The organism is Treponema porcinum (genome assembly GCF_900167145.1).
Classification (GTDB): Bacteria; Spirochaetota; Spirochaetia; order Treponematales; family Treponemataceae; genus Treponema_D; species Treponema_D porcinum.
Window position 1 is genome coordinate 6,684 of sequence record NZ_FUWG01000003.1, and the last position, 57,671, is coordinate 64,354.

Consider the following 57,671-nt stretch of genomic DNA (forward strand, 5'->3'; position numbering starts at 1 on the left):
ACTTTTAAATTCAGCCTGAATTTACTTTTAAATTCAGCCTGAAAAAAAGGCTGCCCGTAAAACGGGCAGCCTTTTTTTCACTACAATAATTTAATCAAGTGATGATGTTTTTCAGCCGATGCGGAATGTCCGTTCCGTAATACATTCCTTTATTTCTTTTGACAGTACTTTTCCAGATAAACTCTGAGTCCGTATCATAAGCCTGTATGTTCCCTCCTCCAGTTCAGAAGGAACTACACAACACAAAGAACCTGATGTGTTACGTCCAAGTTTTTCTGCACCAAGCTTTACATTTTTGGATTCATCTTCTGTATTTACAAAATACAGTCCGACTTCTTCGTTTTGTCCCTGAACAGCAATGTTAGTACCCTTTATTTCAAGAAAACCGTTACGGGTAAGTACTTCGCTTCCCTTTGTTTCAAGGTCAAATACTTCTGTAATAACAGGAACAATCGAGTTTCCCCTGCGGATTACGGGAGTTACTTTTTGAAGAATATCCTTAACTTTTGAACTTACGGTTGAGGTCAAAGAAAGTGAATGACGCTCTGTACTGTAAGAATCATTTTGGGTATTAAATGTTCCTGAAAGACTCAACCAGCACCTTGTAATTCCGTCATCAACTGTACAACCAGTAAGAATTCTGGCAATTTTTGCACTTCTGAAAAGTGCGGCTGCTTCAAGAAGCTTTTCTTTTGAAAAATCACCTGCAATGCCTGAACTTATTATGTCACAGGCAAGGTCGTCAACGGTACATGTTCCCTGACTTATTACACGTGCAAAATACGAAGGTGTATTTCCCAGATTATTTTTATAGAGTGCAAACGGCACTTCATTAGATTTGTGTTCAATCTGAACAGCATTCAATGTATTGATATTCATATGGTCATCTCCTATATATGAATAATAAGTAGATGTATGCTTTTTATACTTCCATTTTATAATTTAGCCACACATCTTTATATAAAAGGCCTGATTCTGTTACTGACCTTATCCACCATTCAAAAAAAGAAACAGATTTTCAGAAAACTTCTGTCCATTTCTTTTTGTCCCTCTGCCGTTCTTTTTAAGGCCGGCAGTGCCTTTTTTAATCTATCATTTTGAACCTCCTTAGTTAATTCGTAAAAATCGAATTAACTTACAACACAAATATACACTTCCTGCAGGAAATTGTCAAACAATAATTCGTAAAAATCGAATTATTGTTTATTTTTTTCTAAAGAAATACTTGAAACATACCGAAAATAATATATACTATTCGAACATTACGAAAAAAAACTTTTTTACTATTGAGAGTATAATTATTGGAGGAAAAATGCTTATATCCTTTTCCTGCGGAAATTTTCTTTCGTATGATTCCGTTCAGACTCTTAATTTAAAGAGCGGAAAAAAACTCCGTACAAAAAAAGACCATCTTTTCTATTCTGAAAATGCCGGAACAATCCTTAAATTTGCTGCCATTTACGGTGCAAACAGTGCCGGAAAATCAAATCTTTTTAAAGCAATGAATGTTGTACGCAGTTTTATCCTTACAGGACAGCTGGCTCAGAATTCAGCAGAACTGTACTGCCGTATAAAAAAGCAGAATATTGGAAAACCGTCTTTTTTTGAGATCACCTTTCTTGTAGATGACATTCCGTACACCTACGGACTTAAAATCGACATGCAGCGCAGGATTGTTGTATCAGAATGGCTGTTTTTTACAAAAGGAGAAAACAAGCATTACCTTTTTAACAAAGACGAGGCAGGGGCAAAAATTAAGTTCGGCTCAGTTCTTTCTGACTGCGAGGAAATAACCGTCCTTTCAAATGTTTTTTCAGGCGGAGAAAGCCCTTTTCTTTACTGTATGAACCACAATACAAAATCGTTCTATGAAAAGAATCCTAAGGCTGTAATTCTTAAAAAGATATTTGAATGGTTCGCCGTACATTTTGAGGTAATCTACCCGGAACAACCTATAAGCGACACTGCCCTTTTATACGAATCTATGACTCTTAAGAAATATGCCGATTACCTTAATTTTTTCAAGACTGGTATTGTTGATATAGAGAAAAAGGAAGTAAGCGAAGATTTTGTAAAATCAAATCTTTCTGTAATTGACCGGGCAAATATAGACCTTCAGATAAACCTTGTACGGACAAACAACCTTTTTACAAAAGAAAAAAAAGAATGGTCTGCGGTCATACGCAACAGGGCAAATATATTTACAATAAAAATGGATAAGAGCGGAACCGTAAAATTTTACGTGCTTAAATTCATACACCAATACGGAAACGAACGCGTAGCATACGAAATGCGCCGTGAAAGTGACGGTACTTACCGCCTGTTCCAGCTGCTTGATGTTCTTCTTACTGTCAAGAACAAAGTTTTTGTAATTGACGAAATAAGCCGCTGCATGCATCCGCTTTTGACGATTAAATTTGTAGAAATGTTTTTAAAGCTTGCAAAAGACAGAAACGTGCAGCTTATCGTTACTACTCACGAAACCCGCCTTATGAAACATGAATTCCTGCGCCGTGATGAAGTATGGATATGCGACAATAATGATGACGGTTCAAGCAAACTGTCCAGCTTTAATGAACAGCAGGTACGCATAGATAAGGTTATGGATGAGAATTATATGGAAGGAACCTTCGGCGGAATTCCAAAATGGGAATAACTATGGACACTGCTTTTGAAAATCCTGAATTTCTTACTTCTCAGATTATTACGTATATCGGAAACAAGCGGACGCTCATATACGATATAGAAAGCCAGATTAAGGAAATAAAAAGCGTCCTTAGAAAGGAAAAGCTTGTATGCGCAGACTTATTTTCCGGCTCTGGAATCGTATCCAGAATGTTAAAATCTCATTCATCCCGGCTTATCGTAAACGACCTTGAAAACTATTCGTTCATCATAAACTCCTGCTACCTTACAAATAAAGAAGATTTCAGCCGGGAAAAATACGCTGACTTCCGTAAAAAAATTCTTTCTGAGGCAGAAAAAACTCCTCAAGAGGGAATTATCTCGCAAAACTATGCGCCCAAGGACGACCGGAACATCCAGAAAGACGAACGGGCATTCTACACCAGGCAGAATGCGCTGCTCATAGACACATACCGCGCGCTCATCGAAGACATTGCTGATGAAAAATACCGCAGGTTCTTCCTTGCGCCGCTGATTACGGAAGCTTCGGTACACGTAAACACAAGCGGCGTATTCAAGGGGTTCTACAAAGACAGTACAACTGGAATCGGATGCTTTGGCGGAAAGGGAAAAAATGCACTTTCCCGCATAGAAGGCATAATTCAGCTTAAAGAACCGGTTTTCAGTAATTTTTCCTGCCAGTGCGAAATCCATCAGGAAGACACAATTTTACTTGCAGAAAAACTATCCGGCATAGACATGACGTATCTTGATCCGCCGTACAACCAGCATCCTTACGGTTCTAACTATTTTATGCTCAATCTTATAGCAAAGAACAAAATCGATGCAGAAACAAGCAGAGTTTCCGGCATTCCGAACAACTGGAACCGTTCTTTGTTCAATAAAAAAGCTGCGGCTCTTTCTTCTCTTGAAAAAATCATACAGACAATCGATTCTAAATTCATCATTATTTCGTACAATTCAGAAGGATTCATATCGTTTGATGAAATGGAACGGATGCTTGAATCTTACGGGCCGCTTAAAACGGTGGAAATAAAATATAATACGTTCAGGGGAAGCCGCAACTTAAAAAACCGGTCTATTCACGTAAGCGAATATCTTTTTATTCTTGAAAAACAGCGTTAATGAACCTAAGAATTCCTTAAAAAAAACAGTTACCGAAGCGACACGTAAGTTTTTCCAAAACCGCCGTCTTCCGGCGGTGCAAATGTAAAGTTCAGTACGGACGGACAGTTTGAAAGGTAGTCATGAACTGTCTGCTGAAGTACGCCGGAACCTTTTCCGTGAATGATGCTGAACTGCCTGAAATTATTAAGCGCACACAAATCAAGCTGACGTTCAAGCGCACGCACGGCTTCTTCTGCACGAAGCCCAAGAAGCCTTAGTTCAAAGGCTGGTTTTTCTTCTGCACTGCCAGATTCAGCTAGGTCAACGGAATAACTTACCGAAGGTTTGAGTGCAGTTCTATTTTTCACAAGAACAAGTTCGCTCTGGCGCAGGGTCATTTTTATGCTTCCGAAAAGCACCGTCCACCTGCCTTTTCCGGCGGGCGCGTCAATGATGCCTGTCTGATTTGAAGAAACAGATTTTACTTCCGCGCCCGGTTCAAACACAGGTTCTTTTTGCAATGCGCTGTTTTCCTGCATTACAGAAGAAGAAATGCTTACTGCATTTTTAAGCGCATCGGACGTTTTCATCCTTTTTTTTGAAGGTTTATGAGAAATGCGCTTTTTTTCCTCGTTTTCAAGGCGGAGCGTTTCTTCTGCAATCTTATGTTCTTCTTCAGAAAGTTTTTCATCCCTTTCAGAAACAGCTGCCGTAAAATCAGAAATAAATTTCCTTACGCCAAGCGTTTTTTCACGCGTAACTTCACCCTCTTTAAGAACGCGCACAAGATTTTCAAGGTCTTTTCTGGTCTGCACAAGAAAATCCTCTGCTTCACGCTGAATTCCTTTTTTTATTTCGTGTTCTTTCTGCCTGAGCTGCAAGGCTTTAAGGTCATTTTTGCGTATGCTTTCCAAAAGTGCTTCTTCGCGTTCCTTTATTTCGGCTAAAAGTCCGTCAAGTTCGGCATGCTTTTGGGTAAGCCCTTTTATAAGGGAAGAAACGTCTGCCTTTTCGCTTACGATATAGTCCCTGGCTTTCTGAACAATGTCTTTTGGAAGACCTGATTTTTCTGCAATTTCAAGTGCGTGACTTTCGCCGGGAATGCCCATCATAAGGCGGTATGTAGGACTAAGGGTATCGCTGTTGAACTCTACGGATGCATTTATACATTCGGGGTGCGTATAGCCGTAGTTTTTTATTATTCCCTGATGAGTCGTTATAAGCACGAAAGATTTTTTTTCGATAAGACGGTCAAGCACTGCCATAGAAACGGCTGCTCCTTCCTGCGGGTCAGTTCCGCTTCCAAGTTCGTCCAAAAGCACTAGTGACGATTCACCGGCACAGCGGACTGCGCGCGCTATATTCTTCATGTGTCCGCTGAACGTAGAAAGAGACTGGTCAAGAGATTGTTCGTCGCCTATGTCCGCATAAATTCCGCTGAATACAGGAAGGCGCGAACCTTCTTTTGCAGGAACAGGAAAACCGCACTGATTTAAAAGCGCAAAAAGTGCAATTGTCTTAAGCGTAACGGTTTTTCCGCCGGTGTTAGGGCCTGTAATTATAAGGATGCGCTTTCCTTCCATAAAGCGAATGTCTACAGGAACAGCCTTTTCACCTAAAAGCGGATGACGCGCGCCAATAAGCAGGAGCGGTTCTTCCTTACACGTATCGGCAAAAACACAGCCGTTTGCCTTTCCCCATGCGGCAGCTGCGCGCGTTCCGTCAAGTTTTTCCATAATTTTTAAAGCCTGCACCAAATCAAAAGAAAAAGGTGCGATTTTTGAAACTACGTCTACGATAATGCGCCGTATTTCCGCCTGAAGTTCAAATTCCGCCTCTACAAGTTCGTTACTGCACCGCACGCTTTCTTCCGGCTCGATGAATACAGTCTGCCCTGTGTGCGAAACTTCGTGAATTATTCCGGGAACGGAAGCGCGCCTGTTTGATTTTACTGCAAGCACCTGCCGTCCGTTTTTAAGCACAGGAACAGCAGATTCCAGAATGTCTGCGTATTTTGTGCCGGATGTAAACGAGCGCAGGATACTTTTTATTTTTGCATTAAGTTCTGCAATTTTTGCACGGATAGCGCGAAGTTCCGGTAAATCCCTAAGCTGTCCGTCAGAAGTCATAATGCGGTTTATTTCACCGTATACACTAGAAATATCAGGTATTGAGCGCACAAGGGATGCAAGCGATTTTAGGTTCAGTTCTTCTTCCGCATTCAAAACGGCATCTGTAACGTTCTTTACGGCAACGCAGAACTGAAGGACAGAATGCAGCTGCTCAAGGCTTACGGCTGCTCCCTGCACGGAAATCATCTTGAAAACAGGAAAAACCGGCTGCCATGAATTAAGCGCATTGTTCCGCGCCGTATGAATGTAGGTAAACCATTCACGGCTTAAATTCTTCCGCGCCTCAATTTCATCGCTTTTTGAAAGAGGCTCAAGATGTGAAAGCATATAAGCGCCTTCTTCACTTACGCAAAAGCCGGCTATTTCATCACGTATTCTGTAAAAATCTAATTCTGTTAAAGTTTTTTTATCCATTTGTTTGCAGTAATTCTACCGGCTGTACCGGCGCAGGCTACATTAAGGGTTAAAACAAACCTAGTCTTCCCACGTCTTGTTTTTTATCTGTTCCATAATGCGAAGCCAGCTGTCGTAGCGTTCCGCCGTAATTTCGCCGTCTTCAACAGCCTTACGGATACGGCAGCCGTTTTCGTGAGTGTGCGAACAGCTCATTCCAAAAGTGCACTGTCCTAAAAACGGCTTGAATTCCTTAAAATACAAGGCCAGGTCTTCCGCTTCAATTCCGTGGAGCATAAATCGGCGTATTCCTGGAGTATCTATTATAGAAGCAACGCGTCCTTTTATTCCGCCCGTAAGGGAAACGTTCAGGCGAATCCTGTTGAGAGTACCTTTTGTTGTTGTGTGGCTTCCCCGTCCGTATTTTTTAGAAAGGCTTCCTGTCTTAAGGACGCACGTATCGTCAAGCACGTTTACAAGACTAGACTTTCCTACTCCTGACTGCCCTACAAGCGCGCTCAGGTGGTCTTCAAGAAGTTCTGCAAATTCTGCAACACCCTCGCCTGTTTTTGCAGAAATGCGCATAACCTTGTAGCCAAGCTGTTCCCATATAGAAAGATATTTATCAACGTCTATTGTGTCATCAGTTCCGATTAAATCGTATTTATTGCACACAATCACCGGGGTAAGCCCAAGCATTTCTGCCTGAGCAAGTTCCCGGTCAATAAACCTGGGACGGAACGGCGGTTCTGCCGGTGTAGTAACAAGAATCATATAGTCAACGTTTGCCGCAAGAAGCTGCGGACATCTTCCCTTTACATTCCACCGCACAAATTCATTTTTACGCGGAACAAGACTTACGACCTGCCCCTTTTCTTCATCAATAGAGTCTGCTTCAATTTCTACGATATCGCCTGGTGCAAGCGGATTATAATATTCGGTGTCAGACTTAAGCACCTTTCCCTTTATGGAACACGACCGCGTAATTCCATCATCACACTCAACTTCAAAAAAATTATTAGATCCGGCTAGAACAGTTCCTTGCATATATCTGAATTATCAATTTTCAGCGCAGGATTGTCAAGACAACAGAAAAGACGGCTAAAAGAAGCACCGGAAGTACAAATATTCTTTCTCATTTTCACGCGCGGTGATTTGTGATAGTATAATTATATGGAAAAAACAGTATATATTTTCGGTCATAAAAATCCGGACACAGATTCTGTTGTGTCTGCAACTGCGTATGCGCGGCTGAAGCAGCTTCAGGGATTTGAAAACTATAAGGCAGCGCGGGCGGGACATTTTAATCCGCAGACGGATTATATTTTTAAGAAATTCAACGTGCAGTCTCCTAAATATATTTCAAACCTAACGCCAAAAGTTGAATATTATATGGAAGATGAATGTCAGGTTGTAGACGAAAACAAGTCTGTATGGGCGGCAATAGGCGAAATGGACAGTGCTCACCTTCGCGCCCTTCCTGTAGTAGACAAAGACGGAAAGTACAAGTCGCTTTTACACTACTCTGCATTTGCGCAAAAACTTCTTGACATTCTGAACCCTGAAAATAAAGTAAGCATTTCAACAAGCATCGGGCTGATTATCCGCACAATGAATGCGCAGCCGCTTATCGTTCATAATCAGGAAGAAATCTTCAAATCTACGATTCTTGTAGGCGCGGCAAGCGATGATACTTTTTCAAGAATGCTTGACGAACATAAAAGCGAAAACATCATTGTAATCACTAGCGACCGCGAAAAAATCTATGAAGCATGTATAGAACGCCGCGTAAAGCTTCTCATAATTACTTCCGGCTATATGCTGAACAAGGAACTTAAGGAAAAAGCGCAGCAAAACGGCGTAAGCGTCATTATGAGTCCGTACACCACAAGCGATACGGTGATGATGATTGCATATTCAACGCCTGTAAGCCTTATGGCAGACCCGGAAATTCAGCCGGTTCACCCGGAAGATACAATCTCCAAAATCAGGCAGGTTCTACTTGATTCTCCTATCCGCCGTCTTCCTGTTGTTGATGCAGAAAACAAGGTAATCGGCATTATTTCCGAACACGACCTTACTAACGAGCCGAACATCCAGCTTATCCTTGTTGACCACAACGAACTTTCACAGGCTGTAGAAGGAATAGAACATTACAAAATTCAGGAAGTCATTGACCATCACAGAATCGGACCTTTGAGTACAACATATCCGATAACGTTCATAAACAAGCCTATTGGCTCAACGTCAACAATAATCACTACGCTGTATCAGGAAGCAAAAATTCCTATTCCAAAGGAAATTGCAAGCATTCTTCTGTGCGGAATTTTAAGCGATACGCTGATTCTTCAGTCAACTACAACAACAGACATAGACAGGCAGACTGCGGAGTATCTTTCAAACATCACAGACCTTGACATTCAGACACTTGGAAAGGAAATTCTTACTGCTGGAAGCCGCATAAAGGGAAGAACGGCAACAGAGGTCATTCATCAGGATATGAAAGAATACCGCGAAAATAAATCAGTATACACGGTAAGTCAGATTGAAGTAGGAAACCTTAAGGAAATTCTTGACAGGAAAAAGGAATTTCTTTCTGAACTGGAAATCGAGCGGCGGAGCAACAAGGCTGTATTTGCAGCTCTTTTAGTAACGGACATAACGCAGCTTTCAAGCATACTGATGATGTCTACCGACCCGAAATTCCAGCCGTTCATTACATTTCCTAAATTGGAAAACGACATCTACTTTTTAAAGGATGTAGTAAGCCGCAAAAAGCAGCTTATTCCTCTAATCACCGAACAGGTAGAAAACTACGAGCGGTAATTTTTTGTACGTTTTTGAAAATTGCAATTTTCAGGCGTTCACTATATAATGAAAAACGCAGATGGGGAGCTGGTGCAAAGCCGGCTGAGAGTAGGCTGTATGCCTTGACCCTTAAACCTGATTTGGATAATGCCAACGTAGGGAATGCGCTCCGACCGTGCAGGACAGGAAAGTCTTTATACCTGTCCTGTACGCGTACTGTCTTTTCCTTCGCCCATTTCAGAAAAAAATTATAAGGAAAAGCTGATGACAAAAAATGAACTTACTGCACAGATGTGCGAAGCAGTAAAAAAAGTACGGGAGCATAATCCTATGGCTCCTTCAATTACAAATTCAGTAACAATTAATTTTGTGGCTAATGCGCAGCTTGCAGCAGGCGGTTCTGCGGCTATGGTGTACCTTCCTGATGAGGGAGAATTTCTTGCGGAAGTCAGCAAGGCGTTCTACGTAAATGCAGGAACGCTTCTTCCGGTGTACGAACAGTCGCTTCCGCGCACATGCAAGGCTCTTTTTGAAAAAGGATGCCCTTGGGTGCTTGACCCGGTAGGAATAGGAATAGGAAGCCTTCGCACTCAGCTTCTGCGTACTATGAAGGAATATAAGCCGGCCGTCATTCGCGGAAACGCCTCGGAAATTATTGCCGTAGCAAAACTGTGGAATCTTCTTTCTGACAAGGACGATTCTGCAAAATCAAAAGGTGCGCGGGGCGTTGACTCCACGGACGAAGTGCTTGCGGCAAAAGAAGCGGCACAGGTCATTGCGCGCTATACAGGCGGCGCTGTTTCCGTAAGCGGAGAAACTGACCTTGTTACAGACGGAACTGTTTCTGTTTTGTGCCGCGGCGGTTCTCGCTTTCTTCCGATGATTACGGGTGCCGGCTGTTCTCTTGGTGGAGTAACGGCAGTTTACTGTACGGAAGCATCTCCGTTCATTGCATCCCTTACAGCTACAAGCGTATACAACATTGCTGCAAAGGATGCGGAAAAAAACTGTTCAGGTCCCGGCACGTTCCAGGCCTCATTTTTAGACAGCATCTACCTTCTTACTACAAGAGCAGAAAGAATGAAAGATGCAGACATTGAAATTTTATCGTAAACACAGGCGAAGTGCTGAGTAACCGCTTCAAGTGTTAATCAGTACTTCCCTAAGGAAAGGTATAAAATGAATACACTTATAGCATTTTCAGTTGCACCGTTCGGAGCAGGAGAAGAACTTTCTGATGCTGTTGCCGAAGTTGTACAGATTATACGTAATTCCGGCTTGAAAAACAGGACTTATTCAATGTTCACGGAAATTGAAGGCGAATGGGACGACGTTATGCGCGTAGTAAAAGATGCTACGTTCGTTCTTGCTCAGAAAGGACTGCGCACGGAACTTGTACTTAAGGCAGACATACGCCCTGGCTACACAAATACTATGGACGGAAAACTTGAACGCCTTGAATCGTCCATTAAGAAAAACAAAAAAAGCGGACGGTGCGCACAAAAAGATTTAACGCTGTACGCAATTACTGACCGTCACTGGCTTAACGGCCAAACGCTTAAAAGTCAGGTGGAAAAGGCACTTAAAGGCGGAGCTACGATGATTCAAATCCGCGAAAAAGACCTGAACGAAAAGGATTTTCTTTTAGAAGCGGAAGAACTGCTTGCACTGTGCCGTTCGTACAATGTTCCGTTTATCGTAAACGACAACGTGGAACTTGCAGTAAAAATCGAGGCAGACGGCGTACATGTAGGACAGAGCGATATGAATGCGCGGGATGTGCGCGCCCTAATCGGAAACGATAAAATTCTGGGAGTTTCAACGCAGACGGTAGAACAGGCACTTTTTGCACAGGAATGCGGCGCAGATTATCTTGGAGTCGGCGCAGTATTCCCTACAGGCTCAAAGGATGATGCAGAAGTTCTGGACAGAAAAACGCTTATGGACATTTGCAAGGCAGTTTCCATTCCTGTTGTTGCAATCGGCGGAATTACAAAAGACAACGTACGGGAACTTAAAGGAACCGGCATTGCAGGAATTTCTGTTATAAGCGCAATTTTTGCACAGAAAGACATTCAGAATGCAACGGCGGAACTTTTAAAACGGACGGAAGAAATTTTATGAGCATAATCCGCGGCGCAGTTTTTGATTTGGACGGTACCCTTCTTGATTCCATGAATTTCTGGAAAGACTGCGGAAAAGATTTTGTACGCGCGCACGGTATTGAGCCGGAAGAAGGTCTTTCTGAAAAACTGTACAGAATGAGTATGGCGCAGGGCGCTCTCTACCTTAAACAGACGTATTTTCCAAGCGCAAGCGAAGAAGAAATAGGCAAAGGAATTGAGCAGGTTCTGCAAGATGATTATGCAAAGCATATTCAGCTTAAGGACGGCGCACAGGAAACGCTTGATTTTCTTTCTTCGCGCGGAATTCCGTGCGCGCTTGCTACTGCAACGCCGGAACAGCTTTTCCGCCCTGCCCTTACGCGCCTTAATATCGAGTCGTATTTTTGCGCGGTGCTTACATGCCCTGCACTCAATACGTCAAAGGAAACGCCGCTTATCTACCAAAAAGCTGCTGAATTACTAAAAACCGCGCCGGAAGAAACGGTCGTGTTTGAAGATGCGCTTATTCCCATACGGACAGCGTATGAAGCAGGCTTTTTTACCGCAGGAGTATACGACAGTTCGTGCGGAAACGACATTTCCAAAATAAGGGAGTACAGCTGCGTGTTCCTTGAAAGCCTTGCGGACTTTACGGAAACAGTAAAAAACGGCGCGCTTGTAATTGCGCAATGATGTAACCAGAACAATACGGGAAGGTAAAAAGAAACAGATGTACACAGCATTAACTATTGCAGGGAGCGATTCAAGCGGCGGTGCCGGAATTCAGGCGGACATAAAAACGATGACGGCGCATGGTGTATACGCAATGAGCGCAATAACCGCACTTACGGCGCAGAACACTACGGGCGTTTTTGCAGTTTCGGAAGTAACGCCGGATTTTTTACATGAGCAGATACGCGCTTGCGTAACGGACATTGTTCCAGGCGCAGTAAAAACAGGAATGATTCCGTCTGCAAAAAGCGTAGAGGTAATTGCCTCGTGCATACGAGAGTTTGACCTTATGCACGTTGTAGTAGACCCGGTAATGGTTGCTACAAGCGGCAGCCGCCTGATTGACGAAAATGCCTGCGAAGAAATGAAAAAATTACTTTTTCCGTGCGCAGAACTTATAACGCCAAATATTCCGGAAGCAGAACTTTTATGCGGCATAACGATACGTACGGCAGAAGACATGGAAATGGCGGCGCGTTCCCTTATGGAAAAATACGGCTGCGCCGTTCTGTGCAAGGGCGGACACAACGTTCAGACGGCAGACGATTTTCTTGCTTCTTCGGACGGCTGTATCTGGCTAAAAGGAAAGCGCATTGATAATCCGAATACGCACGGTACCGGCTGCACGCTTTCAAGCGCAATTGCTTCAAACCTTGCAAAAGGAATGTCACTTGCAGAATCTACATCACATGCAAAGGAATATATTTCCGGCGCACTTGAATCAATGCTTGATTTAGGACACGGAAGCGGCCCTTTAAATCATACATGGTGCTTTGAGGGGTTTTAGGGAGTTTCTTCTGAAACGCCCCCTAGGAGAGGGAGGTGGCAGGCTTCCTCCTTCCTGTTATGACAGAAAATGAAAGATAAAATCTTTTTCTGCAATTTTTACTATAGGAGGGTGTAATAAAAACTTTGCCTGAAATAGCGTCAAAGTTTTTATTTAAGGTTTAATACAAACCTTAAAAACGGAGAAGTCAAGGCTTTAAGCGACAGCGTGCCTTGACTCGACGTATTCACAAGTTCGCGTTGCGAACTTCCTTATCAACTGCCGCTTCTCATTTCATTGCGAAGCGGCATAAAAAGTCAATCGATTGTCGAAACAATCTTCTTGACTTTTTATAGGAGAAAAAAATGGAATACACTACACAGATGGACGCGGCGCGGAAAGGAATTGTAACGCCGGAACTTAAAACGGTAGCAAAGAAGGAATATATGGAAGAAAGCGCGCTTATGGCGCTTGTAGCGCAGGGAAAGGCGGTAATTCCGGCAAATAAAAAGCACACATGCCTTAATCCTGAGGGCGTAGGAAGCATGCTGCGCACAAAAATCAACGTAAATCTTGGAGTTTCGCGCGACTGCACTGACTATAATGTTGAAATGCAGAAAGTAATGAGCGCGGTTAATATGGGCGCTGAGGCGATTATGGATCTTTCAAGCCACGGTAACACTCAGCCGTTCCGCCTGAAACTTACGTCGGAATGTCCTGCGATGATAGGAACTGTTCCTGTGTACGACAGCGTAATCCACTACCAGCGCGACCTTGAAACGCTTACAGCTCGCGATTTTATTGATGTAGTACGCCTGCATGCGGAAGACGGAGTTGATTTTGTTACGCTTCACTGCGGAATTACAAAAAAAACTATCGAGCAGATTAAACAGCACAAGCGCAAGATGAACATAGTAAGCCGCGGCGGAAGCCTTGTTTTTGCCTGGATGAGCATGACCGGAAACGAAAATCCGTTCTACGAATATTATGATGAAATTCTTGACATCTGCGAAAAATACGACGTTACAATTTCTCTTGGAGATGCGTGCCGCCCGGGATGTCTTGCGGATGCTACAGACGTTTGCCAGATAGAGGAACTTGTACGGCTTGGTGAACTTACAAAGCGCGCCTGGGCACATAACGTTCAGGTGATGGTAGAAGGACCGGGTCACGTTCCGCTAGACCAGATTGCGGCAAATATGAAAGTACAGCAGACTATATGCATGGGTGCACCTTTTTACGTACTTGGCCCGCTTGTTACGGACATTGCGCCGGGATATGACCACATAACTTCTGCAATCGGAGGAGCTGTTGCGGCGATGAACGGAGCGGCGTTTTTGTGCTACGTAACGCCGGCGGAACATCTTGCGCTTCCGAACGTTGAAGACGTAAAGCAGGGAATAATTGCTTCACGGATTGCAGCACACGCTGCCGATATTGCAAAAGGCATTCCGCATGCGCGCGACATTGATGACAGAATGGCTGATGCCCGGCGCGCACTTGACTGGGAAGCTCAGTTTGCCTGTGCGATTGACCCGGACACTGCGCGCAGCATACGAAACAGCAGAAAGCCGGAGGACGACCACAGCGATACGTGCAGCATGTGCGGAAAATTCTGCTCCGTACGGAGCATGAACAAGGCTCTTGCTGGAGAAAAAATAGACATTCTGTAGATTTTATGGCCGTCTGAAATAGCGGCGGCTATTTTACTCCGCAGCAGTTAGGATTACTGCACATTGCACAGTCTTCGCCCTTTGCAAAAAGTTCTTTCATCGTGCGCCAGCCGAGTACGGCACATTTTACGCGCGCCGGCATATGCGCAATATCCTGAAGGGCGGCCGCTTCGTCAAGTTCTTCAATCTGATTTTCGTCAGCTTCGCCTTTTATCATTCCCATAAAAATTCCGTCAAGACGTTCTGCCTCTTCTTTTGTCTTTCCGATAACAAGGTCAAGCATCATATCGCAGCTTGCCTGACTTACGGCGCATCCAGAACCGGTAAAAGAACCGTCAACGATAATGCCGTCTTCAACTTTTAAATTCAGCGTAATATTGTCGCCGCAGCTGGGATTTATTCCGTTCATTGTAAAATTCGCGCCCGGAAGCTCTTTTTTATGAGACGGATTTAAGTTATGTTCGTTCAATATTTCGCGGTACAGTTCTTTTGTGTCCATAGTTACAAAAAACTCCTGTAAAATTCAAGGTTAATACAGAAAAATCCTCAGGCCGGATTCATTCAGTGTTTCCAAAAATGTCAGTCCTTAAAGCCCATCCACCGGCGGACGTTCCTAAGTTTTTCGGCAAAAATGCGCACTTCTTCTTCCGTGTTGTAAAAATACAGGCTGGCGCGTGCTGTTGCCGGAAGCCCAAGATATGCACCAAGCGGCTGTGCGCAGTGATGACCGGCGCGGATTGCAATTTTTTCAGAATCAAGGACGCTTGCAATGTCGTGCGGATGAACGCCGTCAATAGTAAACGTTACAATTCCGCAGTGCTTTTCAGGATTTTCACTTCCAACCACAGAAACATGCGGAATACGGTTCATTTCTTCCATTAAAACAGACGTAAGCCTGTTGTCGTGCCGGACAATTTCGTCAAAACCAATCTGATGTACGTATTCAAGCGCGCTTGCAAGACCGACTGCCCCGGACGCATTCACCGTTCCGGCTTCGAATTTATGCGGCAGTTCTGCCCATGTTGCACCTTCGCGCGTTACATATTCAATCATTTCTCCGCCGCGCAAAAAAGGCGGCATTTCTTCAAGCAGTTCTTTCTTTCCGTAAAGAACGCCAATCCCCATAGGCCCGCAAATTTTGTGTCCGCTGAACGCATAAAAATCCGCGCCGATGTCCTTTACGTCCACCTTAAAATGCGGAACTGCCTGCGCACCGTCAACAACGCAGACTGCACCAACGGCGTGAGCGCGGGAAGCAATTTCCTTTACAGGATTAGTTATTCCAAGAACGTTGCTTACGTGTCCTACGGCAACAAGCTTTGTCCGGGCGTTTATTTTATCAAGTTCAGTTTCCGGAAGTTCTGCCGTCTTTGGATTACATTCCATAAACACAAGCTTTGCACCTTTTGCCTGCGAAAGCATCTGCCACGGAAGAATGTTTGAATGATGTTCGGAAATGCACACGGCAATTTCATCGCCGGAAGAAACATTCGCCATTCCCCAGGTATAGGCAACAAGATTAAGCGACTCGCTTGCGTTCCTCGTAAAAATAATCTCGCAGTCCTTTGCATTCAGAAAGTCGGCTGTTGTATGACGTGCATTTTCATACGCTTCAGTCGCCCTGCCGCTTAAGTCATAAAGACCGCGCAGGGGATTTGCGTTATTTTTTTTGTAAAAGCCAGAAACCGCATCAATGACGCACTTTGGACGCTGTGTAGTTGCGGCATTGTCAAAATAAATCAGACCGCTGTTTTCCGGCGCGTCAAAAATCGGAAAATCTTTTCTATATAAATTGCTCATACACTAGTCCTCGCCGAAAAGTCCGTTCATAAAATCAGAAACGGCAGACACCGTAACGTCATCAGTAATCTTGCCCAAAAGCGCCTGCACCTTTGCACGCGCTATTATATTTTCCGCAGACTCTTTTGGAATTCCCCTGCTCTGCATATAGAAAAGCACGTCATCACCAAGCCGCCCGATTGTAGCACCGTGTTCGCCTGAAACGTCCTCTTCATCGCATAAAATTACAGGAATAGAATTGTTCACCGCCTGCGGGCTAAGCAAAAGAGTTTCTTCCTGCTCATTACCGGTTGAGCCTGAACAGCCGTTTTTAAAATCTATTGTTCCACGGTAAGTTTTTCTTCCGTTTCCGCGAAGCGTTCCGTTTACAAACATCTGGCAGTCAGACTTTTTGCCGTACTGAAGGACAACATAATTCATATCAAGAACCTGACCGTCTGCGCAAAGATACGCGGCATCTGAACGGAATGCAGACTTATAGCCGGAAAGGTTAGCCCCTGCCCCAAGATAAGTCTGTGCGCCTCCAAGAATAATGTGCGTTACCTCAATGGACGCGTTTTCTTCACAAAAACCAGCCGTTTCGTCAGCCTGCACAAACCCCGCGCCCAAAAGCTGAACTTTAACAATATGAATATGTGCATTGCGCGCCGCATAAAGTTTTGTCCTGAGCGCCTGAAATCCACCGTCGCCTTTATCTGATGATGAAACGATTATAACAGTAACGGACGAATTTTCCCTTGCAAAAACATCCTGCGCTGCGGCGGCTCTTTTTCCGCCGGAAAGTCTGTAGTCAAGCACAACAGGCGCATTTTCCGCCCCCGAACTTACGCCGGAAGCAGAAGCGGCTGTAATAAGGACAGGCTGAACTCCGTCAAAAAGCGCATCAAAAGAAGAACCGCAGCCTCCTGTATACGCTGCATCCGGCATCTCTTTGAAAGACGGTTTTTCGCTGAAAGAAACGCCTTCACAAATTCCGCGTACTTTGGGAAGAACAGGCTCAAGAGCAGACGGTACGTCAACAGCCGCCCTGTTCATCTTAAGCCAGCTCCAGGTCTTGGAAGGAATTTCGTTTACAGTTATATGATTTGTTTTTTCCATAAATATTTCCTTACATTGAACCTTTCATTTCCAGACGGATAAGGTTGTTCATTTCTACTGCATACTCAAGCGGAAGTTCCTTGCTTACAGGATTTGCAAAACCTGAAACAATCATGCTCCGCGCCTCTTCTTCGCTTATTCCCCGGCTCATAAGGTAGAACACAGCATCATTGCTTATCCTTCCGATTTTTGCCTCGTGACCAACGTCGCTTGTATCGTTAAGAACCACGTTTGCAGGAATTGTATCGCTGCGGCTTTCTGAATCAAGCATAAGCGACTGGCAGGAAACGCTTGCTTTTGAATGTTCTGCGTTTTTTGCAATATAGACGGCGCTTCTGTACGTAGATTTTCCGCCGCCTTTTGAAATTGATTTTGTAGTAATTACGCTTGAAGTGTCAGGCGCAAGGTGAACCATTTTTGCGCCGGTATCAAGATCCTGACCCGAACCGGCAAACGTAACGCCGGTAAATTCAGCGCGCGCACCTTTTCCAACAAGGTCGCTTTCAGGGTAGAGACAGCCAACGTGGCTTCCAAAACTGCCTGAAATCCATTCGATTGTACCGCCTTCCTCAACGCGTGCGCGCTTGGTGTTAAGGTTGTACATATTCTTAGACCAGTTTTCGATTGTAGAATAGCGAAGGTGCGCGCCTTTTTTTACGAAAAGCTCAACAGCACCGGCGTGAAGATTTGCCACGTTGTATTTCGGAGCAGAACATCCTTCTATAAAGTGAAGGTCTGCGCCCTCGTCAACGATAATCAGCGTATGCTCAAACTGCCCTGCGCCTTTTGCGTTCAGCCTGAAATAAGACTGAAGCGGAAACGAAAGGTGAACGCCTTTAGGAACGTATACAAACGAACCGCCTGACCAAACGGCACCGTGAAGGGCAGCAAATTTATGGTCTTTAGGTGTAATGAGCGTCATAAAATATTCCTTTACCATCGCGCCCCATTCACTGCTTTTGAGCGCGCTTTCAAAATCAAGGTAGACAACACCCTGCTTTGCAACTTCTTCCTGAATGTTGTGATAGACAAGCTCGCTGTCATACTGCGCGCCTACACCGGCCAAAGACTTTCTTTCCGCCTCTGGAATTCCAAGTTTTTCAAAAGTGTCCTTTATATCCTGCGGAACGTCATTCCAGTCGCCGCTCATTTTTGTTTTAGGGCGGACGTAAGTTGCAATGTTTTCCATGTTAAGACCGGTAATGTCCGGCATCCAGGAAGCAGAAACACCCGTTTTATTGTAGATTTCAAGCGATTTAAGACGGAATTCCGCCATCCATTCAGGGTCGCCTTTTTCCTGACTGAGTTTTTTTACGATTTCAGGGGAAAGACCTGCCTCTATGCGGTAAAAATCTTTCTCCGACTCCTCGTAGCGGAAATCGTAGAATTCGCGGTTTATGTCCTGTATCTGTGTTTTTTCTTCTGCCATAATATTATTTTATATATTCGTCAAAGCCATTCTCATTGATTTTCTGAACCAACGAACCGTCGCCGGTCTTAACGACCGTTCCCTTTACCAGAATGTGCGTATAGTCAACATTCAGACTTTCAAGAATCCGCGTTGAGTGCGTAATAATCAAAAGCGCGCCACCATGCCTTTTCTGATATTCTTCAATTCCTTTAGAAACCGTGCGGACAGCATCAACGTCAAGACCGGAATCTGTTTCATCAAGAATGGCAAGTTTTGGCTTAAGCATAAGAAGCTGGAGGATTTCGGACTTTTTGCGCTCTCCGCCGGAAAATCCTACGTTCAAATCGCGTCCGGCATAAGATGCATCCATATTAAGAAGTTCCATATTCGCCTTAAGTTCTTTCTGAAACTGAAACAGTTTTACGCGCTCGCCGGTTCGCTGCTGGATTGCGCTTCTGATGAACGTCTCAAGACTTATTCCCGGAACTTCAAGCGGATTCTGGAATGAAAGGAAAAGTCCTGCCTTTGCGCGCTTATCTGTCTTTTCTTCCGTTATATCCTGACCGTCAAAAATAATTTTTCCGCCGGTAAGCGTATAGACAGGATTTCCCATAATGGCATTTCCAAGAGTAGATTTTCCTGCACCGTTCGGCCCTAAAAGTACGTGCGTTTCTCCGCTCTGTATCTGAAGGTTTACGTTACTGAGTACCTGTTTTTCCTCAACACGCACCGAAATATTCTGAACATCTAGCAATGCCATAAAATTCTCCACAAGTCAATAAAATTTCTGTTTCCAGCCGTTATAAATCTACTGATTTACTAGGTAATAGTCAAATCAATTCATATCTATAATACTGAAAAAAAGCGGTTAATACAACAAAAGGGAAAAAGAAAGACAGCACAAATGCATTATAATATTTTCCTACAAAAACATAATTCCAAAAAGTGCACCAAAAAGGATAAGAACAATCGGATGTAGTTTTGTTTTAAGGGCGACGGCAGTTGCGACGGCGTAAAACGCAATGTTCTTCCATTTAAAAAGTCCGCTCCACCCTTCCAGAGTTTTAAGGGCTGATGCAGACTCAGGAATCGAAAGGAGCGCAAGTACAAAAATATTTACCGCGGCAACAAGCACAAGACCTGTAGCCGCCGGACGCAGAGTTGTAAACACAGTTTTTACCGCCGGTCTATTCTGAAACGACGTAAGAAAGCGCGCAATTATAAGAATACATATAATAGAAGGAAGTACCTCTCCTACCGTTACGATTATGCCGCCTGGAATACCGTGCAATTCATAGCCGATGTACGTTGCCATATTCACGCCTATAGGTCCCGGCGTACTTTCGGAAATGGCAACCATATTGTAGAACTGCTCAGGGCTTATAAGTCCGCGCTCTACAATCATCTGCTGCATAAGGGTGATGGCAACAAGTCCGCCGCCTATTGTAAAAAGTCCCACATAAAAGAAAATGCAGAAAAGTTCAAAAAGCGAAACAGAAGGCATTTTATTGACCTCCACTGTTTTTTTTATCAAGATAAGCGTTTACAAAATGAATGACCGTACCTAACGCAATTGCCCCTAAAATGATGAAAAAAGACGGCACCTTAAAAAAATAAACCAGAACGAACGAAACAAGAGCCAGCGCAAGCGAAAAAACGTTTTTGACGGTGTTTTTTGCAAAATTCAGCGTTACTTTTGTAAGCAGTGCGGCAACAGCTACATTTACGCCGGAAAGGGCTTTCTGCACCCACGGATAGTCGTTCACCGAACTTATAAGGTTTGCAAGAACCATAATTATTATGAGCGACGGCGTTACTATTCCGGCAGTTCCAATTATTCCGCCTGCAATTCCGGCTTGCTTATACCCAACGAACGTAGAAACGTTTACCGCCACAATGCCAGGCGTAGACTGCCCGATTGCATAATAATCTATTAAATCTTCGTCCGTAATCCAGCCGCGCTTTTCAATCAATTCCTTCTGCAGCATCGGCATCATTGCAAGTCCGCCGCCAAACGTCATCACGCCTACTTTACAGAACGTAAGGTAGAGCGTTACCAAAGTCTTAAATTTATCCATATTATTGCTGATTTTACCGCTATACGCCGTCCGTATCAATGAGGAACAGAGTCGGAACAATTGGAAGACAACGATAATTATCAATTGAGTATAATTTGCATTTCCGCTATTATAGGGATAATTGTTTTTTTTATATCGAGGTTCTTATGGCTGAAAATAAAGAAGTCCGCGTAAGATACGCACCTTCCCCGACCGGTATGCAGCATATCGGCGGTGTACGCACAGCACTTTTTAATTATCTTTATGCACGCTCTAAAGGCGGAAAATTCATTCTTCGTCTGGAAGATACAGACCGCACCCGCTACGATGAAAAATACGTGCAGAATCTTTACGACACGATGGCATGGCTTGGTCTTGAATGGGACGAAGGCGGCGATAAAGGCGGAGAATACGGTCCTTACGTTCAGAGCGAACGTTTTGAACTGTACAAAAAATATGCTTTCGAACTTGTGGAAAAGGGAGAAGCATATTACTGTTTCTGCGATTCCGAACGTCTTGAACGCATAAGAAAAATTCAGACAGAAAATAAAATGGCTCCGGGTTATGACCGTAACTGCCGCCACCTTACGCCGGAAGAAGTAAAGGCAAATCTTGATGCCGGAAAACCGTACGTTATCCGCCTTAAAGTTCCTATGGAAGGAGTAACCAAATTCCACGACCATCTTCTTGGCGACATTGAATGGAAAAACGAAGACATAAGCCCAGACCCTGTCCTTCTTAAAAGCGACGGATTTCCGACGTATCACCTTGCGAATATCGTTGACGACCATTTTATGAAAATAAGCCACGTTATGCGCGCTCAGGAGTGGATTCCTTCAACACCGCTTCACGTTCAGATGTACCGCGCATTCGGATGGGAACACCCGGAATTCTGCCACCTTCCTATGGTAAACGGAAAGGACGGACAGAAACTTTCAAAGCGTCACGGTGCAACTTCCGTAAACGAATTCCGCGCACGCGGCTACCTTCCAAAAGCAATAATAAACTACGTTGCAATGCTCGGCTGTTCATACATTGACGGTCAGGACATGTACACGCTTGAAGAACTTGCAAAAAATTTCAAGCTGGAACACCTGAACAAAAGTCCTGCTGTATTCGACTACAAAAAACTTGAATGGTACAACGGCCAGTATATCCGCATGATGAGCGACGAAGAACTTTACGATGCAGTCCTTCCGTTCATTACAAAAACAGGAGATGCCGCGCTTGACATAAACGTTTCTGAAGAATTCCCTGCACCGCATGTAGGCCCTGAATATTCCGGAATTGCCATGGGAGATGACGGAGAACCAGTCTGCGTTGATAAAAGCATGAACATGACAAGCGCAGACGTAAAGGCGGCCCTTATGCAGCTTATGCCGCTCATAAAAGAACGCCTTAAATACCTTACGGACGCTGCAGAAATGGTACATTTTCTGTTTACAGAACCAAAAGTTCCTGCGGCAGACCAGATTATTCCTAAAAAACTTGATGCGGCAAAAACAAAAGAAATTCTTGAAGCCGCAAAAGATTTTGTTTCCGGCATCTTTGGAAAAACGCATGAAGAAGCAGAAGAAGCTGCGCGTTCAGAAGCAGAAAAACTTGGCGTTAAGCTTGGCGACTTTATGATGCCTATAAGAATGGCCGTAACAGGAAGCCGGGTAAGTCCGCCGCTCATCGGTTCAATCTGGATTTTAGGAAAAGAAAAATCCATTGCCCGCATCGAAAAGACACTTAAGGCATTATAGCGTTACAGAACGCAGAATAAAAAAAATCCCCGAAAGGGGATTTTTTATCACGCAGAAACAGCAGCAGTCCCGCCTCCCACCACTCTTCCCTGACACACAAAAAAAAATGCCGCACAATAACTGTGCGGCACGAACATTCAAAATTTAAAATGCTCTCTTTCTATCTATATTATTAATAGATTACAGTTTTACAGTAACAAGGAACTCAAGTTTCTGTACGAATACATCCTTTACAACTTCCCAAATGTCATTGTTGCTAGAATAGTCAACAGAGTTGTTGTTAAGTTTGTTAAGAATGTTGTATGAAGCATCTACAGTAACTTTCTTTCCAAGGAATGCTGTAAATCCTGCATCCCAAGAAGTAGCAAAGTCGCTTGAATCAAAACCGAATGCTACAGTTGTACTTGTTGAATCTACAGAAGAGCTAGTTGGATCATCTCTTGTCTGTGTTGCAACGATATTCCATCCAAGATCACCTACTGTAATTTTTGTACCGCAGTTGAACTGGAATTTACCAGGAACTACAGCATACGTTGCAGCAAAAGTAAGGGTCGGTTCAAAACCGATGTCTGTCTTGAAGTTGCGTGACGTATAATAAGTCTTGTCTCCGTCAATCGGTTTCACATAATCTTCATCCCATACAAGACCTACCTGCAAAGGAAGTGCAAATTTTGCCTTCAATGTAAGTTTGTCTGTAGCAGCAACAGTTGCTTTGTATGCAGCAGAAAGCTGAATCAAATGATTTGCAGCACCAAGGTGTTCGTCTGAACCGTCTTTGTTCTGATTCTGTACAATCGGAGTAATTCTCCAGCGTGTATCAGCATTGTAAGAAACTTTGTGAGAGAAACCTTCTGTTTCTGACTTAAGGTTCTGTGTAAATCCACCGCGAAGATACAGGTCTGCAAATCCTTTGTCTGCATAGCCGTCATTATTGTCGTAGTATTTTGCTGTCATAGCATCTACTGCAATCTGGAAGAACGGAGAATATTTGTTGTTAAAACCAAGCTGAAGGTCTGTGTAGAATTCATATGTATCTTTCTGAACAATAGATTCATCACCAGAATCCGGCTTGACGTTCTGAAGATATCCTACGCCTCCAACAGGATTGTAGTACAAAGATGCCTTTACGCCGAACTTTTCTGCACCAAGAAGAATAGAACCTGTGTATGCATATTTTGCATCTGCCTCATACGTATAGTTTACCTCATCTGCACCAGATGCATCATCGAATACAGAAGTCATTTTCATACCGTCAAGCTGACCGCCGAAATAAGCACCAACGTACATTTTCTTAAGCTGTCTTGCAAAACCAAAGTTGAATCCAAGCCCGTCTTTCTTATTGTACTTATGTCCATCATTGTAGTTATAGCCAAAGTAGCCGAAGAATTTTTCTGGCTGTACGCCCCAGAAATCTGTTACGCTGATAAAATCATCTACATCTGTACTGAACAAGCCTTTTGTTGTTGTAGCTGTAAAAGAAGTTGCAGTAGGAACATCCTTTATTGCTGCTGCATTTACGCCTGTATAATTTTTAGCTGACGCAAATGAAAGTACTGCTGCACCAAGCGCAGCTGCACAAATAATCTTTTTCATATTATTGAATCTCCAAATAAAAATCTTTCTTTATTGATGATAAAACACCTGTAATAAAGCGGTTTATTCGATGTAACCTTATTCACCAGCACCAGAACCAGCAGCCGACAGCTTATTAAGCTTATTAAAGCCACTTTCTGTCAGTGTGATTACATTTCCGCTGATTGTATAATCCCCTTCTGAAAGAATGGACTTATAATAATCCAAGGCAGCTGCAGGAATTGTAACAACCTCTCCATTTTCATCCACTAATGGTTGTCCATTGTACATTACCGTATACGTTCCTTTGCCGTCACCAGGGACATCTGGTACAGGGCCATCTGTTACAGGGCCATCTGTTACAGGGGGGATAACTTCCTGTCCACCGTCTCCGCCACTACTCTCAAGCAGAGGAAGCACCTTCTGATAGCCACTATATGTCAGTGTGATTTCATTTCCTTTCATTGTATAATCAACACCTTCTTCAAGGTTAACTTCCTCCACACCGTAAAACCACATACTTTCTGGAAGAGATTCTTCAATTATATCTCCATTGTATATTACTACATACGTAGTTCCTGCACCTGGTTCAGTGGGGTCAGTCGGTTTTTCGTTTCCGCCTGAAGGATTTTCGTTTCCGCTTCCGCCGTTGTTGCCGCCAGAAGGATTTTCGTTTCCGTTATCTCCAGAATCCTCGTCTCCTCCAGAAGGTTTTTCGTTTCCACCTGTAGAACCGCCATTTCCGCCGTTCTGATTATTGCCTGTCTGTTCCGTAACCAGATTAGACACATCACAAACCAGATTAGACACATCACCTGTAGCACCGTCATTGAAGCTGCAGGAAACAAAAGGCATTGCAAGACAGAATGCCAAGAGTGCGGTTAATACCGCATTTCGTAATTTAAGCATTTTTCACTCCTATTAAAATACTTATACTTTATTAGCATGCAACTCATGCTAATACATAGCTTACCCCCCCCCCGACACACTTTGTCAAGTACTTTTTTTGTAACTTTTTTTTATTTTGTTGTTTTTTAATAACACTTTTTCTGTTTTCTTCTATATGTAGAAAAAAAAATTATAATATACGGTCTGGCTGCAACATGAACATAATTGAATAAAACCGGCTTTTAATGATATTATTGCAGGCGAGAATTATTTTACCAGGCTATGCCGGTAGTAAGTAGGAGTAACAAATGAAATACACTGCAGAAGTGGAGCATATGTGTCCTTTGGCAAAAGGCGCATATCACGGACCTGCCCCGATTCCTGAAGAAGGCGAATGGGTACAGGCAAAAAAAATTGAAGACATTTCCGGATTTACACACGGAATCGGCTGGTGTGCACCTCAGCAGGGTGCCTGCAAGCTTTCTTTGAATGTTAAAGACGGCATTATTGAAGAAGCTCTTGTAGAAACAATCGGCTGTTCTGGTATGACTCACTCAGCGGCTATGGCTTCAGAAATCCTTATTGGAAAAACTCTTCTTGAAGCTTTAAACACTGACCTTGTATGCGATGCAATCAATACTGCAATGCGCGAACTTTTCATGCAGATTGTTTACGGACGTACTCAGTCAGCTTACTCTAAAGACGGTCTTAAAGTTGGTGCTTCTCTTGAAGACCTTGGAAAGAACCTTCGTTCACAAGTTGGAACTATGTTTGCAACACGCAAGACTGGTCCTCGCTACCTTGAAATGACAGAAGGTTACGTTGAAACAATGGCTGTTGACAAAGATAATCAGGTTATCGGTTACAACTGTATCAACTTTGGTAAATTGATGGATGCTCTTAAAGCCGGAAAACCTGCTGAAGAAGCTATCGCTGGAGCGCGCACACATTATGGCCGCGTTACAGAAGATCAGGGTATGGTAAAACTTATCGACCCACGCAAAAACTAAGTGTAGGAACGGAGGATAACAATATGTCATTATTTGAAGATTACGAAGGCCGTATCCCGCAGGTAAATAAGGCTCTTAAAGAATATGGTTTTGCAGAAGGCGAAAAAGGCTTGCAGGAAGCACGCGACCTTTGCAAAGCACGCGGATTTGATCCATATGAAATCTGCCAGTCAACTCAGCAGATTTGTTTTGAAGATGCAAAATGGGCTTACGTTCTTGGCTCTGCAATTGCAATTAAAGAAGCAGAAAAAACTGGAGACAAAACTGGTTCTACTGCCGCTGCAAACATCGGTAAAGGACTTCAGGCATTCTGTCTTCCAGGTTCTGTAGCTGATGACCGTAAAGTAGGTCTTGGTCACGGAAACCTTGGCGCACGCCTTCTTTCTGAAGAAACACAGTGCTTTGCATTCTTAGCAGGTCACGAATCTTTTGCTGCTGCAGAAGGTGCAATCAAAATCGCTGCAAACGCAAACAAAGTCCGCAAGAATAAGCTCCGCGTTATCTTGAACGGTCTTGGAAAAGACGCTGCTCAGATTATCAGCCGCATCAACGGTTTTACTTATGTTCAGACTAAGTTTGACTACTTCAACGGCGAAGGAACTGACAAGGCTCTTACAGTCGTAAAAGAAATTCCTTACGGAAACAACCCTGACCGCCTTATCGTAAAATGCTACGGTGCTGACGACGTTCGCGAAGGCGTTGCAATCATGTGGCACGAAGATGTTGATGTTTCTATTACAGGTAACTCAACTAACCCTACTCGCTTCCAGCACCCTGTTGCAGGAACTTACAAGAAAGAACGCTTCCTTGCAGGCAAAAACTACTTCTCTGTAGCATCTGGCGGTGGTACAGGTCGTACTCTCCACCCGGACAACATGGCTGCAGGTCCTGCATCATACGGCTTTACTGATACTCTGGGACGCATGCACTCAGACGCACAGTTTGCGGGTAGCTCTTCTGTTCCGGCTCACGTAGAAATGATGGGCTTTATGGGAATGGGAAACAACCCGATGGTAGGATGTACTGTAGCCTGCGCAGTTGCTGTTGCTGGTTCATTCTAAGTTAGATTTTTATAAAAAAAGGCTCTTCCGTAATGGGAGGGCTTTTTTTTTTTGCGCAGGCTACAGCAAGCTGTTGCCGTCGCTCGCAAGTCTCGCTCCGAACCATTTTTTCGATGAACCTAAAAAATTGCGCTAGCGCACAATTTTTTTTAACGGTTCTTCGATTTTAGGTATGCGCAGTAGCTGTTGCAGGTAGCTTCTAAGGAAACCTTTCAGATAAAAAAGCTCTTCCGTAATGGGAGGGCTTTTTTTTTCGCAGGCGATACTGCCCGATTTTATCTATACAGAACACGATGTATATGCTATACTGATTTTGGAAGTGCCTGATTTCGAGGCGGCGCGTCTCCCTAACTCTACCGGCTTCAGTCGGAATATGATGAAGGGATGCTTTGCAGAATGACATTATACGAAAAACTTTCGCTGGCCATTAATTTAGCTGTTCTCATTCTGTCAGCCCTTTCGTACCTAAAAAACAGAAAGAGTTAAAAAGTAAAGCCGCCCTTTCGTACCATTAGGACGGCTTTATCACCATAAAGTAGAAACGACCAACGAAATCGGGCATTTCCTTCTTCTATAGATATACCAGCAATACTAACTTCCGTCAAATACATAAATTCTATGGAGTTATCTAATAAGCACAAAGCATATTGGCTTTCAAAATTTATTTAGGAATCTATGCCTATACATAGCGTAGATGCTGAAATAAATTCAGAATGACAATACTTTTAAACAGCCCCTTTAACGCAGTTTCTATTTCACGTGTGCGCCGTAACATACTAGCGCGTTACGGCTATTATAGTAAAAATAGTTGAAACTGCAGAAAGAAGTGTGGTTACGACCGGCGCATAAATACTAAAATAGTATGTCGGTGCATTTGTAACCGCTGTTATTGTAGATTCCGGCGTTATGAAACCGTTTTTTGAAACCTTTCTGTTATTCATATCACGGATATTAATAACCTCACCGTGATTCTGGGTTTTATCAAAACCACCTGCAAGACCGATATAATATTCCCAAGTGCGGTTAGGAATATACGGATAACGTCCCGGTTTATTTACCGCACCTGCAACCGTTATAAACGACTGTTTGAAAGGAACTATCAGAGTATCATATTTTTCAGGCGATAGCCCTGAAACAAACTCATTATCATAAAGAATCACCTGAAGATTCAAAGGAATCTTACTGTTATCCCGAAGAATATAAGCATTTTCCAAATCAGAACTTTCTGTAAATAAATCTTTATTCCGACGTACAAAAAAAACATAGTCTTCATTTTTTTCAAATACTACCGCGCGTCTGTTACTCGAAATAAGTTCTGCACTGTCCTGCGAAACTATAATCGCACCCTCTATAAAAATAACAGGTCTCAGTTCGTCAAAACTTCGGATATAAACCGAATCCCTGTCCAAAAGCGTAAAATTGGCAGAAACATCTTTTTCTTCAAGATAGATTATGTGATTTGCAGAATCCGTAATATCTTCAGAACGGCTCAATTCCACACAGGACATATCGGCACGGGAACGCAGTCCATTACCATAAATCTTAATCAGTTCATTAATCTGTTCACCAGGTAAAAGTTCGTATGTACCGGGACGTTCAACAGCACCAGAAACAGAAACTTTTCTGTCATACCGGTTTACAATTATTGTATCTTCAGGACGCAGGTAAGGATTCTGGCTAAAATCACCCTCTGCATAACATTTGTACAAATCATAGACATTCTTTTTGCCTTCCTTTGAAACAATAGTAACACTTCGTCGGGAAGAATAGTCAGTCAGATCTTTTTCAAAAACTTCACCAAGACGTGTCATTGCCCACGCGTTTTCCGTCCTGGCAGCATTTACCTCGCCCTTTACAAATACATTGAAAAGTGCCGGTTGTGTAAGTACAAAACGTACGCCGCCCATCGGATAGTTGCGGTTTACAATTGCCTCAACTTCCTTTTTAAGACGAAGGAACGTCTTTCCTTTTCCGTCGATAGTCGCAAGGTTTGCAACCTTAATTTCATACGTATTGTCAACAGGAATCGAATAGTTTACATAACTTGAGCCGGCGGCATATGACAAAAGATACATATCACCAGCTGTAACCATATAGTCGGGATTACTCATCGCAAACTGAACCCTTTCATTAAAAAGGTCATCTGTTTTTTCTTCATCCCGGTCACTTTCCGAAAACAAAAGAAATGAACTCATCAAAGAAATAATAACGATAAAACTAAACTTTCTCATAACAATATCAATAAAGTCATTGAAATCAACACAATATAGCTCATTACCGCCAGAAAAATAAAAAATTTATCAGAATGCATGAAACTTTCCTCATCTTTCAGGCTGTCCTTAAAATATCACACTGCACATCGGTCAACAATTAAAATACTTTAGTATTTTGTTTTAGTCAACTACAAATACTAAAATAGTATTTCAATAATGGATTTTTATGATAAATAAACGAATTCGTGAACTTCGTCTGTCAAGAGGAATGAGTCAGCCGGAACTTGCCGCAAAACTAGGCGTAAGCAAGCAGTGCATCAGTAACTGGGAAAATGACAACATTCAGCCGTCTATAGAAATGCTCATAGCAATATCACGTTTTTTTATGGTAAGTACGGATTATCTACTTGGAATAGATAATAAAAAATATATAGAAGTTTCCATGCTTACAGAAAAGCAAATTGCTCACATTCAGATGATTATAGAAGACATATCCGCAGAAAAAAAATAAACTTAAAGCTGTTTCCGCAGAAGTTTCTTTCAATTTGACAAAGAACTGTCTCAAAAGTACAATAGAAAAATGCCTGTTTTAACTTTTATAGACAAAGCAAAAATAGATATTACAGTTCCGGAAGCGTACCTTAAGGGAAAGCGGCGCCTTACTCCGGCAGAAATTTCTGTTCTTACCGACAATCTGAATTCCAGCGAAGACCCGGAATGGAAAAACGTTTATGTTGATGATGACCGTTTTGGTTTTGACCCTACTCTCATAAAGAATTCTACGTTTTCAGGTTTTGTTGTATTGGGAAGAATCTGGCCGGCAATGCTAAAATATCATGATCTGGAACTGCGGACAGGAATTTATAATTCAAAACTAAGGGATGTCGTAACAGGCAACGACAACGCAATCCACAATACGGCAATTGATAACTATCACATCGGAAGCAGAATCATGCTGTTCAATATTCAGGAACTGAGCTGCACAAATCACTCCAAATTCGGAAACGGCATATTAAAGGAAGGAGAGCCGGAATCAAACCGAATAGACATTGCCGTAAGCAATGAAAACGGAGGACGTGCCGTTCTTCCGTTTGAAAAAATGATTCCGGCGGACGCATACATCTGGTCACGCTACAGGGATGACAATGTTCTTATGGAACGGCTTAAGGTTATTACCGAGGCTGAATATCCTAAAACGCTTAATACGTTTGGTATTATAGAAGATGATGCCGTCATAAAAAACACGACGCTTATAAAAGATGCAAAAATCGGGGCATGCGCGTATATTAAGGGTGCATTTAAAATAAAGAACGTAACAATTCTTTCAAGTTCCGATGAAGTAAGCCAGATAGGTGAAGGCGTAGAACTTGTAAACGGCATTGTAGGTTACGGCTGTCACATTTTCTATCAGGCAGTTGCAGTTCGGTTTGTAATCGGGCGGAACTGCCAGCTAAAATACGGAGCGCGGCTTTTGAATTCCGTTTTGGGCGACAATTCAACAGTGTCCTGCTGTGAACTTTTGAACAACCTTATTTTCCCTTTCCATGAACAGCACCATAATTCATCGTTCCTTATTGCAACGACTGTTTTAGGGCAGTCAAACATTGCAGCTGGTGCAACAATCGGAAGCAACCACAACTCGCGAAGTCCTGACGGAGAAATCATTGCAGGGCGCGGTTTCTGGCCGGGATTAAGTTCAAGTTTCAAGCACAACAGCCGTTTTGCTTCGTTCGTGCTTATTGCAAAAGGCTCTTATCAGTACGAACTTGACATTGAATATCCGTTTGCGCTAGTTGCTCAAGGGGAATCACCAGATTCGCCTGTCCACATAATACCAGCCTGGTGGTTTATGTACGATATGTTTGCAATCGTGCGGAACAAGTATAAATTTTCTGCGCGTGACAAGAGAATTCAGAAAATTCAGCATATTGAAACAGACCCTTTTGCGCCGGACACCATGCAGGAAGTAGAAGATGCAATAGACAGGCTCATTGATTTAACGGCGGAAAATCTTTCAGAACTTGCCCCGGAGCGCGCGGAAAAGGCGGATACCCCGGAAAAACTGCGTCAGGCAGGAAAAGACTTTCTTCATTCAAAAGAAGCACAGTCCTTCACACTGCACGACAATATCTGCCAGAAAAAATACGGTTCAATCATTTACAAGCCGGGCAATGCATATAAAATGTACCGCAAAATCATCAAGTATTTCTGCACAAAAACGATTGTCGACTTTTGCAGCGACAACGGCTTTGAAACAGTCACGGAAGAAGTTATCGAGAAAATAAGAAAAATTCCGCTTTACACAGACTGGGAAAACGCCGGCGGACAGGTTATTCCGCAGAAAAAACTGAATGAACTGTTCAAAAAAATAAAGGAAGGGAAAATCAACAGCTGGCAGGAAGTTCATTCTTTTTATGATGAATGTCAGGCGCATTACACAGAGTATAAGGCAGGGTATTCTCTTTATCTTCTGGAACGGCTGTATTCCGCAAAAATAGAAGATTTTCCTGCCGCAATCTACAAAGACATTATAAAAGACGTAACTGTCATATCAAACGATATGTATGAATCGTCCGTTTCTTCCCGGGAAAAAGATTTTACCGACTATTACAGGTGTATGACGTACCGCAATAAAAATGAGATGAACGCCGTTCTAGGCACAATCAGTGACTGCGGATTCCTGCATACGCTTAAAGAAGACACCGAAACGTTCAATAATCGGCTTAAAACAGTCTTTTCAGGAATGATACAAAAAAAATAAAACATAAAAGGCTAAAAAGGACAACGCACGATGACAAAAATATTATTTGTATGCCACGGAAACATCTGCCGTTCACCGATGGCAGAATTCATTATGAAAAAACTCGTTAAGGATGCAGGAAGGGAAAACGACTTTGTAATTGAGTCCGCTGCCACAAGCACGGAAGAAATCGGAAATGACATTCACCGTGGCGCACGCGAAAAACTTACACAAAAAGGAATTCCGTTTACAAAGCGGCATGCGCGCAGAATAACGGCTGATGACTACGCAGAATTCGACCTTATAATCGGAATGGACGTTGAAAATCTGTATTATATGCAGCGGGAATGGAACAAAGACCCTGACGACAAAATAAAGCTTCTTCTGACTTATACAGGAAAAGACAGGGATATTGCAGATCCGTGGTATACAGGTAATTTTGACGACACATACAATGATTTACTGACCGGCTGTTCCGCCCTGCTAAAAACGCTTTTATGAAACAAGTTTTTTCGCTTCGAAACGCCGCCCTTTTGGACTTATGCGCCGTAATGAAAATTGAACGCGCCTCTTTTGAGCCTGATATTCAGGAAACGGAAGCTGTATTCCGGCGGCGTATTGAGCTGTTCCCGGACGGGTTTGTACTTTTTACGGACAGCACCGGTAAAACAGCCGGTTATTTGTGCAGCGAACTTTGGAGCAGCATTCCGGAAAACCCAGCTGATTTTTCCGTAGGTCATGACATATCGAAAATGCACCGCGCGGACGGAAAAATCCTGTACATTTCGTCATTTGCACTCCTTCCGGAATATCGAGGATGCGGAAACGGCGCCCGACTTTTTTCAACGGGGCTTTCATTTATTAAAAAACGCATACAGTCAGTACAGTCAATGGTACTTTTGGTGAACGAACAATGGACGGGAGCGCGGCGAATTTACGACTCATACGGATTTACCAGGACAGCCGTTCTTCCCGATGCATTTCCGCATTCCGCCGGGATTGTAATGCAGTTTACGTCTGAGTGATTTTTTTTTAGTTCCTTTGTACGGCTTGTAAACGTCCTGTATTTTCGCCGCAAAAAATGGTATAGTTACTGTATGAAACGCACACCGCTTGCATGCACAATACTGATTGCCCTGCACACAGTCCTTTTTGCCTCAGCTTTTCCGCCGGCTTCATATTCGGAATATACGCTTGAAAACGGAACGTCCGTTTTTGTGCTGGAAGATTTTTCCAGCGCGACAATTCATATTGAATATGCGGTAAAAGCCGGAATAAGCTCACAGAATAAAGACACGACAGGCTTTTTCACCCTTTATTCGCGCCTTTTCAAATATGCCGCGCCGGAAAATTCCGCAGGTCTTCCTGCGCTTTCTGCTGAATGTAACGCAGACTCTTCACGGTACAGGATGACAGTTTCTCCGGCGCAGTTTTCTTTGGCGATGACGTATCTTTCCAAAGCGGCGTTCAATCCTGTTTTTACAGACAATTCGCTGAGCAAAGAATTATCTTCCCTTAAAGCAGAAGTTCAGCGGCAGGCGCAGTTTCCGTCAACGTTTATAAACAGTGGCATTGATTCGCGCGTTTTTTCCGCCGCGCCGTGGAAGCACGATTCGGGAGTGTATCCGGCAATTTTTACGCGGATGACGGTAGAACAGGCGCGGAGCATTCTGTGTGGAATTTCACAGAACTGGTATACGCCGCAGAATTCTGCCGTATTCATAACTGGAAGCATAAAAAAACAGGATGCATTAAAAGCGGCAAAAGAAACGTTCGGCGCATATCGAGAAGCATCTTTTTCGGAACATATCATTCCTGTAAAAGCCGGCGGCGAAAAACACAAATTCGTCCTTGTTTCAAAAGATTTTTCCTCCGAAATAACGCAGGCAGTCGTTCAGTTTACATCTCTTTCTATGACACAGTGCGATATTTCTGCCGCCGCATACAACGCAGACGGTTCTTCGGTGAAAAAACTTCTTCTTAAACAGAGAAACCTTGCAATTCGCGACGGTGAGTACATTCACGCTGCGGCGGCTCATAAAAGCGGAAGTTCCCGGCTTATCTTCCAGACGATTATGGAAAAACCCGTAAACAAAAAAGTAACGCTTGCAGACCAGGCGGAACTTCTCATATCAAAAATAAAGGAAGGCGTAAAAAACACTGGTTCGGACGAATATGCCGCCGCTAAAAAAACGATTTCGGAGTCTTTTTCCGCAGTAACTTCAAATCCTGTATCTTATATGGACTATCTTTCGCAGTTCTGGGCAACGGAACAGCTGAACGGAAACGGAACTCAGGAAAGTACGCTTCTTTCAGAACGAATGGAAAACCGACCGCGCGATGTTGCGGCAGAAAACATAAGGAGCGTACAGCAGCCCGTGGATTCGGAACAGCCGTTCGTCTTTATCCTGCTGAATGATGATGTATATAGAAAAAACCGTCAGTCTTTTAAAAAACTCGGATATGAAGAAATCACCGTAAAAAACAGCGCCTGGTACACAAGAGAATTTTCTTCCGCAGAAGAAGAACCGGCGGACGGTCAGGATTATGAAGCAGAGGAAGAACAGCCTGATTTTATCAGCAGAAACAGAAATTCGATTAAAACGTTCACTCTGGAAAATGGAATTCCTGTTACGGTAAAAAACACATCGTCAACGTCGAACGTCCTTATTCTTGTGGCAATTGACGGCGGAACGCTCTATTCTCCGCGCACAAACGGATTTGAAAAAGTAATGACAAATGCGTTTGCCTCGAACGTTCAGAAAGAAATAAACAAATACCGCATAAATCAAGTGCTTGAGTCAGAACCTGAAGTTTTAAGCGAAACTTTTACTTCGTACAGCGCAATTACCGTAGAATGTGCAAAAGAGGACGCGGCAATCTGCCTGAAATGCATTTCTGATGCGCTCATTTTCGGGGAAATTGCACCGGCAGAGGCGGATAGTTACGTTTACACCGTGCAGACGCAGAAACGCCTTTACAATGCGAGCGCGGTAAACCAGCTGTATCACCGTGCAGTCCGCTTTTTGTATGAGGATGAGGCGTACCGCACCGCGTTCGATTCGGAGAATGACATTCTTCAGAACACGCAGTACGCGGACATTCTTGCCGCTTATCCGCAGTTTCTGGACGCGGCGCTCTACTCGCTTGTTATCGTAGGAAATATTGATGAAGACTATCTGAAAGAGCCGCTTAAAAACACGTTCGGACTGCTTTCGAAAAAAAACGAAGGCGGCGTTCCGCATTTACATAAAACGCCGGCATTCCCGGAAAACAGGAGCGTTTCCGTAAAGCTCCGCCACCTTTTTTACACGGACGTAAAGGCTGAAGATGCAGGCCCGATGCCGGCTATTCTTATTCCTACAACGAATTTTTCCGACCCGGTGCAGTACTGGCTAAAAGCACCGCCGCCGGAGTCCTCAAATTCAGTGCTGTTTGACGCACTTGTATGGCGGCTTGCAGAAATCCTTGAAGAAAATGCAGACGGCGTATGCTCCGGAATAAAAATTGCTCCGCAAACCCGTGAAGTTCAGGGAGCGGCAGTTACGTTCCTTACCGCAGACCACACTTCAAAAATATTTGAACTGTTTGAAAAATCAGCCGGCGAACTTTTAGAGCGGCTTTCAGGAAGCGTCGCGGAAGAAGAAGTACAGGCTGTAAGAAGCAGCTGGATTTTAAACGCGCTGCAAAAAACGGCGGAAAACAGGGGAACGGCAATCCTTATACGGAACGGAGGAAAAAATCCGGCGCAGTATCTTGATGATTACCAGATGGTTATGCAGGCATCAGAAGAAGAGTACCGTCTGTGTGCAGAAGACTTCATTCCGAAAACAGCGCCGCTTCGCCTTTATTCTGCGGACGCAAAAAAATAAAAGGAAAAAGAGCCTTACTGATTTTCGGCGTTACTGATTTTTTCAAACTCCGTCGTTTCGAGAAAAATACATTTTTCCGCCGCAAATAACGCAGTCAAGGCGTCGGTCGTGCGGTTCTACGGGAACATCAGGCGCAAGCTGAAAGGAAAAGCCCGTTCCGCAGAGAAGCGCTTTTTTTTCTGCCGGAATGGCGGCAATATACCTGTCGTAAAAGCCTTTTCCGCGCCCAAGACGTTTTCCGTCCGCAGAAAAAAGAAGTCCGGGAACAAGAATAACTGCATTTTCCGGGAAAAACTTCCCTAAAGGAACTTTCTGCAATGAAAGTTTAGGCTCCAGTATCTGAAACACACCTGGTTCTGTCTGTTTTTCAAGCGGAAGAGAACCATCAAGATAGAAAAAATCCATCTGGTTTGTTCCCGGAACAATTCTTGGAATGCAGACTTCTTTTCCATCACGAAAGGCCACCGCAATAACGGAAGAAACGTCAAGTTCAGAAGGCATATTCATATAAGCAAAAACAGCTGAAGCATTGCGGTATGCATCAGACTGTAAAAACACCCGGCATACCGATTCTGATTCGGCGGCGGCTTTTCCGCCCTGCGAAAACAGTTTCAGTTCGAACTTTATTTTTTTTCTTAAAAGCAGTTTCTGTGCCTTAATGTTTTCGCTGTCGGAATAATTCATTTTTTATGCTCCATAGTTTTCATTTCGGAAATGCGCTGAAGTATGCGCTCAAAAACCGCCGCGCTGTGAGGCGTAATGCTCTGCGCATTATCATACGGCGTATGAAAAAGCCGCCAGGTATACGGAAGCGCATTTTTTAAAACTGTTTCCGGTATTCCGGAAGGGCATTTTTTGTTCATAACGTACTGCGAAAGAGCGGCGTTCTGCTGTACGGCGGAGGCGTAGGCGGCGGCTTCTTCTAGCGGAAGCATAGTTACGCAGACGGCAGGAATTCCGCTTGCAATAAAACCGGCGTTGTCACTGTACGAAACAGGAAGCGTCATTGCACAGCCGCCGCACGCTGACTGTAAAAGCGAAAAAGTCCTTTCGTAAAGACCTGTAAACTGCTTTCTGAAAGAAGAAGAAATTTCAGCCGGAAGAATGACTTTTCCAAGAACGGGAACTGTTCCCCTCCCCATACAGTCAAAAACAAATATGTCGTCGCCGTCTATTCCGAGCCGCCGGAATGTCTGCGCAAGCGAATACGCACCTTGATTAAGCCCGGACGAACCGCCGGACATTTCCTCTCCGTCCGTAAAAATCATCCTGACATTATGAGCCGTACGGCACTTTGCAAGACGACACGCCCAGTCCATCATTGCAATGACGGCAAAACTGTTGTCATTAGCACCAGGACTTTCAGGCGCATGGTCATAATGCGCAATCACAGTCTTTATCCTGAGCGACGTATTGTATGCTGAACGCGGAAATACAACGTAAATATGATTTTTTCCGTCAACAGGCATAACTGCCGCCTGAACGTTCCTTTCATTAAGATACGAAACGATAAAGCGCAGCCTGTCACAACCGGGCAAAATAAACTGCTCAAGCGCAGAATAAGAAAATCCCATACAGACAGAATACCAAAACCTGTTCTATGCCGCAAGCACAGCCGGAAAACCTGAAGCCGTAAAAAATTATATGCGCCACTCGCATTTAAGGCAGTTATCCTGTAAAATAACAGTATGAAAAAATTTCCGGCTTTATTCATCTTTTTATTGCTTATGCCGTTATGCGCCTTTGCAAAAAACTACAAACTGCACCTTAGGACTTTCTATACGTCCGACACATCACTAAAAGTAGACGCAATACCGGACGACAGTTTTGAGCCGAATTCCTACGTCAACTCATATAACGGAGAGGCAGTCTGCTGGGTAGAATCGTATATTCCTATGTCACAGATTTTCAGTGACGACGGAACAATTTATAATTTCATACTGTTCAATCAGGAGCCTGTCCAGAGTGCTGAAATTTATTTTTTAGACGGACAGAACAAGTGGCACTTTGCCGGAACAGCAGGCGAAGGGCTTGAATCTTCTAAGCGGATAAGACCGTTCTGCTACAACTCAATCGACATTCACGAGGAAACGCTTAAAAATCTATGGACTGATTTTATAAGAGTCCGCATAAAAATCAGTTCATACAGAAGTACACTTCTGGAACTGTATCTTGTTTCATCGCAGTGCCTTACGCAGAAAAATCTGTTTCAGATTTCCTATTTTACCTTCATTCTTGGAGGATGCATAATCACAATATTTTACATCATATATCTATGCATTATCTTCAAGGAATATGATTCTTTCCTTATTCCTTTAATCAACACAATACTGATGCTGAAAATACTGGTTGGTGCAGGCATTTCAAATCCTCTTCTTATAACGCAGTCGCCTCAGTTCTACAACAGCGTTTATTTTACGCTTTCTGCCGTCATTCTGTGCGCATTCCACACTTTGAAAAATGCAAACCGTCCTGTAATCAACAATTTTCCTGCTGATTTTCAGAAAATCGATACATATTTTCCGCTGTTTATCATTATTATTGCAACAGTCGGCATCCTTTACATTGTAATACCGGTAGAATCGCAGTACATTCACATTGCAGTTCTTTCTGTTCCTGTCCTGCTGAATGTCCTTTTTACTGCAAACTGCCTTACATCCCTAAAATACAATCCTGTCATAAGAAAAGAAATTGTGTTCCTCTGGATTACGGCAACGCATCTTATAATATTTGAGCAGCTGTTCCTTTCAATACGTTTTCTTCCGAACACAACAGTCCTCTGCCGCCTGTTCGACAACGATTTTGAAATTCCTACAATCTTTACATTCGCCCTTATTTCTGCCGCAACGTTCAGAAAAATGCACTTTCAAATACGGACAAACCTTGCTTCAATTCAGATTACGTCGGAAACAATACACCGGCAAATTCAGAACGACGAAAAAAGGAATTTCCTGCTTTCAAAACTTATCTCGGAACTGCTTAATCCTATACAGAATCTGCATTTTACAATAGAAAAAAACTCCGGCGACATTCCAGAAGGTCTGCTCCTCCAGCTAAAAAAATCCCTAAACAGTGCGTCGCAGTCTATAGACGTCATAAACATAATTACACAATATACGCTTGAAAAAACGAACGGTTCTCTTGAAAAAGAGCCTGTTCTTCTTAAAGATTTTATAGACGAAACTCTTGCCCCTGAAATCATAAACCTGAAGCTCCGCAACTGCTACACCGACATAAAATACAACATCAGTTCCGATGCGACCGTTCTTGTTGACAAATCGATTTTTGCAGCATTCCTTAAATTTCTGCTCCAGACGGCGGCGCACAACGCAAAGCCAGAGTCAACGATTATGATTTCAATTTCATACGAGAATATGACGCTTTCCTACAAAATTCATTTTTATTCTGCGCCGCTTTCAATAGAAGATTCTGCAAAACTCATCTCCCTTGATCCGGGAAAAGAACAGATTACGGAAGAAGAGAAACTACAGTTTGAAAGCCTTATAAAAAACTGGGGAATTCAGCTGCACATTGCAAAGCGAATTCTTGACCTCTTCCACGGAACTATAACCATTCTTCCTGATGCAGACGGAAATTCAATTTCTGCAAGTACTGCCCTTGAACAGACTGCTTCAACGGCAACGCCGTATATCGAAAAACTTTTTATGGAAACAACGCCTCCGCAGGAAAACGACGAAATACAGAATGCAGGAAACACAGAATTCCCGGAACTCATTTATATTATGGAAGAGGACGTAGAAGTCCGCGAGGAAATCAGAAAACTGCTCAGTCCGTTCTATAAGACTGTTGCATTTGCAAACGGAAACGATTTTTCATTTCAGCATTCGCCGGGATTTCCTGACCTTATTCTCTGCTCAATTACGCTTCCGGGGAAAAATGCGTTTGACATTCTGGAAGAAAACCAGAACAAGCTGTCGCTGCCGTTTATCGTACTTTCAAAATCGCTTACAAGAAATATGCAGAACAGGCTTTTTTCGCTTGGTGCTTTTGACATTATACAAAAACCGTTTGATGAGAAACGGCTTCTTGAAAAAATCAATTCGATTATGAGCATACGCCGTAATTACACGAACGAACTTCTTGAAAGAATAGAAAATACGGTCAGAACGTCTGTTTTTGATAAAAATCCGTATAAGGAAGCCGTTTCTGAAAAAGAACAGCCTGTGCCAGCCGTAAAAACAGTTCCGGCGGACAGCAGTGCATCATTTACAGCTGTCTGCATTTCTGCAGGACTTACAAAAAAGGAAACGGACATTGCCCATCTTATAGCAAAAGGACTTTCCGACAAAGAAATTGCGGAAAAAGCAGCGATTTCTCCTTCAACGGTAGCCGTGCACAACAAAAAAATATTCAAAAAACTCGGAGTGCACAGCCGCGCAGAACTGATACGCCTTTCGGAACAGTAACACTCCCTGCCAAAACAGGCGGGAGCCCGCATTTTTATTTTTTCCGCACTATTCCTAAAGTTTTATGAGGTACGATTTTCCTGCCGGCACTTCTACCAAAAGTACGCCGTCTTTCATTTCCGAATGAAGTTCCGCACCAAGAACATCTTTTTCCGGTACAGGCTTCTGCGCAAACGACTTTCCGAAAATGTACGCAGGAATTTCAATTTTTCTACTGCTCGTGTCGGCGGAACAGACAGTAACGAACACTTCTTCCGGCGTAAAGCGCGCAAATGCAAAAACGTAGTCATTATCCCACAAAACTTTAAATCCGCCGTCCTTAAACGCCGCTTCAGTCGTCTTGATTTTGCTCAAAGCGGAATACAATTTAAAAGAATCAGTTGCCTCAATGTCCTTATCCCACGGCATCGGGTATCGGCAACCTTCCATAGACTCAACAGTTCCGTCAATTTCAGCTTCATCACCGTAGTAAATGCTTGCACAGCCGGGAAGCGTAAAGAGCATAGTAACCGCGCCGCGAAGACTGTCTTTTGATATGGAACGGTCATTGTGCAGGCGCGGCACATCGTGGCTGTCAAGCAGATTGAACTGAAGCTGGCGCACGGCAAACGGAAGGCGCGAAAGAAAAAGCGTAATCTGTTCGGATAAATCTTTTGCCGTCATCTTGTATGATACACCGCGCAGTTCCTTTTCCCTGCCGGTAAAAATGTCCGTCTGACCATAGAACTGGCGGACAGGACGGCACGAACCGTAATAGTTCATCTGGGAATCCCACTCATCGCCGTTCAGGAATTCGGTGCAATCGCTCCAGTCCTCCGCAAGAATATAGGCATCCCTGTTTTCTTCTTTTATGGATTTTCTGATTTCAGGCCAGATTGTATGATGAAGCTGAATTTCATTGTTGCGCGCCATTGTATCTGCAACGTCAAAACGCCAGCCGTCAGTACAATACGGCGCTTTCAGCCATTTTTTTACAAGCGAATCAGGATTTTTATAGATTACGTCGCGAAGTTTCTGCGAAGTGTAGTTCAATGTAGGAAGCGTAGGAACGTCAAACCAGGCTTTATAGGAATTATCCGCGCCGAAAAAGTAGAATTCTCGCTCCGGGCTTTCAGGATTGTTGAACGCACCTTCCGATTTAGGAAAAAACGTTCCGTCGCGGTTGAACCAGCGGTTTGCAATTCCCGTATGATTTATGGAAACGTCAAGAATAATGCGAATTCCGTTTTTATGAAGTTCCTGCGTCAGTTCCGCAAGCGCCTCATCTCCGCCGAAATGCGGATCAACGTGAAAATAATCAAGGCAGTCGTATTTATGGACTGTTGCCGCATAAAAAATAGGATTAAGATATATTGCCGTTACGCCGAGTTTTTTAAGATACGGAATTTTCTGCCTTATTCCCTCAAGGTCGCCGCCGTAAAAATCAAGGCAGTGCGCCTTCTCGTAAGGTTCGGGAACGGAAGCCCAGTCCGCAATCTTTCTGCATTTAAAGCCGTCAAAAGAATATTCTCCGTCCTTCACGTCATTCTGCGGATTTCCGTTGCAGAACCGTTCAGGAAAAATCTGGTAGAACACGGCATTCTTCACCCATTCCGGCTGCTCAAAATTAACAAGCAGGCGGAAAATGCGTGATTCGTCCGGAATATGCGTCGTTATTCCGCCCTCGTTGTAATAGTAAATGCAGCCAGGCGTTGCAATAAGGAAAAAATAGCGGAATTCTTTTTCAAAAACCTGAACTTCCACCTCATAGCGCACAATTCCGTTTTCAGAAGAAACGCGCTTCATTTTAAGCGGACGCTCAACGCCATTCTGCTTTCCCTGAAGGAACACAGCCGTTACGCAGGGATTTTCACACATCTGAATTGCAATTTTTATTTTATCACCAGTTTCAGGAAGCGGCTCAGACACAAAATATTTTGAGCCGTCACTGTAAATGCTTTTAAGCCATACATCGTTATTCATACTATAAATAGTATCACGCAACTGTTTTTTCCGTCAAATTCAGAATGAACAAAAATTGCAGTTACCGATTAAAAGTTACGCGCTCTCGCAATTTTTACCCGATGTGTGATATAGTAGGCGAATGAAAAAGACTTTATTTTTTTTATTGATTTTTACGGCAGGAACGATGCTCTCTGCAAAAAGCGGAAAACCTATACGGATTTGGGAAGACGTACCGTCTATGGAAAAAACGAAAACGGTAATGTATATGCACGAACCGGACAAAAACGCAGGGAACAGGAATGCCGCAGTCATCATCTGCCCCGGCGGAAGCTATCACCATCTGGGACTGTACAACGAAGGCTACAAAACGGCAGAATGGTTTTCCTCAAAGGGAGTAATGTCATTTACGCTGAGATACCGCACTGCGGAAGGCGGAAATCATTATCCTGCAATGCTTGAAGACTTGCAGAGGGCTATACAGATTGTCCGCGAAAAGGCTTCTGAATACGAAATAGACCCAGGCAAGGTGGGAATAATCGGCTATTCTGCAGGCGGACACCTAGTAACTATGGGAGGAGCTTTTTATCAGTCGCATAATGAACTAAAAAAGCTTGGAATTGAAACTGAAGTTTCGCTCCGCCCGGATTTTGTAATCCCTGTATATCCGGTTGTCTCAATGCAAGACTCCATTGCACATAAATGGTCGCGTAAAAGCCTTCTGGGAAAAAATCAAACGCAGGAACGAAAAGACGAATTTTCTATGGAAATGCAGATTCCGTCCGATATGCCGCCGACATACGTAGTTGTGTGCAGGGATGACAACGTCGTTGACTACAGGAACAGCCTTGAACTGTACAAAGCGCTTGAAAATCAGAACATCAATGCACATCTGGAACTGTACGAATGGGGAAAGCACGGGTTTGGTATGCTGAACAATTCCTTTATGAAATCATTTCACTGGAACGACACCCTGTGGAACTGGCTGATCCAAAACAACCTGCTGTAACATTTCCTCAAGGCGAAGGGAATTACGTAACAGAATGAAAGATGAATTCTACCTTCGCCTTAATGACGTTGAAAAGAACAACACATTCACCGCAGTTTTGCCAAAAGCAAAACTGCAAGGCGAAGGGAAATCCGTAACAGAATGAAAGATTTGCAGAACCTTCGCCGTTTATTCAGCCCTAATCGAAGTATTCTTTACCACAACGTCGTGTGCGCCACCCTCACGGATACTTGCAGGACTTACAAGCGTAATCTTCGCTTTCTGCTGAAGTTCCGGAATTGTAACGGCACCGCAGTTACACATTGTGTGAGAAATCTTGCTTGTCGTCATCTGAACATTATCGTGAAGGCTTCCGGCATATGGAACGTAAGAATCAACGCCTTCTTCAAAAGCCATTTTCTTTGCGCCGCCAAGGTCGTAGCGCTGCCAGTTACGCGCGCGATTAGAACCTTCGCCCCAGTATTCCTTTACATAGTTTCCGTTTACAATCAGCTTGTTCGTAGGAGATTCATCAAAGCGCGCAAAATATCTTCCAAGCATTACAAAATCTGCACCCATAGCCAGAGCCAGGGTGATGTGATAGTCGTGAACGATGCCGCCGTCAGAACAGATAGGAATATAAATTCCAGTTTCCTTATAGTATTCGTCGCGCGCCCTTGCAACTTCAATAGTAGCAGTTGCCTGACCGCGCCCGATACCCTTCTGTTCACGCGTAATGCAGATTGAACCACCGCCGATACCGATTTTTACAAAATCAGCGCCGGCATCTGCAAGGAAGCGGAATCCTTCTGCGTCAACAACGTTTCCTGCACCAACTTTTGCCTGCGGCCATTTAGAATGAATGTCCTTTAATGCGCGCGACTGCCATTCAGTAAAGCCTTCGGAAGAATCAAGCGTCATTATGTCAACGCCTGCGTCCAAAAGTGCCGGAACGCGCTCCATATAGTCACGGGTATTTATTCCTGCGCCAACGATATAGCGTTTTTTATCATCAAGAAGTTCAAGCGGATGTTCTTCGTGAGTAGCATAGTCCTTGCGGAACACAAGATACTGAAGCCTTCCTGCATCATCAACAACAGGAAGCTGGTTTATCTTGTTCTTCCAGATAAGTTCGTTCGCTTCCTCAAGCGTTATTCCGACTTTTGCCATAACAAGATCTTTTAACGGAGTCATATATTCAGAAACTTTTGCGTCCGGACTGCAGTGGCTCAGGCGGAAATCGCGCTCGGTGATGATGCCGACAAGTTTTCCGTTATGCTCGCCGTTTTCCGTAACTGCAACAGTAGAATGTCCTGTCTGCTTGATGCGCTCTACAAGTTCCGTAAGCGTATGGTCAGGGCGGATATTCGTATCGGAAGAAACAAAACCTGCTTTATATGTCTTTACGTGGGCAATCATAGCTGCCTGGTCTGCAATTGTCTGTGAGCCGTAGATAAATGATATTCCGCCTTCTTTTGCAAGCGCAATCGCAAGCTTATCGTTGGAAACTGACTGCATTACGGCAGAAACCATAGGAATATTCATCGTAAGCGGACATTTTTCCCCTGCCTTTTTATTATACCTTACAACAGGCGTCTGCAAAGATACATTTGCAGGAATACAGTCTGCTGATGTATAGCCAGGAATCAATAAATATTCATCAAAAGTGTGTGACGGTTCTTCAAAGAAAAATGCCATGATTTTTACTCCCATAAAAAGTCAAGAAGATTGTTTCAACAATCGATTGACTTTTTATGCCGCTTCGCAATGAAATGAGAAGCGGCAGTTAATTAGGAAGTTCGCAACGCGAACTTGTGAATACGTCGAGTCAAGGCACGCTGTCGCTTAAAGCCTTGACTTCTCCGTTTTTAAGGTTTGTATTAAACCTTAAATAAAAACTTTGACGCTATTTCAGGCAAAGTTTTTATTACACTATCCTATAAAATATTAATCTGCAATTATAAAGAAATATCATAAGATACGCAAGGCGCACCAAAAACAGATATTTCCGGCATTGCCCTGCGCTCCCTTTTACGCGTCGATTTCGGCTGCAAGATGATGAACGATAAAATCACGCCGTTCAGGAGTATTCTTTCCCATATAGAATTCAAGCACGTGCGGAACATTCTGCAGCGTCTGAATTGAAACCTGCGTAAGGTGAATTCCCTTGTCCTCGCCTTCGCCCTCTTTTCTCGGCTTAATAAACTGCCCGAACTCAGACGCGTTGATTTCTCCAAGACCTTTAAAGCGCGTAACTTCTGCACCTGCACCAAGATTTTTTATTTCCTTGTCGCGCGACTCTTCGGAGTAACAGTAAACTGTCTTTGACTTGTTGCGCACGCGGAACAGCGGCGTTTCAAGAATATATACGTGTCCTGAAAGTACAAGTTCCTCAAAATACAAAAGAAGGTACGTCATCACAAGATTTCTGATGTGGTAGCCGTCGTTATCGGCATCGGTTGCAATGACAATCTTGTCGTAGCGCAGGTCTGCAACGTCTTTCTGAACGCCAAGGCTGAACGTAAGGTTTTTAAGTTCCTCGTTTTCAAACAGCGCAGTCTTTCGTTTGCCAAACATATTTTCCGGCTTTCCGCGGAGACTGAAAATTGCCTGATAGGAAACATCGCGTGCGTTCACCATAGTTCCGGTTGCAGAATCTCCTTCCGTAATAAAAATCATCGATTCTGCGCCTTTCGGTCCGTCCTGAAGATGATAGCGGCAGTCCTTGAGTTTTGGAATTTTCAGGGAAACGGACTTTGCAGCCTCGCGAACCTGTTTTTCCGTAACATTATTGATTTCCGCACGCGCCTTCATATTGCAGATAATCTTGTCTTCAAACGAACCGGCAATATCCGGATTATGACGCAGCCAGTCATCAACGGCGGCCTGCGTTTCCTTTATTATAGGCGCGCGGACTTCAACATTTCCAAGTTTGTTTTTCGTCTGACTTGTGAACATCGGATTATCAAGACCGATTTTAAGAGCAACAAGAAGTCCGCTGGTAACGTCGTTCTGTTCGTATTCTTTCTTGAAAAAATCATTTATTCCCTTTGTAACGCCGTCAAGAAAAGCCGTTACGTGAGTTCCGCCGTCTTCAGTAGACTGACCGTTTACAAAAGAATACACGAATTTATCAAGGCTTGCCGTATGCGTCATTACAAATTCAAGATTATCACCCTTATAGGAAAACAGCTTGTAAATGGAATTGTTCTTTCCGCCCATTTCGTGTACAAGAAGATCCTCAAGACCATTTTCGCTCAAATATTCTTTTTCATTGCAGTAGATTTTCAGTCCAGGATTAAGGTATGCGTAGTTCCAGAGGCGCTTTTCCACCATATCCATATTGAATTCGTATTTTCCGAACATTTTTGAGTCAGGCACGAATTCAAGATACGTTCCGTTTTTTACGCCGGGCTTTGCTTTTGTGATTGCAGACGATATTTTCTTTCCGCGTTCATATTCTGCAACAGCCATTTTTCCGTCGCGGATAGATGCGGCGCGGAAATATGACGAAAGGGCATTCGTCGCCTTTATGCCTACGCCGTTCATACCGATTGCCTGCTTGAATACAGAATTGTTGTATTTTGCACCCGTGTTTACGTTTGAAACGCAGTCCTCAAGTTTTCCAAGCGGAATACCACGTCCAAAGTCACGGATTTTTACGCGGCCGTCTTTTATTTCGATGTCAATGCGGTCACCGAATCCCTGTGAAAATTCGTCGATTGCGTTGTCTATTCCCTCTTTCAGAAGAATGTAAATTCCGTCGTTTTCGTTAGTGCCGTCGCCAAGAGAACCGATGTACATTCCCGGACGCAAGCGGATATGCTCAAGTCCTTCCAGATGCTGAATGGAATTTTCGTCATAAACTGCTGATGAAGTATCTTTAACTTTTGAAGAAGTCCGCGTAATTTCTATTTTTTCAAGAGGTTTTCCGGCGGCACTTTCTGCCGGTACGGAAGGCTGTTTCTGCGCCGGCTTAAGTTCAGGTTGCGGCGATGCTTTCTTTGAAGCAGTAACTTTTCCGGCTGATTTTGAAGCCGCCGCAGTTTTCACGGCAGGTTTTGCCGCCGGAGAAGCCGCCTTTTCCGTCACGCCTGCTTTTTGTGAAGAAGCCTTTGCGGCACTCTTCCCTGCACCTGCACTGCTCCCGGAAACCGCCGCCGTTTTTGTAGTTTTTACTGATTTTGCTGATTTTGCCGCAGCCTTTTTCTGTTCCGCCGCAGCCAATTCTATCTGCGAAGCCGCCTCTAAAAGCGACTTCTTTACTTTTTTTTCCACACCCATACGTACAGTATAAAGGCAAAGCGCGGAATTTTCAACCGTATACAGGCGGCACTCGTAAAAACGCTATACGCCTTCTTTCGCAAGCTTTTTGTCGACTTTCTTGCGGTTCAGCGTGTAGTCAAAATAACTGTGACCGATTTTGTTTATCCTGCGGTAGAAGGCTACGCATCTGGTTCCCGGATAAAGTGCATCTGCCTCGGAAAGAAGCGCGGCGCACGCATCATACTGCTTGTCCTCAAAAAGTGCCTGAGAAAGCAGGACTTTTGAATAGAAAATTTCCGGCACGGATTTAGAAACGTTCACCGAATGTTCAAGCGTATCCACAGCCTTTCCGTGTCCGCCGCCGTTAATTACAGGCGCATAAAAATACCACTGAGCAATGTTTATAAGGCAGAAAACAAAATCAGGGTCCTGCTCAAGTCCGTCGTCGTAATATTTTTTTATCGTAAGACCTTCGTGCATAGCCGTAGTCAGGGGAAGAAACTGCATACAGCAGGAAAGGATATCGCCGCTCGTAGTATAAAGCCACTTGCTGTGCTTCTCCTTTTTATGCTCCTTAAAAAAAAGCTTTACTTTTTCATACTGACTTTTTATGAGCGGCTCAAGATCCGGGTGAGAAATATTTTCTTCGTAAAGATAGTTATATTTTTCCCACACAAGAATATTATTAACCGACAGGAGAATTTCATCAGAAAGACGGGAAGAAACGTTCTCGCCGTTTACAGCTGCCTGATATTCATCAATTTTTGCAACAGCTTCGGCACACGTACTGCTACGCCCGAGTGAAAGGCGGAACTCCGAAATATCGTCCATCATCTTAATGTCAAAATCTGAAAGCACAGGTTCTGCAAAAACCGAGAAGGCAGCGGAAAAGCACAAAATCAGAGCGGCAATTTGTTTACTAAAAGTTAAATGCATTTTATAATTCCTTCATTGATACTACCTGAAACGAATATTCAATTCAAGAAAAAAGAGGAAAAAGATGCATTTAAAACTGTATTTGTGGACAATTGCCGTATGCGCCTGCGCAATTCTGGGAATAAACGTTTTTTTCATTCACCCGGAAGCATCGCAGTTTCAGTTGATTTTGTGGGGCATTATGGGGCCTGTAATTCTTTTTGCGCTTGATGCAGTTTTTGCAATAATAATGCATTCCCTTCCGCGAAAATGGATGAATCCGTACCGCAAATGCTTTACCGTAAGCCGCAAGGAAGTTTCTTTATACAGGAAAACAAAAATCGTAGTCTGGAAGGACTACATTCCCGATACAGGAAAACTTACTACAGGTCTTTCAAAGTCAAAGATAGAGGGAACCCAGAAAGATTATCTTTACGCATTTCTGGAAGAAACGTGCTACGCAGAATGGGTACATTACGGAATGGCGCTGTGCAGTTTTATCCTTCCGTTCATATCTCCGCGGGCACTTGTTCCGTCAATGATTATGCCACAGGTAATCGTAAACTTCATTCTGAACATTCCGCCGATTTTAATACAGCGGAACAACCGCCCGAAACTTCTTGCAATGTACGAACATTCCAGAAAGGCAGAAGAAAAGCAGCAGGAAAAGGCAAAGCAGTAACAAAAGGCGGAAAAAGCTTAAAACGCCTTAATCAGTTTTTTCTCCGGCGGAAAGCGCGCCTGTATTTTTCCCGGAGAATGCGGATTTCAAAAGAACCGGCACAATCATAGAAGAAACTATAATCAGAAGGATGACCGGTGCAAAATACTTTGAGTCAACCATTCCTACTGAAAGCCCTTTCTGAGCCACAATCAGCGCAACTTCTCCGCGCACCATCATTCCAAGCCCGATTTGACCGCATTCGCGCCAGTTAAAGCCAAGAAGCCGTGAAATTCCGCCGCATCCGATAATTTTAGAAATGCATCCGACAATCACAAACGTAATCATAAACCAGATGAGCGTTAAGTCAGTTCCGGCAAGGGACGTTTTTAATCCTATGCTTGCAAAAAACACAGGACTGAAAAACATATATGAATTGATGTCGATTTTCTGTTCCATATATTGCGCATCGTTCAGACTACAGAACACAACGCCTGCAATATATGCACCGGTAATATCTGCAATTCCGAAAAATTCTTCGGCGCAGTACGCAAAAATAAGCGCTACGCCAAGACCGTAAATAGGAATTCGGCGTGAATGAGGATGCCGGCGGTCATACCACTTGAACACCTTGAACAGGACAAATCCAGTTATAATTGCCGCTATAAAAAACAGCACTGTTTTTATGACAATATCAAGATATCCGCCGTTTCCCGTACTTACGCCAAGAACAACAGTAAGAACGATTATTCCAAATACATCGTCAATAATAGCTGCACTTACAATCGCCTGCCCGATGTCAGATTTTATTTTTCCAAGTTCCTTGAGCGTAGCAACAGTAATGCTTACGGACGTTGCCGTTAAAATCGTTCCGATGAACATTGCCTGATAAAAACGCAGCGTTCCAAAACCGTCAAAACCCCAGAAGCACAGCGCCATAATCGTTCCCATAACAAGCGGAACAAGAACGCCGAAAGCCGCAATCACAGTTGATTTTATTCCAGAACGGATTAAAGATTTCAGGTTTGTTCCAAGTCCGGCAGAAAACATAATCAGAATTACGCCGATTTCTGCCATATATGAAATAAACTGGTTTGCCTCTGCAAATACAACATTCGGTTCTGCAGCACCGTAATTTGAAAAAAACGGCAGGAATTTTAAAAGAAGGCCTGCAACAATCTGACCGGCAACCTGCGGAAATCCGATTTTTTTTGCAAGAGTTCCAAGATATTTTGCTGCTATAACGATAATACCAACTGAAAGTAAAATTTGAAGAACAATCTCTGTGTTTGGTAGGGATGACATTACATGCCTCTGACTGTTTGAATTTTATTGGCTTCATTATAAAAAAATAACAGAAATGACACAATACAAAATTGACACCTCATCATTTCCGAAGTATATTTGTGAATAAAAATATGGATATACAGTCAATAACAGAAACAGCAGAAAATCCCCGTCAGCTGCTGGAAGCGTGCAGCGATCTGTTCGTTGCGCTTGCAGATACAGTCCGGCGCGGACTTTTTATAAGTATGATAGAATCCGGGAGTACGGGCGTAAGCGTTGCTACGCTCACCGCAACTACAAAATTATCACGCCCGGCAATCTCCCATCACCTGAAAGTGCTTAAAGACTGCGGACTTATAAAAGCACGCAAAGTCGGCACGCACAATTTTTATTACGTCGACATAAACGAACATATAGAACGACTAAAAAAATTCCTTCAAAGTGCAGAGCATTTCAGTAAAATCATACACTGAATGCTCTTTGTTCAAAAACTACAAACGAACGGACTTCTCCGCATAAACCGGTTACGGTTATGGTTCCAGTTCCCTTGTTTCTTCCCTAAGAATAACGTCGTCTGTCTTTTTTGCAGCCGCTTTAGCCACCTTTTTCAACGCACGCGCTTCTGCCTTTGCAGCTTTTTTCTCCGCCTTCCGTTTAAGCCGTTCTGCTTCTCGCACCTTTGATTTTTCTGACTGCCGTATATAAGAATACTGATTGCGCGCCTTTTTACTGTAGCGCACGCCAAGATTAAGATGATACTGCCAGGAATAGTCGAACGGCTGAACCATCCTGTTCGTACCGAAATTCGGATAGTCAAGGTCAAACGTTCCGTCGAGTAAAATAGTCCACTTAGGCGCAAGCGGAAGCTCAAGACCGATAAGAAGTCCGCCGCCAAGATAATGCAGATGATACTCGTCTGTAAGCTGATACATATAATGAAGCCCCGCACTGAATTTCAGGCGGACGTACTTCCACATATCAGTTTCGATTATAGGACCGGCAAACAGGTCAAATGCATATAAGACAGTCTGCTTAGGCACCTGCTTTACGTCGTTGAAGGTGTAATAGAACGGATAAAACGCAGACACCCGGATAATTGAATTGAGCGGACGCATATTCTTTGACTGAACTTCAAAAAATGCACCTATCATAGAATTCTGCCACACATAATTATTCCTGCTGCTCTGCGTTTCAATGCGCGTTACATTTGCAAAAGCAGCACCCTCATTAAATACTACAAAAGGCTTATGCTGTATCTCCGGAAATCCTGTTTTCGGATTTATCTGCTCTGTTTCGGTCTTTTGTTCTGCTAAATCTTTCGTCTGACAGACAAGCGGAAAAGACAGGGCAAAAAGCGCAAGAATGACAATCAGTTTTTTCATAGGAAACCTGCCTGCACTTTATTTAGAAACGTGATACAGCGTAAGCTGCTTCGTCCTGTTTTCAGAAACTGCCCATTCCAAATACAGCATCGAACCGCGTATATCCCATTCCGTATTGATTGAATTTCCGTCCGACACGGAAAAAACAAGAACATTATCTATAACAGAATAGTCCCCCTGATAGACAACTGCACTTTCGTCTGCATCAGACGTAAAGATTTTTGCGACAAACGTTCCGTCTGAAATAAACGTAATCTGGTTTCCGTAGTTATCTGCCCATTTTCCGTACAGCGGAGAAGGTTCATAGCAGGCTGAAAGAAAAACTGCCGCAACAGCAGCAAGAACAGCAATCATTCCCTTTCGCAAAAGCCCCATAAAATCATAGTTACAAATCAAAAATATATTTCTCATATCAAAATCCTCCGGCAGAAAAAAACGCCGTCATTCCTCTCCTACCATCCAGTCTACTTTATCTTCTGCAAGAACAACCGTTCCTGCAGAGCCTGACGTATGGTCAAGTTCATACGTTTCTACTCCGTACCATCCGCCGGCGGCTGCTCCACCCTTAATTTCAAGGTTGTCATAAACGGCTTTTCCCGGATACATACCGCAAAGATACTGCCTGTCGCCTGTTGTCGAAATTGCGGCGCGCTGTCCGTCCGTTAATTTTCCAAACGCCTCTTTCACAGCCGAAGCATCGGTAACGTCAATCAATTTTGCATAGCAATGTACCGCTTCGTGCATATGACCGTTCGCGCTCATATTGGAAGTTGTGTCAGTATTTCCCTGAAGTACGAATTTTATTCCGAGCGCGCTGTCATCAGAAATGAATTTATCCGCAAAATTTTCATAGTGCATTGTAATTTCCGCACCAAGCCCGACGACTGCCGCCTTGTACGAAAGAGAGCCGCTTATATCACCGGAAATCGTTTCAGAACCGACTTTATCAAGGTCACTTGCCTTGTGCATAAGAGTAAGCTTTGACTGAGAACTTTTTACAGTCTTGTTGTATTCCCTGAACCACTGCTCGCGAGTTAAAGCTCCGTAACCGCGTGCATTATGTTCAACATCATTTTCCGGGTCGTTTGACTTTGTTCCCTGTCCAAGCGTATTGAGCGGATAGACTTTATAATAGTAGAATGTGCCTGATTTTGCCGCACTGTACGCATCAAGATAGTACAAGCCGGTAACGGCAAAATCGTTTATTTTCTTAAAGCCGGACTCCGGTTTTATAGAGCGGTATATATCGTAACCGGCAGCCTTTTCGCTTGCAGACCAGGTAACAAGGATAGGATAAACTTCATTTTTATTCGGTGACCACTCAGATTCGTCAAATGCACCGCCCTTTTCTTCAATCAATTTTTTGAATGTTTCCCTGCCGGCAGTCTTCGTTGCATAGACTTTTTCCGGCGCATCAGGAACAGGCGCAACAACAGTACTTTTTTTGCTTTCCTTATCTGTTCCGTCTGCATTCACAGTAGTAACGGCAAAATAATCCCACCCGGAAGTAACAGGAACATCGCAGAAAAGGAAACCGTCTGAATCAAGTTCACCTTTTGTTTCGGAAACTGCAACATCACCAAAATATCCGTCCGCAGAAGAATCCACGCGGATATTATACGAATAATCAATCTGCGCTTTTTCATCCGACACATTTATGGCAGGTTTCCAGCGTACGCAGACATAACTACTTCCTTTTGAAGAATCGCATACCTCAACAGAAGACGGCGGACTTAAAAGAAATCCTAATGCAGGAAAATCAGATGTTTTTCCGCTGTCACTAAACGCACTTTTCAAAACCGTGCCGTCCTGCTCGGAAGAAACCTGTACAAAGTAGTAATAGTAAAGCCCTGATGCAGCCGTAGAATCCTTGAATTCCCTGACTGTAAGTCCTTTTTTCAGAAGCCTGTATGACGAATCAATGGAACTTGTACGGTACAAAGCGTATGAAATATTCCCTGCACCTGTAACTTCATCCCATTTTACAGTTATGGAACTGCTGCTCGTTCCCAGACCGTTATCAACATACACCTTTTCAGGAGCAACAGGCGCACCTTCTACAAGCGAATAGCCCATTGCAAGGGAACTTGCAGGAGAACGTTCGCCGTTTGCATTCTGCGCATATATTTTATAGTAGAACTCTACGCCCTGCTCGGACGGAAGAACTGTATTTGTATACGACGTTTCACTGCCGAACACTTCATCGATATATACAGAATCTGTACCGTTCTCTTTTTCTCCGCGGTAAATAAGATATTTTGCAACCCCGCTTACAGGATTCCATGTAAGTGAAATAGAATCAGATGATTTTCCTTTATCTGCTTCTACTTCAGACGGAGCTTTAAAAAGACAGCCGAAAATTTCCGGATTGGCAGGAACATACTCATTGATGACATTTCCGTTTTCGTCTTTTTCCTTATGTACTTCATAATCAGGATAGTAAGGACTTGACTCATATCCTTTTGCAAGATTCTGTGCCATAACACGGTAATAATACCGATATCCGGATTCAAGACTTGAATACAGCGGATTTTGCAGAATTACGTCCGTATAAGTCGTTCCATAGACAAAACTGTTTATTACTTCAAATTCAGACTCGTCAGGGAGTTTCCACGTTCCGTCCGGAGAAGGCTCTTTAACAACGGCGCGTTCCAGCTGGTAGGAAGTCGCATTTTCTACCGCAGACCAGGAAACGGAGATTTTTCCGGCATACAGACCTCTGGATGCATACAGTTCAGACGGCGCATCAAGAGAAGTAATTTTTACCGGCGGAGTAAGAAGGTCATACAGGCTTGAAAGGTCTTCCTTTGATGTGTCCATAGGAACTTTGCCCTGAAAAAAATCTGCACAGGAAGAAAGACTGAATGCCTCAATTGCAAAAAACAATACAACAGGTAGTTTTTTCATATCAGTCCTCCCACCAGCCGTAAGAAGAATTATCTCCGTTATAGCCGTTACCAGCAATTTTCATCGGAGACCAATATTTCAATTCATCGCCTGTAACATATTTACTAAATGTTCTTTCGTTGTCTCTCCATATTTCAACATTAAACTCAGAATCTGACAGTGCAAATTTATAAATGCCAGAGTATGACTTCAAATCTATAGTTCCGGTTACAGTTATAGGAATAAGTTTTGATTTATCAAAACTTTTATTTTCTTTATAACAGAAAAAACTTGGTTTCTTATCAGCAGCCTTTCCTCTATCCTCATCCGTTGAATCAGAAAGTACAAAATAAGCTGGAACAGACTCGTTTAATAACGGCAAATTTTTCCACTTATGTAAATAATCACTTATCTTATATTTTAATGCATATCTTATAGGAGTTGACCACGACACATATTCTCCACTCCACCAAAGACTTCCTTTACTACCATATGTTGTAGTATTTTCCGAAGTGGAGTTGAAAGCATCCGCCATAATCAAACTAACGCTCTTTACCAGCTCCTCATCAGTAATCTGCCTGTACGCATACACGGACTTATCATCTCCGTATGACGCACGGATATCCGTCGTTCCACCGACTTTCCGGACCGCCTCAATCTTGTAGTAATGCTTTGCATCGCGAAGGACTTTTAAAAGTCCGTTTGTATTTGAAGCGTTTCCAGATGCAATGCCGGAAGGCTGCACTGTAAACGACAGGCCTGTAAAGTCAAGGTCTATATCATATATTTCTTTATTAACAGTTTCTGCATTCAGCGTTGCATTCTGTGAATTGTTACCGGCTTTAAGCGTACAAATCTTAACCCAGTCGTCTTTCTTATTGTCGTTCCGCATAAAGATTTCGTAAGATTCAGGTCCTTGCGCACGCTTAGAATAATCGTATGCTTCCCAGTAAACTTCTTCAGAATATCCAGTACCTGTTTTTGCAGTAATTCCCGGTAAAGTAAACGCATAGCCCTTGCATGCACGTTCACCGTTTTCGTCAAGATTTTCATTTCTTTCAATTTCTTTAATAAATGAATTATGAACGGAAGAAACTGTCTGAGGATCATAAGAAACAAGATAGTCAAATGGATTGCACCTGTCTGAATCATCCTCATTTACATGAAATTCAATCCAGTTGTTGTTTGATACATCATATAATTCAACAGGAACTTTGCTCCATACCGGATTATTATCGTTATATGAACGCCTGTATAAATACGGAACTTTATCGGCAGAACCGTACGGTTCAGTCCATATTATGCTAACATTTTTTGTATCAGAAGCCTTTGAAGCATTTAAATTAAGACCGTAGCCGAAGGCAGAACCTTTTACTTTATCTGCAAAAGCACCAATTCCGTCACCGCCGGTATATGCACCTTTGCTGTCTTTAGAAAAAAGTACAAATTTTGCATCTATTATATCACCGCCGGAAAAATCGTTTTCAGAAAGCACAGGAATGACTGTATAACTGTAAGGAAGTCCCCATGCAATCTGCGACTGGTTTACTGAATATGGATTTGTATCGTCATAAGAATCTGCATACGCATCACGCAGCGTATATACTCCGGCAGTAGAAGTGCAGGTTGTTTTTTTACCAATAGTACCTTCACCTTCAGAAATTCTGAATTCTCCGGAAGTTCCTGCATCTTTATAATAAACGTCAACCTTTTCAGGAGTCCAGTCTCCTGTGCCGTTAGAAGCGTATTTTGTACGGTAGATTTTATAGCCAGACGCTCCCTGCACTTCATTCCACTGAACCAGAATGCTGTCTTTATCTGATTCTTCTATTACAGTTCCCGTAAGAGCCGGGCCAAGAGTGCAGACAGTTATATTTGCAACGGCTGTCTTATCTTTCTTTTCTTTTTCATCAGAAGGTTCATTGCCAGATGTAAAGCTTGCAGTAGAAACAGAAAGCGTTATCGGTCTGCCGCTTTTTTCCGGGTCGTCATAGCCGTAAGGTTTATCAATGGTACAAGTAATACGACTGTCACTTTTGGTGATTGTCGGAACAGAAGTTACAAGATTATTTTCAGGCTCATCATCGTAATGCGCTGTTACCGTGTACGTTCCGTTCGAAACGTCATCCTTATCCCATGAAACTTCTATTTTGTCATAAGAAACGGACGAAAAAGACAGGTCTGGAATTTTTAGGGTTTTTACCTCACTTGCTGTTTCAGTATCCGTCATACCGTTATAGGCAGTAAGAGTATATTCGCGTCTGTCGCCGTTTTTTGCAGGATGAATATATACCGCAGTTTTTTTACCGTTGTCTTCAGTTATCGTCATATTTTCGTCATCGGCAAGCAAATCAAGCGTATTTTCGTCTGTTACCAGTTCGTTTTTATCTGTATTTTTCCACTTAAGCGTATAGGCATACATTTCATTGTATGACCATGACAGTTTGAAATACTCTGTGTAACCGCCTTCTGCCTTAAAGTTTTCAATCACAGGCTGCTTTGACGCATCCTTTACAACAAGAACAGAACCAGGTGCTTTTACAGAATTATACACGAGTGACCTGTCGGCACTTGAGCAGATTTTCAGCTCATACATATAATAATAGTAATAATTCTCTTCCGTTGCGTAAGTTTTTGTATATCCCAGAATGTCATTTATGGAATCAAATGCGCATATTTCTTTAAGTTCAGATTTACTTCCAATCTGCTCATCAGTCTTAAAATCCATTTTATAGAAACTTTCATACAGGACATACTTATATGTACCAGTCAGTCCAAAATCTTCAAAATCTGCCGTAAAAGAAACCGTCACTTCAGAAATCTCAGTCTTAGCATCATCAGCGTAATGAGGTTCAGACATCATTTTAAGCGACGGATTTGTTATAAGCCATCCGCTGTCAACGGCAATGGAATCAGAAGATGTCATAAGTTTTGAACCGTTATCATCGGTATAAGACTGAACGGCATACGTATACTGTTTTCCGATTTTTACTTCCGTCTTATCTTTAAATGTAATTGTAGAACCGGAAATATATTCAGGATAATACTGATTCGTCTGCTCTTCTGCATCACCAGGTTTTGTTACT

General features: G+C 43.2%; 44 protein-coding genes and 1 riboswitch (1 of these 45 only partly in view). Of the genes, 20 read left to right on the forward strand and 24 right to left on the reverse strand.

Annotated features, from left to right (window positions below; genetic code table 11):
* Window positions 1-111 precede the first annotated feature (111 nt).
* On the reverse strand, window positions 112-879 hold the full coding sequence (locus B5D55_RS01805; protein WP_078932286.1) for a DUF4469 domain-containing protein: 768 nt from the start codon (window positions 877-879) through the stop codon (window positions 112-114).
* Window positions 880-1,312: 433 nt separating this feature from the next.
* Between B5D55_RS01805 and B5D55_RS01810 the strand changes: the two genes are divergently transcribed.
* On the forward strand, window positions 1,313-2,656 hold the full coding sequence (locus B5D55_RS01810; protein ID WP_078932287.1) for an AAA family ATPase: 1,344 nt from the start codon (window positions 1,313-1,315) through the stop codon (window positions 2,654-2,656).
* Window positions 2,647-3,771 carry a DNA adenine methylase gene (locus B5D55_RS01815; protein WP_234975358.1) on the forward strand — a complete coding sequence of 375 codons (1,125 nt, stop codon included), beginning with the start codon at window positions 2,647-2,649 and terminating at the stop codon, window positions 3,769-3,771. The genes B5D55_RS01810 and B5D55_RS01815 overlap by 10 nt, the downstream gene beginning before the upstream one ends.
* Before the next feature lie 29 nt (window positions 3,772-3,800).
* Here the strand turns inward: B5D55_RS01815 and B5D55_RS01820 are convergent, their stop codons facing one another.
* Window positions 3,801-6,299 (reverse strand): endonuclease MutS2, encoded by a 2,499-nt coding sequence (locus B5D55_RS01820; protein WP_078932288.1) that lies wholly within the window; start codon window positions 6,297-6,299, stop codon window positions 3,801-3,803.
* Between the two features lie 60 nt (window positions 6,300-6,359).
* Complete coding sequence (rsgA, locus tag B5D55_RS01825; protein WP_078932289.1) at window positions 6,360-7,325, reverse strand: ribosome small subunit-dependent GTPase A; 966 nt, start codon at window positions 7,323-7,325, stop codon at window positions 6,360-6,362.
* Between the two features lie 126 nt (window positions 7,326-7,451).
* On the opposite strand from rsgA, the gene B5D55_RS01830 reads away from it, so the two are divergent.
* From B5D55_RS01830 to thiC, 6 genes are all read left to right on the forward strand, one after another.
* A complete protein-coding gene (locus B5D55_RS01830; protein WP_078932290.1) occupies window positions 7,452-9,104 on the forward strand; it encodes a putative manganese-dependent inorganic diphosphatase in 1,653 nt (550 codons plus the stop codon).
* Between the two features lie 52 nt (window positions 9,105-9,156).
* Window positions 9,157-9,266, forward strand: a riboswitch (TPP riboswitch).
* An 84-nt stretch (window positions 9,267-9,350) separates the two neighbouring features.
* Window positions 9,351-10,199, forward strand: a complete 849-nt coding sequence (locus B5D55_RS01835; protein ID WP_078932499.1) for a hydroxyethylthiazole kinase — start codon at window positions 9,351-9,353, stop codon at window positions 10,197-10,199.
* A 66-nt stretch (window positions 10,200-10,265) separates the two neighbouring features.
* Window positions 10,266-11,210 (forward strand): thiamine phosphate synthase, encoded by a 945-nt coding sequence (gene thiE / locus B5D55_RS01840; RefSeq protein WP_078932291.1) that lies wholly within the window; start codon window positions 10,266-10,268, stop codon window positions 11,208-11,210.
* Entirely contained in the window at window positions 11,207-11,884 is a 678-nt protein-coding gene (locus tag B5D55_RS01845; RefSeq protein WP_078932292.1) for an HAD family hydrolase, read from the forward strand. Before thiE ends, B5D55_RS01845 begins: the two co-directional genes overlap by 4 nt.
* Window positions 11,885-11,921: 37 nt before the next feature.
* Window positions 11,922-12,710: a bifunctional hydroxymethylpyrimidine kinase/phosphomethylpyrimidine kinase gene (gene thiD, locus B5D55_RS01850; protein WP_078932500.1), complete on the forward strand. Its 789-nt coding sequence runs from the start codon at window positions 11,922-11,924 to the stop codon at window positions 12,708-12,710.
* Window positions 12,711-13,054: 344 nt separating this feature from the next.
* Complete coding sequence (thiC, locus tag B5D55_RS01855) at window positions 13,055-14,362, forward strand: phosphomethylpyrimidine synthase ThiC (RefSeq protein ID WP_078932293.1); 1,308 nt, start codon at window positions 13,055-13,057, stop codon at window positions 14,360-14,362.
* Window positions 14,363-14,390: 28 nt separating this feature from the next.
* On the opposite strand, the gene sufU is transcribed toward thiC, so the two are convergent.
* From sufU to B5D55_RS01890, 7 genes are all read right to left on the reverse strand, one after another.
* A complete protein-coding gene (sufU, locus tag B5D55_RS01860) occupies window positions 14,391-14,861 on the reverse strand; it encodes a Fe-S cluster assembly sulfur transfer protein SufU (RefSeq protein WP_078932294.1) in 471 nt (156 codons plus the stop codon).
* A gap of 80 nt (window positions 14,862-14,941) precedes the next feature.
* Window positions 14,942-16,162, reverse strand: a complete 1,221-nt coding sequence (locus B5D55_RS01865) for an aminotransferase class V-fold PLP-dependent enzyme (RefSeq protein WP_078932295.1) — start codon at window positions 16,160-16,162, stop codon at window positions 14,942-14,944.
* Between the two features lie 3 nt (window positions 16,163-16,165).
* Entirely contained in the window at window positions 16,166-17,260 is a 1,095-nt protein-coding gene (locus tag B5D55_RS01870) for a SufB/SufD family protein (RefSeq protein WP_078932296.1), read from the reverse strand.
* Between the two features lie 10 nt (window positions 17,261-17,270).
* Complete coding sequence (gene sufB / locus B5D55_RS01875; RefSeq protein WP_078932297.1) at window positions 17,271-18,689, reverse strand: Fe-S cluster assembly protein SufB; 1,419 nt, start codon at window positions 18,687-18,689, stop codon at window positions 17,271-17,273.
* Between the two features lie 4 nt (window positions 18,690-18,693).
* Complete coding sequence (sufC, locus tag B5D55_RS01880) at window positions 18,694-19,431, reverse strand: Fe-S cluster assembly ATPase SufC (protein WP_078932298.1); 738 nt, start codon at window positions 19,429-19,431, stop codon at window positions 18,694-18,696.
* Window positions 19,432-19,593: 162 nt separating this feature from the next.
* Window positions 19,594-20,175 (reverse strand): chromate transporter, encoded by a 582-nt coding sequence (locus B5D55_RS01885; RefSeq protein WP_078932299.1) that lies wholly within the window; start codon window positions 20,173-20,175, stop codon window positions 19,594-19,596.
* A 1-nt stretch (window position 20,176) separates the two neighbouring features.
* The gene (locus tag B5D55_RS01890) at window positions 20,177-20,749 is read right to left on the reverse strand and encodes a chromate transporter (protein WP_078932300.1); all 573 of its coding nucleotides are present in this window, start codon (window positions 20,747-20,749) and stop codon (window positions 20,177-20,179) included.
* Between the two features lie 146 nt (window positions 20,750-20,895).
* Between B5D55_RS01890 and gltX the strand changes: the two genes are divergently transcribed.
* The gene (gltX, locus tag B5D55_RS01895; RefSeq protein ID WP_078932301.1) at window positions 20,896-22,476 is read left to right on the forward strand and encodes a glutamate--tRNA ligase; all 1,581 of its coding nucleotides are present in this window, start codon (window positions 20,896-20,898) and stop codon (window positions 22,474-22,476) included.
* Window positions 22,477-22,656: 180 nt separating this feature from the next.
* On the opposite strand, the gene B5D55_RS01900 is transcribed toward gltX, so the two are convergent.
* Together B5D55_RS01900 and B5D55_RS01905 are read right to left on the reverse strand one after the other, a co-directional pair.
* A complete protein-coding gene (locus tag B5D55_RS01900) occupies window positions 22,657-24,069 on the reverse strand; it encodes a TDE2508 family outer membrane beta-barrel protein (protein ID WP_078932302.1) in 1,413 nt (470 codons plus the stop codon).
* 78 nt (window positions 24,070-24,147) lie between these two features.
* Window positions 24,148-24,957: a copper resistance protein CopC gene (locus B5D55_RS01905; RefSeq protein WP_143593132.1), complete on the reverse strand. Its 810-nt coding sequence runs from the start codon at window positions 24,955-24,957 to the stop codon at window positions 24,148-24,150.
* 287 nt (window positions 24,958-25,244) lie between these two features.
* On the opposite strand from B5D55_RS01905, the gene B5D55_RS01910 reads away from it, so the two are divergent.
* The gene (locus B5D55_RS01910) at window positions 25,245-25,946 is read left to right on the forward strand and encodes an iron-sulfur cluster assembly scaffold protein (RefSeq protein ID WP_078932304.1); all 702 of its coding nucleotides are present in this window, start codon (window positions 25,245-25,247) and stop codon (window positions 25,944-25,946) included.
* Window positions 25,947-25,969: 23 nt separating this feature from the next.
* Window positions 25,970-27,007 (forward strand): GGGtGRT protein, encoded by a 1,038-nt coding sequence (locus B5D55_RS01915; RefSeq protein ID WP_078932305.1) that lies wholly within the window; start codon window positions 25,970-25,972, stop codon window positions 27,005-27,007.
* A gap of 776 nt (window positions 27,008-27,783) precedes the next feature.
* Here the strand turns inward: B5D55_RS01915 and B5D55_RS01920 are convergent.
* Window positions 27,784-29,238, reverse strand: a complete 1,455-nt coding sequence (locus B5D55_RS01920; protein ID WP_078932306.1) for an SLBB domain-containing protein — start codon at window positions 29,236-29,238, stop codon at window positions 27,784-27,786.
* Window positions 29,239-29,446: 208 nt separating this feature from the next.
* On the opposite strand from B5D55_RS01920, the gene B5D55_RS01925 reads away from it, so the two are divergent.
* The 5 genes from B5D55_RS01925 to B5D55_RS01945 all read left to right on the forward strand — a co-directional run bounded on the left by B5D55_RS01925 (window position 29,447) and on the right by B5D55_RS01945 (window position 35,832).
* Window positions 29,447-29,731, forward strand: a complete 285-nt coding sequence (locus tag B5D55_RS01925; RefSeq protein ID WP_078932307.1) for a helix-turn-helix domain-containing protein — start codon at window positions 29,447-29,449, stop codon at window positions 29,729-29,731.
* Between the two features lie 69 nt (window positions 29,732-29,800).
* Complete coding sequence (locus B5D55_RS01930) at window positions 29,801-31,981, forward strand: DUF4954 family protein (protein WP_078932308.1); 2,181 nt, start codon at window positions 29,801-29,803, stop codon at window positions 31,979-31,981.
* A 30-nt stretch (window positions 31,982-32,011) separates the two neighbouring features.
* Entirely contained in the window at window positions 32,012-32,461 is a 450-nt protein-coding gene (locus B5D55_RS01935) for a low molecular weight protein-tyrosine-phosphatase (RefSeq protein ID WP_078932309.1), read from the forward strand.
* A complete protein-coding gene (locus B5D55_RS01940; protein ID WP_078932310.1) occupies window positions 32,458-32,985 on the forward strand; it encodes a GNAT family N-acetyltransferase in 528 nt (175 codons plus the stop codon). Before B5D55_RS01935 ends, B5D55_RS01940 begins: the two co-directional genes overlap by 4 nt.
* A 72-nt stretch (window positions 32,986-33,057) precedes the next feature.
* Window positions 33,058-35,832: a M16 family metallopeptidase gene (locus B5D55_RS01945; protein ID WP_078932311.1), complete on the forward strand. Its 2,775-nt coding sequence runs from the start codon at window positions 33,058-33,060 to the stop codon at window positions 35,830-35,832.
* Between the two features lie 42 nt (window positions 35,833-35,874).
* Here the strand turns inward: B5D55_RS01945 and B5D55_RS01950 are convergent, their stop codons facing one another.
* Together B5D55_RS01950 and B5D55_RS01955 are read right to left on the reverse strand one after the other, a co-directional pair.
* Window positions 35,875-36,516, reverse strand: a complete 642-nt coding sequence (locus B5D55_RS01950) for a 5-formyltetrahydrofolate cyclo-ligase (protein ID WP_078932312.1) — start codon at window positions 36,514-36,516, stop codon at window positions 35,875-35,877.
* Window positions 36,513-37,406, reverse strand: coding sequence for a M28 family peptidase (locus B5D55_RS01955; protein ID WP_078932313.1), 894 nt, complete (start codon window positions 37,404-37,406; stop codon window positions 36,513-36,515). Before B5D55_RS01955 ends, B5D55_RS01950 begins: the two co-directional genes overlap by 4 nt.
* A 114-nt stretch (window positions 37,407-37,520) precedes the next feature.
* Between B5D55_RS01955 and B5D55_RS01960 the strand changes: the two genes are divergently transcribed.
* Complete coding sequence (locus B5D55_RS01960) at window positions 37,521-40,259, forward strand: response regulator transcription factor (RefSeq protein WP_078932314.1); 2,739 nt, start codon at window positions 37,521-37,523, stop codon at window positions 40,257-40,259.
* A 54-nt stretch (window positions 40,260-40,313) separates the two neighbouring features.
* Here the strand turns inward: B5D55_RS01960 and B5D55_RS01965 are convergent, their stop codons facing one another.
* Complete coding sequence (locus tag B5D55_RS01965) at window positions 40,314-42,221, reverse strand: alpha-amylase family glycosyl hydrolase (RefSeq protein ID WP_078932315.1); 1,908 nt, start codon at window positions 42,219-42,221, stop codon at window positions 40,314-40,316.
* Between the two features lie 121 nt (window positions 42,222-42,342).
* On the opposite strand from B5D55_RS01965, the gene B5D55_RS01970 reads away from it, so the two are divergent.
* Window positions 42,343-43,209 (forward strand): alpha/beta hydrolase, encoded by an 867-nt coding sequence (locus B5D55_RS01970; protein WP_078932316.1) that lies wholly within the window; start codon window positions 42,343-42,345, stop codon window positions 43,207-43,209.
* Window positions 43,210-43,377: 168 nt separating this feature from the next.
* Here the strand turns inward: B5D55_RS01970 and B5D55_RS01975 are convergent, their stop codons facing one another.
* The 3 genes from B5D55_RS01975 to B5D55_RS01985 all read right to left on the reverse strand — a co-directional run bounded on the left by B5D55_RS01975 (window position 43,378) and on the right by B5D55_RS01985 (window position 48,390).
* Complete coding sequence (locus tag B5D55_RS01975) at window positions 43,378-44,886, reverse strand: IMP dehydrogenase (RefSeq protein WP_078932317.1); 1,509 nt, start codon at window positions 44,884-44,886, stop codon at window positions 43,378-43,380.
* Window positions 44,887-45,219: 333 nt separating this feature from the next.
* On the reverse strand, window positions 45,220-47,472 hold the full coding sequence (locus tag B5D55_RS01980; protein WP_078932318.1) for a toprim domain-containing protein: 2,253 nt from the start codon (window positions 47,470-47,472) through the stop codon (window positions 45,220-45,222).
* Window positions 47,473-47,535: 63 nt separating this feature from the next.
* Window positions 47,536-48,390 carry a hypothetical protein gene (locus tag B5D55_RS01985; protein WP_143593133.1) on the reverse strand — a complete coding sequence of 285 codons (855 nt, stop codon included), beginning with the start codon at window positions 48,388-48,390 and terminating at the stop codon, window positions 47,536-47,538.
* 64 nt (window positions 48,391-48,454) lie between these two features.
* Between B5D55_RS01985 and B5D55_RS01990 the strand changes: the two genes are divergently transcribed.
* Window positions 48,455-49,051, forward strand: a complete 597-nt coding sequence (locus B5D55_RS01990; RefSeq protein ID WP_078932320.1) for a glycosyl-4,4'-diaponeurosporenoate acyltransferase CrtO family protein — start codon at window positions 48,455-48,457, stop codon at window positions 49,049-49,051.
* A gap of 27 nt (window positions 49,052-49,078) precedes the next feature.
* Here B5D55_RS01990 and B5D55_RS01995 read toward each other — a convergent pair whose 3' ends face one another.
* On the reverse strand, window positions 49,079-50,335 hold the full coding sequence (locus B5D55_RS01995; protein ID WP_078932321.1) for a cation:proton antiporter: 1,257 nt from the start codon (window positions 50,333-50,335) through the stop codon (window positions 49,079-49,081).
* A 101-nt stretch (window positions 50,336-50,436) separates the two neighbouring features.
* Between B5D55_RS01995 and B5D55_RS02000 the strand changes: the two genes are divergently transcribed.
* On the forward strand, window positions 50,437-50,790 hold the full coding sequence (locus B5D55_RS02000) for an ArsR/SmtB family transcription factor (RefSeq protein WP_159446124.1): 354 nt from the start codon (window positions 50,437-50,439) through the stop codon (window positions 50,788-50,790).
* A gap of 57 nt (window positions 50,791-50,847) precedes the next feature.
* Here B5D55_RS02000 and B5D55_RS02005 read toward each other — a convergent pair whose 3' ends face one another.
* The 4 genes in view from B5D55_RS02005 to B5D55_RS02020 are tightly spaced (at most 30 nt apart) and all read right to left on the reverse strand, a layout consistent with a single transcriptional unit that may run on beyond the window.
* Window positions 50,848-51,699: a hypothetical protein gene (locus B5D55_RS02005; protein WP_078932323.1), complete on the reverse strand. Its 852-nt coding sequence runs from the start codon at window positions 51,697-51,699 to the stop codon at window positions 50,848-50,850.
* 18 nt (window positions 51,700-51,717) lie between these two features.
* The gene (locus B5D55_RS02010; RefSeq protein WP_078932324.1) at window positions 51,718-52,110 is read right to left on the reverse strand and encodes a hypothetical protein; all 393 of its coding nucleotides are present in this window, start codon (window positions 52,108-52,110) and stop codon (window positions 51,718-51,720) included.
* A 30-nt stretch (window positions 52,111-52,140) separates the two neighbouring features.
* Complete coding sequence (locus B5D55_RS02015) at window positions 52,141-54,606, reverse strand: fibronectin type III domain-containing protein (RefSeq protein WP_078932325.1); 2,466 nt, start codon at window positions 54,604-54,606, stop codon at window positions 52,141-52,143.
* A 1-nt stretch (window position 54,607) separates the two neighbouring features.
* Window positions 54,608-57,671 carry the 3' portion of a fibronectin type III domain-containing protein gene (locus B5D55_RS02020; RefSeq protein WP_078932326.1) on the reverse strand. It continues 1,031 nt past the right edge of the window, so 3,064 of the gene's 4,095 nt are visible here — the last part of the coding sequence; its start codon lies beyond the right edge, outside the window; its stop codon occupies window positions 54,608-54,610.

Bases quoted from the DNA above. Each gene is read 5' to 3' on its own strand.
- B5D55_RS01845 (WP_078932292.1), top strand. From the start codon at position 11,207: ATGAGCATAATCCGCGGCGCAGTTTTTGATTTGGACGGTACCCTTCTT.
- B5D55_RS01935 (WP_078932309.1), top strand. From the start codon at position 32,012: ATGACAAAAATATTATTTGTATGCCACGGAAACATCTGCCGTTCACCG.
- B5D55_RS01900 (WP_078932302.1), bottom strand. From the start codon at position 24,069: ATGAAAAAGATTATTTGTGCAGCTGCGCTTGGTGCAGCAGTACTTTCA.
- B5D55_RS01930 (WP_078932308.1), top strand. From the start codon at position 29,801: ATGCCTGTTTTAACTTTTATAGACAAAGCAAAAATAGATATTACAGTT.
- B5D55_RS01905 (WP_143593132.1), bottom strand. From the start codon at position 24,957: ATGCTTAAATTACGAAATGCGGTATTAACCGCACTCTTGGCATTCTGT.
- B5D55_RS01975 (WP_078932317.1), bottom strand. From the start codon at position 44,886: ATGGCATTTTTCTTTGAAGAACCGTCACACACTTTTGATGAATATTTA.
- B5D55_RS01910 (WP_078932304.1), top strand. From the start codon at position 25,245: ATGAAATACACTGCAGAAGTGGAGCATATGTGTCCTTTGGCAAAAGGC.
- B5D55_RS01985 (WP_143593133.1), bottom strand. From the start codon at position 48,390: ATGCATTTAACTTTTAGTAAACAAATTGCCGCTCTGATTTTGTGCTTT.
- thiD (WP_078932500.1), top strand. From the start codon at position 11,922: ATGTACACAGCATTAACTATTGCAGGGAGCGATTCAAGCGGCGGTGCC.
- B5D55_RS01810 (WP_078932287.1), top strand. From the start codon at position 1,313: ATGCTTATATCCTTTTCCTGCGGAAATTTTCTTTCGTATGATTCCGTT.
- B5D55_RS02005 (WP_078932323.1), bottom strand. From the start codon at position 51,699: ATGAAAAAACTGATTGTCATTCTTGCGCTTTTTGCCCTGTCTTTTCCG.
- thiC (WP_078932293.1), top strand. From the start codon at position 13,055: ATGGAATACACTACACAGATGGACGCGGCGCGGAAAGGAATTGTAACG.
- B5D55_RS01955 (WP_078932313.1), bottom strand. From the start codon at position 37,406: ATGGGATTTTCTTATTCTGCGCTTGAGCAGTTTATTTTGCCCGGTTGT.
- B5D55_RS01830 (WP_078932290.1), top strand. From the start codon at position 7,452: ATGGAAAAAACAGTATATATTTTCGGTCATAAAAATCCGGACACAGAT.
- B5D55_RS01885 (WP_078932299.1), bottom strand. From the start codon at position 20,175: ATGCCTTCTGTTTCGCTTTTTGAACTTTTCTGCATTTTCTTTTATGTG.
- B5D55_RS02015 (WP_078932325.1), bottom strand. From the start codon at position 54,606: ATGAAAAAACTACCTGTTGTATTGTTTTTTGCAATTGAGGCATTCAGT.
- B5D55_RS01960 (WP_078932314.1), top strand. From the start codon at position 37,521: ATGAAAAAATTTCCGGCTTTATTCATCTTTTTATTGCTTATGCCGTTA.
- B5D55_RS01945 (WP_078932311.1), top strand. From the start codon at position 33,058: ATGAAACGCACACCGCTTGCATGCACAATACTGATTGCCCTGCACACA.
- B5D55_RS01865 (WP_078932295.1), bottom strand. From the start codon at position 16,162: ATGAGCAATTTATATAGAAAAGATTTTCCGATTTTTGACGCGCCGGAA.
- B5D55_RS01805 (WP_078932286.1), bottom strand. From the start codon at position 879: ATGAATATCAATACATTGAATGCTGTTCAGATTGAACACAAATCTAAT.
- B5D55_RS01995 (WP_078932321.1), bottom strand. From the start codon at position 50,335: ATGTCATCCCTACCAAACACAGAGATTGTTCTTCAAATTTTACTTTCA.
- gltX (WP_078932301.1), top strand. From the start codon at position 20,896: ATGGCTGAAAATAAAGAAGTCCGCGTAAGATACGCACCTTCCCCGACC.
- B5D55_RS01970 (WP_078932316.1), top strand. From the start codon at position 42,343: ATGAAAAAGACTTTATTTTTTTTATTGATTTTTACGGCAGGAACGATG.
- B5D55_RS01965 (WP_078932315.1), bottom strand. From the start codon at position 42,221: ATGAATAACGATGTATGGCTTAAAAGCATTTACAGTGACGGCTCAAAA.
- B5D55_RS01950 (WP_078932312.1), bottom strand. From the start codon at position 36,516: ATGAATTATTCCGACAGCGAAAACATTAAGGCACAGAAACTGCTTTTA.
- rsgA (WP_078932289.1), bottom strand. From the start codon at position 7,325: ATGCAAGGAACTGTTCTAGCCGGATCTAATAATTTTTTTGAAGTTGAG.
- B5D55_RS01920 (WP_078932306.1), bottom strand. From the start codon at position 29,238: ATGAGAAAGTTTAGTTTTATCGTTATTATTTCTTTGATGAGTTCATTT.
- B5D55_RS01815 (WP_234975358.1), top strand. From the start codon at position 2,647: ATGGGAATAACTATGGACACTGCTTTTGAAAATCCTGAATTTCTTACT.
- B5D55_RS01980 (WP_078932318.1), bottom strand. From the start codon at position 47,472: ATGGGTGTGGAAAAAAAAGTAAAGAAGTCGCTTTTAGAGGCGGCTTCG.
- B5D55_RS01870 (WP_078932296.1), bottom strand. From the start codon at position 17,260: ATGGAAAAAACAAATCATATAACTGTAAACGAAATTCCTTCCAAGACC.
- sufC (WP_078932298.1), bottom strand. From the start codon at position 19,431: ATGGCATTGCTAGATGTTCAGAATATTTCGGTGCGTGTTGAGGAAAAA.
- B5D55_RS02010 (WP_078932324.1), bottom strand. From the start codon at position 52,110: ATGAGAAATATATTTTTGATTTGTAACTATGATTTTATGGGGCTTTTG.
- B5D55_RS01915 (WP_078932305.1), top strand. From the start codon at position 25,970: ATGTCATTATTTGAAGATTACGAAGGCCGTATCCCGCAGGTAAATAAG.
- B5D55_RS01925 (WP_078932307.1), top strand. From the start codon at position 29,447: ATGATAAATAAACGAATTCGTGAACTTCGTCTGTCAAGAGGAATGAGT.
- B5D55_RS01990 (WP_078932320.1), top strand. From the start codon at position 48,455: ATGCATTTAAAACTGTATTTGTGGACAATTGCCGTATGCGCCTGCGCA.
- B5D55_RS01940 (WP_078932310.1), top strand. From the start codon at position 32,458: ATGAAACAAGTTTTTTCGCTTCGAAACGCCGCCCTTTTGGACTTATGC.
- thiE (WP_078932291.1), top strand. From the start codon at position 10,266: ATGAATACACTTATAGCATTTTCAGTTGCACCGTTCGGAGCAGGAGAA.
- sufB (WP_078932297.1), bottom strand. From the start codon at position 18,689: ATGGCAGAAGAAAAAACACAGATACAGGACATAAACCGCGAATTCTAC.
- B5D55_RS01820 (WP_078932288.1), bottom strand. From the start codon at position 6,299: ATGGATAAAAAAACTTTAACAGAATTAGATTTTTACAGAATACGTGAT.
- B5D55_RS01835 (WP_078932499.1), top strand. From the start codon at position 9,351: ATGACAAAAAATGAACTTACTGCACAGATGTGCGAAGCAGTAAAAAAA.
- B5D55_RS01890 (WP_078932300.1), bottom strand. From the start codon at position 20,749: ATGGATAAATTTAAGACTTTGGTAACGCTCTACCTTACGTTCTGTAAA.
- sufU (WP_078932294.1), bottom strand. From the start codon at position 14,861: ATGGACACAAAAGAACTGTACCGCGAAATATTGAACGAACATAACTTA.